Annotated in this window: 56 protein-coding genes and 3 pseudogenes; 54 read left to right on the top strand and 5 right to left on the bottom strand. The window is 40.2% G+C overall.

What is annotated here, in order from left to right:
• Nucleotides 1–197 precede the first annotated feature (197 nt).
• From H7U04_RS03360 to H7U04_RS03340, 5 genes are all read left to right on the top strand, one after another.
• The gene (locus H7U04_RS03360) at nt 198–1,613 is read left to right on the top strand and encodes a Y-family DNA polymerase (protein ID WP_110981448.1); all 1,416 of its coding nucleotides are present in this window, start codon (nt 198–200) and stop codon (nt 1,611–1,613) included.
• Nucleotides 1,610–1,987, top strand: coding sequence for a hypothetical protein (locus H7U04_RS03355; protein ID WP_110981447.1), 378 nt, complete (start codon nt 1,610–1,612; stop codon nt 1,985–1,987). Before H7U04_RS03360 ends, H7U04_RS03355 begins: the two co-directional genes overlap by 4 nt.
• Entirely contained in the window at nt 1,965–2,246 is a 282-nt protein-coding gene (locus H7U04_RS03350) for a DUF5960 family protein (protein WP_110981446.1), read from the top strand. Before H7U04_RS03355 ends, H7U04_RS03350 begins: the two co-directional genes overlap by 23 nt.
• Nucleotides 2,247–2,407: 161 nt before the next feature.
• Nucleotides 2,408–3,427, top strand: a complete 1,020-nt coding sequence (gene adhP, locus H7U04_RS03345) for an alcohol dehydrogenase AdhP (protein WP_049527880.1) — start codon at nt 2,408–2,410, stop codon at nt 3,425–3,427.
• Nucleotides 3,428–3,709: 282 nt separating this feature from the next.
• The gene (locus tag H7U04_RS03340; protein WP_073689976.1) at nt 3,710–4,294 is read left to right on the top strand and encodes a GNAT family N-acetyltransferase; all 585 of its coding nucleotides are present in this window, start codon (nt 3,710–3,712) and stop codon (nt 4,292–4,294) included.
• A 289-nt stretch (nt 4,295–4,583) separates the two neighbouring features.
• Here H7U04_RS03340 and guaA read toward each other — a convergent pair whose 3' ends face one another.
• Nucleotides 4,584–6,146, bottom strand: coding sequence for a glutamine-hydrolyzing GMP synthase (gene guaA / locus H7U04_RS03335; protein ID WP_107373127.1), 1,563 nt, complete (start codon nt 6,144–6,146; stop codon nt 4,584–4,586).
• Nucleotides 6,147–6,314: 168 nt separating this feature from the next.
• Here guaA and H7U04_RS03330 point away from each other — a divergent pair, with 168 nt between their 5' ends.
• From H7U04_RS03330 to trmFO, 15 genes are all read left to right on the top strand, one after another.
• Nucleotides 6,315–7,013: a GntR family transcriptional regulator gene (locus tag H7U04_RS03330; RefSeq protein ID WP_110981445.1), complete on the top strand. Its 699-nt coding sequence runs from the start codon at nt 6,315–6,317 to the stop codon at nt 7,011–7,013.
• Nucleotides 7,014–7,078: 65 nt separating this feature from the next.
• Nucleotides 7,079–7,411: a putative DNA-binding protein gene (locus H7U04_RS03325; protein WP_002883908.1), complete on the top strand. Its 333-nt coding sequence runs from the start codon at nt 7,079–7,081 to the stop codon at nt 7,409–7,411.
• Nucleotides 7,412–7,443: 32 nt separating this feature from the next.
• Nucleotides 7,444–9,006, top strand: coding sequence for a signal recognition particle protein (gene ffh, locus H7U04_RS03320; RefSeq protein ID WP_110981444.1), 1,563 nt, complete (start codon nt 7,444–7,446; stop codon nt 9,004–9,006).
• Nucleotides 9,007–9,117: 111 nt separating this feature from the next.
• Nucleotides 9,118–9,645 carry an ECF transporter S component gene (locus tag H7U04_RS03315; RefSeq protein WP_008534752.1) on the top strand — a complete coding sequence of 176 codons (528 nt, stop codon included), beginning with the start codon at nt 9,118–9,120 and terminating at the stop codon, nt 9,643–9,645.
• Between the two features lie 22 nt (nt 9,646–9,667).
• Entirely contained in the window at nt 9,668–10,183 is a 516-nt protein-coding gene (locus H7U04_RS03310; protein ID WP_110981443.1) for a transcription repressor NadR, read from the top strand.
• Between the two features lie 94 nt (nt 10,184–10,277).
• The gene (locus tag H7U04_RS03305) at nt 10,278–10,967 is read left to right on the top strand and encodes an XRE family transcriptional regulator (protein WP_110981442.1); all 690 of its coding nucleotides are present in this window, start codon (nt 10,278–10,280) and stop codon (nt 10,965–10,967) included.
• A 128-nt stretch (nt 10,968–11,095) separates the two neighbouring features.
• Nucleotides 11,096–11,950, top strand: a complete 855-nt coding sequence (gene ylqF, locus H7U04_RS03300) for a ribosome biogenesis GTPase YlqF (RefSeq protein WP_021144074.1) — start codon at nt 11,096–11,098, stop codon at nt 11,948–11,950.
• Complete coding sequence (locus H7U04_RS03295) at nt 11,937–12,704, top strand: ribonuclease HII (RefSeq protein ID WP_110981441.1); 768 nt, start codon at nt 11,937–11,939, stop codon at nt 12,702–12,704. Before ylqF ends, H7U04_RS03295 begins: the two co-directional genes overlap by 14 nt.
• A gap of 10 nt (nt 12,705–12,714) precedes the next feature.
• Entirely contained in the window at nt 12,715–13,635 is a 921-nt protein-coding gene (locus H7U04_RS03290; RefSeq protein ID WP_110981440.1) for an ROK family protein, read from the top strand.
• A 68-nt stretch (nt 13,636–13,703) separates the two neighbouring features.
• Nucleotides 13,704–14,543, top strand: a complete 840-nt coding sequence (gene dprA / locus H7U04_RS03285; protein ID WP_110981439.1) for a DNA-processing protein DprA — start codon at nt 13,704–13,706, stop codon at nt 14,541–14,543.
• Between the two features lie 167 nt (nt 14,544–14,710).
• Nucleotides 14,711–16,855, top strand: a complete 2,145-nt coding sequence (gene topA, locus H7U04_RS03280; RefSeq protein WP_110981438.1) for a type I DNA topoisomerase — start codon at nt 14,711–14,713, stop codon at nt 16,853–16,855.
• A gap of 114 nt (nt 16,856–16,969) precedes the next feature.
• On the top strand, nt 16,970–17,794 hold the full coding sequence (locus H7U04_RS03275) for a TraX family protein (RefSeq protein WP_110981437.1): 825 nt from the start codon (nt 16,970–16,972) through the stop codon (nt 17,792–17,794).
• Between the two features lie 35 nt (nt 17,795–17,829).
• Nucleotides 17,830–18,489 carry a response regulator transcription factor gene (locus tag H7U04_RS03270; RefSeq protein WP_110981436.1) on the top strand — a complete coding sequence of 220 codons (660 nt, stop codon included), beginning with the start codon at nt 17,830–17,832 and terminating at the stop codon, nt 18,487–18,489.
• A complete protein-coding gene (locus tag H7U04_RS03265) occupies nt 18,480–19,856 on the top strand; it encodes a sensor histidine kinase (protein WP_257056575.1) in 1,377 nt (458 codons plus the stop codon). The genes H7U04_RS03270 and H7U04_RS03265 overlap by 10 nt, the downstream gene beginning before the upstream one ends.
• A gap of 117 nt (nt 19,857–19,973) precedes the next feature.
• Complete coding sequence (gene trmFO / locus H7U04_RS03260; RefSeq protein WP_155197879.1) at nt 19,974–21,317, top strand: methylenetetrahydrofolate--tRNA-(uracil(54)-C(5))-methyltransferase (FADH(2)-oxidizing) TrmFO; 1,344 nt, start codon at nt 19,974–19,976, stop codon at nt 21,315–21,317.
• Between the two features lie 59 nt (nt 21,318–21,376).
• Here the strand turns inward: trmFO and H7U04_RS03255 are convergent, their stop codons facing one another.
• On the bottom strand, nt 21,377–22,522 hold the full coding sequence (locus tag H7U04_RS03255) for a cobalamin-independent methionine synthase II family protein (RefSeq protein ID WP_155197878.1): 1,146 nt from the start codon (nt 22,520–22,522) through the stop codon (nt 21,377–21,379).
• A gap of 166 nt (nt 22,523–22,688) precedes the next feature.
• Between H7U04_RS03255 and ndk the strand changes: the two genes are divergently transcribed.
• The 23 genes and pseudogenes from ndk to H7U04_RS03140 all read left to right on the top strand — a co-directional run bounded on the left by ndk (nt 22,689) and on the right by H7U04_RS03140 (nt 42,926).
• Entirely contained in the window at nt 22,689–23,102 is a 414-nt protein-coding gene (gene ndk, locus H7U04_RS03250; RefSeq protein WP_171963568.1) for a nucleoside-diphosphate kinase, read from the top strand.
• A gap of 1 nt (nt 23,103) precedes the next feature.
• A complete protein-coding gene (locus H7U04_RS03245) occupies nt 23,104–23,397 on the top strand; it encodes a rhodanese-like domain-containing protein (protein WP_201042883.1) in 294 nt (97 codons plus the stop codon).
• A 212-nt stretch (nt 23,398–23,609) separates the two neighbouring features.
• Nucleotides 23,610–24,374: a (S)-acetoin forming diacetyl reductase gene (locus tag H7U04_RS03240; protein ID WP_073690133.1), complete on the top strand. Its 765-nt coding sequence runs from the start codon at nt 23,610–23,612 to the stop codon at nt 24,372–24,374.
• Nucleotides 24,375–24,473: 99 nt separating this feature from the next.
• The gene (locus tag H7U04_RS03235; RefSeq protein ID WP_171963656.1) at nt 24,474–24,638 is read left to right on the top strand and encodes a hypothetical protein; all 165 of its coding nucleotides are present in this window, start codon (nt 24,474–24,476) and stop codon (nt 24,636–24,638) included.
• Between the two features lie 121 nt (nt 24,639–24,759).
• On the top strand, nt 24,760–26,592 hold the full coding sequence (lepA, locus tag H7U04_RS03230) for a translation elongation factor 4 (protein ID WP_002891049.1): 1,833 nt from the start codon (nt 24,760–24,762) through the stop codon (nt 26,590–26,592).
• 57 nt (nt 26,593–26,649) lie between these two features.
• Nucleotides 26,650–28,020, top strand: coding sequence for a hypothetical protein (locus H7U04_RS03225; RefSeq protein ID WP_257056574.1), 1,371 nt, complete (start codon nt 26,650–26,652; stop codon nt 28,018–28,020).
• A gap of 97 nt (nt 28,021–28,117) precedes the next feature.
• Nucleotides 28,118–28,459: a hypothetical protein gene (locus H7U04_RS03220; protein WP_021146812.1), complete on the top strand. Its 342-nt coding sequence runs from the start codon at nt 28,118–28,120 to the stop codon at nt 28,457–28,459.
• 211 nt (nt 28,460–28,670) lie between these two features.
• On the top strand, nt 28,671–30,347 hold the full coding sequence (gene alsS / locus H7U04_RS03215) for an acetolactate synthase AlsS (protein WP_021146813.1): 1,677 nt from the start codon (nt 28,671–28,673) through the stop codon (nt 30,345–30,347).
• Nucleotides 30,348–30,362: 15 nt separating this feature from the next.
• Entirely contained in the window at nt 30,363–31,082 is a 720-nt protein-coding gene (gene budA / locus H7U04_RS03210) for an acetolactate decarboxylase (protein WP_073689341.1), read from the top strand.
• A gap of 162 nt (nt 31,083–31,244) precedes the next feature.
• A complete protein-coding gene (locus tag H7U04_RS03205; protein ID WP_073689342.1) occupies nt 31,245–31,694 on the top strand; it encodes a MarR family winged helix-turn-helix transcriptional regulator in 450 nt (149 codons plus the stop codon).
• An 18-nt stretch (nt 31,695–31,712) separates the two neighbouring features.
• Nucleotides 31,713–32,567 carry an SDR family oxidoreductase gene (locus H7U04_RS03200; RefSeq protein ID WP_201042879.1) on the top strand — a complete coding sequence of 285 codons (855 nt, stop codon included), beginning with the start codon at nt 31,713–31,715 and terminating at the stop codon, nt 32,565–32,567.
• Nucleotides 32,560–33,288: an ABC transporter ATP-binding protein gene (locus H7U04_RS03195; protein ID WP_201042877.1), complete on the top strand. Its 729-nt coding sequence runs from the start codon at nt 32,560–32,562 to the stop codon at nt 33,286–33,288. The genes H7U04_RS03200 and H7U04_RS03195 overlap by 8 nt, the downstream gene beginning before the upstream one ends.
• Nucleotides 33,281–34,801, top strand: a complete 1,521-nt coding sequence (locus tag H7U04_RS03190; RefSeq protein WP_201059297.1) for an ABC transporter permease/substrate-binding protein — start codon at nt 33,281–33,283, stop codon at nt 34,799–34,801. The genes H7U04_RS03195 and H7U04_RS03190 overlap by 8 nt, the downstream gene beginning before the upstream one ends.
• 110 nt (nt 34,802–34,911) lie before the next feature.
• Complete coding sequence (locus tag H7U04_RS03185) at nt 34,912–35,712, top strand: PhzF family phenazine biosynthesis protein (RefSeq protein WP_201042872.1); 801 nt, start codon at nt 34,912–34,914, stop codon at nt 35,710–35,712.
• A 313-nt stretch (nt 35,713–36,025) separates the two neighbouring features.
• Complete coding sequence (locus tag H7U04_RS03180; RefSeq protein WP_002891037.1) at nt 36,026–36,628, top strand: hypothetical protein; 603 nt, start codon at nt 36,026–36,028, stop codon at nt 36,626–36,628.
• Nucleotides 36,628–37,419, top strand: coding sequence for an energy-coupling factor transporter transmembrane component T (locus H7U04_RS03175; protein ID WP_201059295.1), 792 nt, complete (start codon nt 36,628–36,630; stop codon nt 37,417–37,419). Before H7U04_RS03180 ends, H7U04_RS03175 begins: the two co-directional genes overlap by 1 nt.
• Nucleotides 37,395–38,231 carry an ABC transporter ATP-binding protein gene (locus tag H7U04_RS03170; RefSeq protein ID WP_048790488.1) on the top strand — a complete coding sequence of 279 codons (837 nt, stop codon included), beginning with the start codon at nt 37,395–37,397 and terminating at the stop codon, nt 38,229–38,231. Before H7U04_RS03175 ends, H7U04_RS03170 begins: the two co-directional genes overlap by 25 nt.
• Complete coding sequence (locus tag H7U04_RS03165) at nt 38,218–39,018, top strand: energy-coupling factor ABC transporter ATP-binding protein (RefSeq protein WP_073689366.1); 801 nt, start codon at nt 38,218–38,220, stop codon at nt 39,016–39,018. The genes H7U04_RS03170 and H7U04_RS03165 overlap by 14 nt, the downstream gene beginning before the upstream one ends.
• 167 nt (nt 39,019–39,185) lie before the next feature.
• A pseudogene (gene pnuC / locus H7U04_RS03160) lies at nt 39,186–39,548 on the top strand (nicotinamide riboside transporter PnuC); the annotation flags it as partial.
• A gap of 140 nt (nt 39,549–39,688) precedes the next feature.
• Entirely contained in the window at nt 39,689–40,120 is a 432-nt protein-coding gene (locus tag H7U04_RS03155) for an Rrf2 family transcriptional regulator (protein ID WP_073689364.1), read from the top strand.
• A 77-nt stretch (nt 40,121–40,197) separates the two neighbouring features.
• A complete protein-coding gene (locus H7U04_RS03150) occupies nt 40,198–41,202 on the top strand; it encodes an NADP-dependent oxidoreductase (RefSeq protein ID WP_073689363.1) in 1,005 nt (334 codons plus the stop codon).
• Nucleotides 41,203–41,215: 13 nt separating this feature from the next.
• Nucleotides 41,216–42,052: an alpha/beta fold hydrolase gene (locus H7U04_RS03145; RefSeq protein WP_073689362.1), complete on the top strand. Its 837-nt coding sequence runs from the start codon at nt 41,216–41,218 to the stop codon at nt 42,050–42,052.
• Between the two features lies 1 nt (nt 42,053).
• On the top strand, nt 42,054–42,926 hold the full coding sequence (locus H7U04_RS03140) for an SDR family NAD(P)-dependent oxidoreductase (RefSeq protein ID WP_073689361.1): 873 nt from the start codon (nt 42,054–42,056) through the stop codon (nt 42,924–42,926).
• A gap of 62 nt (nt 42,927–42,988) precedes the next feature.
• Here the strand turns inward: H7U04_RS03140 and H7U04_RS03135 are convergent, their stop codons facing one another.
• From H7U04_RS03135 to H7U04_RS03125, 3 genes are read right to left on the bottom strand one after another with little or no spacing between them, the layout of a single operon-like run.
• Complete coding sequence (locus H7U04_RS03135; protein ID WP_073689360.1) at nt 42,989–43,321, bottom strand: glucuronide permease; 333 nt, start codon at nt 43,319–43,321, stop codon at nt 42,989–42,991.
• Nucleotides 43,322–43,356: 35 nt separating this feature from the next.
• Nucleotides 43,357–43,827 carry an HXXEE domain-containing protein gene (locus H7U04_RS03130; RefSeq protein ID WP_073689359.1) on the bottom strand — a complete coding sequence of 157 codons (471 nt, stop codon included), beginning with the start codon at nt 43,825–43,827 and terminating at the stop codon, nt 43,357–43,359.
• A gap of 14 nt (nt 43,828–43,841) precedes the next feature.
• Complete coding sequence (locus H7U04_RS03125) at nt 43,842–44,381, bottom strand: TetR/AcrR family transcriptional regulator (RefSeq protein WP_155197869.1); 540 nt, start codon at nt 44,379–44,381, stop codon at nt 43,842–43,844.
• A 133-nt stretch (nt 44,382–44,514) separates the two neighbouring features.
• Between H7U04_RS03125 and H7U04_RS03120 the strand changes: the two genes are divergently transcribed.
• From H7U04_RS03120 to H7U04_RS11370, 11 genes and pseudogenes are all read left to right on the top strand, one after another.
• On the top strand, nt 44,515–45,411 hold the full coding sequence (locus tag H7U04_RS03120) for a cation diffusion facilitator family transporter (protein ID WP_073689357.1): 897 nt from the start codon (nt 44,515–44,517) through the stop codon (nt 45,409–45,411).
• 111 nt (nt 45,412–45,522) lie between these two features.
• On the top strand, nt 45,523–46,617 hold the full coding sequence (gene hemH, locus H7U04_RS03115; RefSeq protein ID WP_073689356.1) for a ferrochelatase: 1,095 nt from the start codon (nt 45,523–45,525) through the stop codon (nt 46,615–46,617).
• A gap of 95 nt (nt 46,618–46,712) precedes the next feature.
• Nucleotides 46,713–47,750 carry an alcohol dehydrogenase catalytic domain-containing protein gene (locus H7U04_RS03110; protein ID WP_073689355.1) on the top strand — a complete coding sequence of 346 codons (1,038 nt, stop codon included), beginning with the start codon at nt 46,713–46,715 and terminating at the stop codon, nt 47,748–47,750.
• A gap of 6 nt (nt 47,751–47,756) precedes the next feature.
• Nucleotides 47,757–48,032, top strand: a pseudogene (locus H7U04_RS03105) (IS30 family transposase); the annotation flags it as partial.
• 136 nt (nt 48,033–48,168) lie between these two features.
• The gene (locus H7U04_RS03100; protein WP_004182480.1) at nt 48,169–48,564 is read left to right on the top strand and encodes a CopY/TcrY family copper transport repressor; all 396 of its coding nucleotides are present in this window, start codon (nt 48,169–48,171) and stop codon (nt 48,562–48,564) included.
• An 18-nt stretch (nt 48,565–48,582) separates the two neighbouring features.
• Entirely contained in the window at nt 48,583–48,954 is a 372-nt protein-coding gene (locus H7U04_RS03095) for a cupredoxin domain-containing protein (protein ID WP_002901455.1), read from the top strand.
• A gap of 10 nt (nt 48,955–48,964) precedes the next feature.
• On the top strand, nt 48,965–51,187 hold the full coding sequence (locus tag H7U04_RS03090; RefSeq protein WP_260315533.1) for a heavy metal translocating P-type ATPase: 2,223 nt from the start codon (nt 48,965–48,967) through the stop codon (nt 51,185–51,187).
• A 408-nt stretch (nt 51,188–51,595) separates the two neighbouring features.
• Nucleotides 51,596–52,183: pseudogene (locus H7U04_RS03085) on the top strand (pyruvate oxidase); the annotation flags it as partial.
• A gap of 96 nt (nt 52,184–52,279) precedes the next feature.
• Nucleotides 52,280–53,140 (top strand): alpha/beta hydrolase, encoded by an 861-nt coding sequence (locus H7U04_RS03080; RefSeq protein WP_073949810.1) that lies wholly within the window; start codon nt 52,280–52,282, stop codon nt 53,138–53,140.
• Between the two features lie 255 nt (nt 53,141–53,395).
• Nucleotides 53,396–54,178: a hypothetical protein gene (locus tag H7U04_RS11375; protein ID WP_105257729.1), complete on the top strand. Its 783-nt coding sequence runs from the start codon at nt 53,396–53,398 to the stop codon at nt 54,176–54,178.
• Between the two features lie 90 nt (nt 54,179–54,268).
• On the top strand, nt 54,269–55,060 hold the full coding sequence (locus H7U04_RS11370; RefSeq protein ID WP_225791433.1) for a hypothetical protein: 792 nt from the start codon (nt 54,269–54,271) through the stop codon (nt 55,058–55,060).
• Nucleotides 55,061–55,124: the final 64 nt, after the last annotated feature.

Raw genomic sequence — 55,124 nt, 5'->3', positions numbered from 1 at the left:
TATGGGACTTTTTGTGTACACTTAAAAAGCTCTATAATCTCTACAGTGGTTTTACCCACTACAGAAATTATAGAGCCAAAATAGAAGGATAACAACATTATAGAAGGGATGTTGTTATTTTTTTATGGAAAATACTTGAAATATAAGAAGTTATAATTTATACTAGTGTTAGTTTATAAACTAACGAAAGGGCGAGCATGGGATATTTTGATTATTCAAGAGAACCGCAAAGTGACATTGCTTTTGTAGATATGAAATCTTTCTATGCAAGTGTGGAGTGTGTTGAACGTGGACTGCACCCTCTTAAGACCTCTCTATGTGTGATGAGTAGGGCTGAAAATGCGAATGGTTTGATACTAGCCTCTTCCCCTATATTTAAGCAAGTTTTTGGCAAGTCAAATGTTAGTCGTTCTTATGACTTACCTTTTGACATTCATTCTCGTAAGTTTCATTATTATAATGCCAAAAAGCAGGGACTTCCAACGGATAGAGATTTTGTAGATTACATCGAATCTTGGGCCAAGGTTACCTTTATCGTTCCTCCTAGAATGGATCTCTATATAAAAAAGAATATCCAGATTCAACACATTTTCCAGAATTATGCCAGTGTTGAAGATATTCTTCCCTATTCCATTGATGAGGGTTTCATTGATCTCACGTCGTCACTGAATTACTTTATACCCGATAGGACTGTTACTAGAAAAGATAAGTTAGATATGATTTCAGGGCGTATTCAAAGAGATATTTGGAGGGAGACAGGCATTTACTCGACAGTTGGAATGTCTAACAGCAATCCCTTATTGGCTAAGTTAGCTCTTGATAATGAGGCTAAACATACGGCTACTATGAGAGCCAACTGGTCCTATGAAGATGTCGAGACTAAGGTTTGGAATATTCCCCATATGACTGATTTCTGGGGGATTGGTAAGCGGATGGAGAAGCGGCTAAACAAGTTGGGAATTTGCTCCATTCGAGAACTTGCTAATAGCAATCCTGATATTCTTAAAAAGGAGTTAGGTATTGTAGGTTTAGACCTCTTTTTTCATGCTAACGGTATTGATGAGAGTAATGTTCATAAACCTTATAAACCAAAGTCACTTGGCTTAGGAAATTCTCAAATCTTACCACGAGACTATGAGCGTCAAGCTGATATTGAATTGATTCTAAGAGAGATGGCGGAGCAGGTAGCCATTAGGTTAAGACGAGCTCATAAGAAAGCTTGTCAAGTTTCCATTAGCATTGGATTTTCAAAGTTAGAGGGCAAGCGTTCGCTACAAGCACAGATGAAGATTGAACCTGCTAATAACACAAGGATATTAATAGGACATGTCATTGCACTCTTTAGGAAGAAATATCAAGGAGGGGCTGTTCGAAGTGTGAGTGTCTCTTATGCAAATTTTGTAGATGAAGGGTTTCAAATTCTTTCTTTATTTGATAATCCAGATGACATTGATAAAGAAGAAAGGCTTCAGTCAGCTATAGATAGTATTCGTCAGGAATTTGGCTTTACGACCATTCAAAAAGCGACTTCTTTACAGGGGGCATCTAGGAGTCTTGCTCGAAGTAAGCTTATTGGTGGACACTCGGCTGGGGGATTAGATGGCTTAAAATGATAGACCGTAGTTACCTTCCCTTTCAATCAGCTAGGGAACATAAAGATAGGGGAATGATGAAGTGGATGGGCTTTTTCTTGTCAGAACACACAAGTTCCCTACATGAAGATAAGACTAAAGAAAATCTTACGAGTCATTTGGATGATTTAGAGAAGTTTACTTTATTAAACCAGCTTTATTCAGGTCAATTATTGGGAAATTTCCAGATAAAGGATCAAGGTAGGTGCTGTAGATGTAGTGGCTATGTGGTTGACTTGAATTTTAATCAAGTTACTATAAAATCTTGCAAGCGACATAAATGTATTCTAACAAAGGATATATTAGAAATTAGTTTGGGGGTTGAAAACATAGATGAGGAAGAGAAAAATTTATGATGATAAACTTCAAATTGACTATTTTTCTGCTAGCTATTTAAAATTTGAAGAAGACTTTTATCGCTATTCTGCCATGGATATTCCCTTAACCTTTTTGACGGATGATATTATGAGGGAGATGGCCATCAGTCAAAAGAATTATTTTTTATTAAATAAAGAGAATGCCAGAGATGGACGCAATCATTATTTCCATTTTGAAGTCGGCCTACCGGATTCCAAGACACTTGTGAGACAGTATAGATATCTTGGGAATGATTGAAATATAGCTATATCAGCAGAAAAAATAGTACTTATCGAATTTGTATAGAGACTTTTCAAGAAAGTTTTCGCAAGCTAAGAAAAACTTTATGTAAGCGTTGATATTACCTCTGTAAGTGCTATAATGAAGGTGTTAAAAGTTATCATATGGAGGTAATTAAGATGAGAGCAGTTGTTGTTAATCAAGCAAGCACAGGTGTTGAAGTTGTTGAACATGAAAAACCAGCAGTAGTTGGTCATGGTCAAGCTTTGGTTAAAGTCGAATACTGTGGTGTTTGCCATACTGACCTTCACGTAGCTCATGGAGACTTTGGTCAAGTTCCAGGTCGTATCTTAGGACACGAAGGAATTGGTATTGTTGAAGAAGTTGGCGAAGGGGTTGAAACACTTAAAAAAGGTGATCGTGTATCAATCGCTTGGTTCTTCGAAGGATGTGGTCATTGTGAATATTGTACAACTGGTCGTGAAACACTCTGTCGCTCTGTAAAAAATGCTGGTTATAGTGTTGATGGTGGTATGAGTGACTATGCTTTGGTTACCGCTGACTATGCTGTGAAAGTTCCAGAAGGACTTAATCCTGCTCAAGCTTCATCTATTACCTGTGCGGGAGTTACAACATATAAAGCTATTAAAGAAGCTAAAGTTGAACCTGGTCAATGGGTAGCTATTTATGGCGCTGGAGGACTAGGTAACTTGGCTATTCAATATGCTAAGAAAGTTTTCAATGCACGAGTAGTGGCTGTTGATATCAACCAAGATAAACTTGATTTGGCTAAAGAATCTGGTGCTGATTTAGTGGTGAACGGTAAAGAAGTTGAAGATGTAGCAGGCTATATCCAAGAAAAAACTGGCGGTACACACAGTGCTGTTGTAACCGCTGTTTCCAAGGTTGCTTTCAATCAGGCTATCGATAGTGTACGTGCTGGTGGAACAGTCGTTGCGGTTGGTCTCCCATCTGAATATATGGAGCTCTCAATTGTCAAAACAGTTCTAGATGGTATCCGTGTTGTTGGATCTCTTGTAGGTACACGTAAAGACTTAGAAGAAGCCTTCGACTTTGGTGCACAAGGATTGGTAGTACCGGTTGTTGAAACTGTTCCTGTTGATACAGCGGTAGAAGTCTTTGATCAAATGGAAAAAGGTGAAATTCAAGGACGTAAAGTATTGGATTTCACTAAGTAAGCAAACATCTATCTATGCTATCCTGACTATGTGAAGAGTCGAGTGGTGTAGACTTGCACTGATACCAGAAAGTTAGACAAATAATTTAAGTGAAGGATTTAGTTCTCTACTATATAGGACTAGGTCCTTTAGTTTTACCTTAATTCGTCTGTTGTTGTAATAGGCTCTGACCTTAAAAAGATAGACAAAATTTTATTCATATGAAAAGTAGCAAAAAAGTTATATAATGATTTCGTAAATAAAGAGTTAAAGAATATTATCATTTATAACAAGGAGTATGAAATGGATTCTACCAACTTGGACTCGGAACTATTCATAGAGTTTAAATCACGTGGGAAACGATGCCAACTTTTTTATATATCGGATAGCCATAGTGAAGGGTTATATGAGACTGTTTCTACTGAACGAGAACGTCTTGCTAAGTGGCTTCCTTGGGTGGAAAATATGAAAAGTCTTGAAAATGAAAAAGCGTTTATAAAGTATGCACGTGAAAAAATGGAGCGCAATGAGTTATTTATGTTAACAATTTGCGTCAATCAGAAACCAGTAGGGATGATAGATATACATAATATTGATTTACAAAAACATCAAGCCGAAATTGGATATTGGATATCAGAAAAATATGAAAATCAAGGTTTTGTAAAACAGGGTTTAAAAAAATTAATAAAAATCATTCCATCCAAATTTAAAATTGATAAGCTTTTGATTTATATAGATGTTGATAATGTTAAAAGTAAGTTTATACCAATCAGTTTAGGTTTTAAAAAGGAAAGCGAAATCTCCCAATTCGAGTTCTATAATGGATTCTATCATGATTTTGAAATTTATGGACTAAATGTGAACGAAGGAAATATAGCAAATGATTAAAGTGAATTTTTTTACAAATAAATAATAATCAGAGAGTTTTGATTTTACCCCATTATCTAGGTATGATGTAAGAGTTAGTACTGAACAGCAGAAAAGGAAAAATTTTTCTGACCCCATATCATTGCTTATTGCTCTATTTTTGTAATTAAGATATAAAAAATCCCCACCAGAAAGAAATTCTGGTGGGAATTTTGGTGGGGAACCAAATATAAGTAATTAGATTTTAGCGTTTTAAAACAATTCAAAATGCTGTTAAATCAATCAAGTCGCTTTAAATTAGGTTTATTTTTTATTCCCACTCTACTGTTGCAGGTGGTTTACTTGTAATATCGTAGACGATACGGTTAACGTGGTCAACTTCGTTAACGATTCGAACAGAAATCTTTTGAAGAACTTCCCATGGAAGTTTCGCAAAGTCAGCTGTCATACCGTCGATTGAAGTGATAGCACGGATAGCGATAGTGTAGTCGTAAGTACGGCCATCACCCATAACACCGACAGAACGAACGCCTGTGTTAACAGTGAAGTATTGCCATACATCACGATCAAGACCAGCTTTGGCAATTTCTTCACGAAGGATAGCATCAGACTCACGAACGGTTTCAAGTTTCTCTTCAGTGATCTCACCCATAACACGGATGGCAAGTCCTGGTCCTGGGAACGGTTGACGCCAAACGACTTCATCAGGCATCCCCATTTCAGTACCAAGGGCACGAACTTCATCTTTAAAGAGGGTATTAAGTGGTTCAATCAATTCAAATTGCATGTCTTCTGGAAGACCACCAACGTTGTGGTGAGATTTGATTGTTTGAGCTGTCTCAGTACCTGATTCAATAATATCAGTGTAAAGTGTCCCTTGAGCTAGGAAGTCTACACCTTTAAGTTTGCTTGCTTCGTCATCAAAGACGTAAACAAACTCGTTACCAATAATTTTACGTTTTTTCTCAGGATCATCAACACCAGCCAAGAGGTCTAGGAAGCGTTTAGAAGCATCAACACGGATAATGTTAAGGCCAAATTTACCTCCAAGCATCTCCATAACTTGGTCACCTTCACCTTTACGGAGAAGACCGTGGTCAACGAAGATACATGTCAATTGATCACCAATAGCTTTTTGCAAAAGGACACCAACAACAGATGAGTCAACCCCACCTGAGAGTCCAAGAAGGACTTTACGGTCACCAACTGTTTCACGGATTTGTGCAATTTGCATATCTACGAAGTTAGCCATTGACCAGTCACCTTTGGCACCACAGATACCAAAAGCAAAGTTTTTCAAGATATCATTACCATATACAGAGTGACGAACTTCTGGGTGGAATTGAATACCATAGAAGTTTTTCTCAGTATTTTCCATCGCGGCGAATGGGCAATCTACTGAGTCACCAACAAGATGGAAACCTTCTGGAATTTCTGTAACTGCATCACCGTGGCTCATAAGAACAACTTGTTCTTCAGGAGTTCCTGCAAAGAGTTCTGATTGGGTACGAAGGCGAAGTGTTGATTGGCCATACTCACGGTTACCTGCTTCACCAGCAGGAACAACTTTACCACCGAGTTTGTGGGTCAAAAGTTGCATTCCGTAACAGATACCAAGAATTGGGATACCAAGCTCGAAAATCTCTTCGTCAATACCAAATGCATCTTCGGCATAAACAGAGTTAGGACCACCAGAAAGTACGATACCGATAGGATTGATGGCACGGACTTCATCAGCGGTAATTTTATGGCTCTTCAATTCAGAGAAAACACCAAATTCACGAATACGACGTGCAATCAGCTGATTGTATTGGCTACCATAGTCTAGAACAATGATTTTCTGCACATCATTCAAAGTAGAAATGTCAGTCATTATTACCCTTTCTTTTTACGTCACACATGGACTCTTTCTTATGCAATCATTGTATCACAAATTTATGGACTTAGCACCTAGATTTATAAGAGAAACTGTAAGTATCATACTCATCTTTACAATTCTGTTACTTTTTTTGTAAAATAGGGGTACAGAAGGGGGTATTAGATGTTACCAGCGTATATTCGCATACATGATAAGATTAAGGAAGATGTTGATGATGGTACTTGGAAAATCGGGCAACGTCTCCCTAGCGAGCGAGATCTTTGCGAGACTTTTGATGTGAGTCGTATGACAGTGCGTCAGGCCATAACACTTTTAGTAGATGAGGGGATTTTAGAACGCAAACCAGGCAGTGGAACCTTTGTGGCTAGCAGTCGAGTTAAGGAAAAGATGCGTGGAACCACGAGTTTCACAGAGATTGTTAAATCCCAAGGCAAGAAACCATCTAGTGAGCTCATTTCTTATAAACGTGTACATCCCAATGAATTTGAAATCAAGAATTTAGGTGTTTTACCGCAGTCCTATGTCATTCGTATGGAACGTGTTCGTTTTGCGGACGATCTTCCAGTTGCCTATGAGATTGCTAGTATCCCTGAGAAGATTATCCGAGGTTTCAAGGAATCAGAAATTACCGAACATTTCTTCAAGACATTAACTGATAATGGCTATGAAATAGGGAAAAGTCAGCAGACCATATCAGCTAGTTTGGCCAATAGTAGTCTAGCCAAGCACCTCAAGGTTATGACTGGTGACGCTCTCTTGAGTTTGACACAGATTTCCTTCCTCCAAGACGGGCAGGCTTTCGAATATGTACGAAGTTACTATGTGGGCGACCGTTTTGAATTTTATTTGGAGAATAATTAGAAGTCACTGCTTTTTTCTGCACAAGAATGGTGCTAACACTATGATTTTATGGTAAAATGGAGCTTATGGAAATTGAAAAAACCAATCGCATGAATGCCCTTTTCGAGTTCTATGCTGCACTGTTGACAGATAAGCAGATGAACTATATTGAGCTATATTATGCGGATGATTATAGTTTGGCAGAAATTGCCGAGGAATTTGGTGTGAGTCGTCAGGCCGTATATGATAACATCAAGCGTACTGAGAAGATTCTAGAAGCTTACGAGATGAAATTACATATGTATTCAGATTACATCGTCCGTAGCCAAATTTTTGATGATATTATGGAAAAATACCCAGACGATAGCTATCTTCAGGAACAAATTGCTGTGCTTAGCAGCATTGATAATAGAGATTAGATTCAAGCCGAAAGTAAGAGAGGAAATGACATATGGCTTTTGAAAGCTTAACGGAACGCTTGCAAGGCGTTTTCAAAAATTTAAGACGTAAAGGAAAACTTTCAGAGAAAGAAGTTCAAGAAGTTACTAAAGAGATTCGTTTGGCACTCCTTGAAGCAGATGTAGCCCTACCAGTTGTTAAGACATTCATTAAACGTGTTCGTGAACGTGCTGTAGGTCACGAAATCATTGATACTCTTGATGCTTCGCAACAAATCATCAAGATCGTTAATGAAGAATTGACAGATATTCTTGGGTCTGAAACATCTGAAATTGAGAAATCTCCAAAGATTCCAACAATCATTATGATGGTTGGTCTTCAAGGGGCTGGTAAAACAACCTTTGCTGGTAAATTGGCTAATAAGCTGATTAAAGAACAAGAAGCCCGTCCGATGATGATTGCTGCGGATATCTATCGTCCAGCAGCCATTGACCAGTTGAAGACTTTGGGACAACAAATCAATGTTCCTGTTTTTGATATGGGTACAGAGACACCGGCGGTTGAGATTGTCAGAAATGGTTTGGAACAAGCGCGTGCCAATAAGAATGACTATGTCTTGATTGATACGGCTGGTCGTTTGCAGATTGACGAGACTCTCATGCAAGAGTTGCATGATATTAAGGATTTTGTTCATCCAAACGAAATTCTCTTGGTTGTAGATAGCATGATTGGTCAGGAAGCTGCTAACGTTGCCAAGGAGTTCAATGAACAACTAGATATCACAGGTGTCGTTCTTACTAAAATTGACGGTGACACACGTGGTGGTGCGGCTCTTTCTATTCGTGAGATTACTGGTAAGCCAATTAAATTCACAGGTACTGGTGAGAAAATCACAGATATTGAGACTTTCCACCCAGACCGTATGTCAAGCCGTATCTTAGGTATGGGTGACCTTCTTACCCTTATTGAAAAAGCTTCTCAAGAGTACGACGAGAAAAAATCTCTTGAGTTGGCTGAAAAGATGCGTGAAAATACCTTTGACTTCAATGACTTCATCGACCAATTAGACCAAGTACAAAATATGGGTCCTATGGAGGATTTGCTTAAGATGTTGCCAGGTATGGCTAACAATCCAGCCTTGGCTAATGTTAAAGTAGACGAGAAACAGATTGCACGCAAGCGTGCCATTGTATCATCAATGACACCAGAAGAGCGTGAAAATCCAGATCTTTTGACACCAAGTCGTCGTCGCCGTATTGCAAATGGTTCAGGGAATACCTTTATTGAAGTAAACAAGTTTATTAAAGACTTCAACCAAGCCAAACAAATGATGCAAGGTGTTATGTCTGGTGATATGGAGCAAATGATGCGTCAAATGGGTCTTAACCCAAATAATCTGCCAAAAAACATGCCAAATATGCCTGATATGGGTAATATGGACATGTCTGCTCTTGAAGGCATGATGGGTGGCGCAGGTATGCCAGATCTTGGTAATATGGATCTAAGCCAAATGCTTGGTGGTGGTCTTAAAGGTAAGGTTGGTTCATTTGCCATGAAACATGCGATGAAGCGTCAAGCTAACAAGATGAAAAAAGCTAAGAAAAAACGTAAATAAGAAACTTAGAACGCTAGGGCACTTTGCTCTAGTGTTTTTTTCTGAAAATTATTGACTTATATAACTATACACTGTAATATACTAATGTATATACAGTAAAAGGAGTAAATAATGAAACCTAAAAAGAGAATTCAAGAAATGACCTTTGCAGCTTTATTAACTGCAATTGCTATCCTTATCCCAAGTATTATGCCAATTAAACTAATCATCCCACCGGCTTCGTATACTTTGGGGAGTCATGTTCCAATATTTCTAGCTATGTTTATATCGCCCTGGGTAGCAGCTTTTGTTATCTTAGCTTCTAGTTTGGGATACTTTATGGCGGGCTATCCGATTGTGGTTGTTTTTAGAGCATTTTCTCATATTATATTTGGTTTTTTAGGCGCACTCTATTTGAAAAAATTTCCACAAACGATAGAAAACCATAAATCATCATTACTTTTCAACTTTGTTTTAGGACTTATCCATGCCTTAGGTGAAGTTCTTGCTTGCGTGATTTTTTATTCTGTAACTGGTGAGGATTTCCAAAAACTGTTCTATGTTCTTTTTGTTTTAGTTGGTTTTGGCACTATTATCCATAGTATGATAGATTATGTAATAGCATTAACGATTTTCAAAAGTATCCGAAAAATACGCTAGTTGAAAGAGGGAGGGTTTGTCTATGGCTTCAAATCGAAAAGAAGAATTATTGGCACTCTTAAAGGGAGCTAAAGAAGCAATGAATGGACAAAGTTTGGCGGAGCATTTTGGTGTGACACGTCAAATCATTGTTCAAGATATTGCCCTCTTACGTGCAGATGGTGCCCAGATTATTTCAACTAATAGGGGCTATATCTATAAAAGTAGCGATGACAATTGTTATATACGTAGACTGTTTAAGGTGAATCATACTGTGTCAGATATGGAAGATGAGCTTTTGGCTATTGTTGATAATGGAGGACGTATTCAAAATATCATGATAGATCATCCAGTTTACGGAGAAATTCAGACTTTGTTGAAATTGACTTGTCGTCGAGATGTTATTCATTTTTTAGATCAATCATCGTCAAATGACTTTCGCCCCTTATCTGATTTAACAAATGGCGTTCATTACCATCTTGTCGAAGCAGATAGTGAACAGGATATGGCTTATATAGAAGAGGCACTAAACCATCTAGAATTTTTAGTTAAAGAATAATACAAAAGAGAATTGTAAAAGTAGTTAGTTTCACTTGAAGTTAACTGCTTTTTTTGATAAACTTATGTTAGTTTATTAACTTACGGAGGTAGCTATGTTTTCAGGACAACGACTTAAGGAAATTCGAGAAGCACAAGGAATGAGTCAGGCCGCAGTGGCTAAGCATCTAGGAATTTCTCGCTCCTCTTATTTTAACTGGGAAAATGGTAAGACGAAACCAAATCAAAAGAATCTATCGGTATTGGCTGAACTTTTTGGTGTAGCTGAGACATATTTTCTATCTGAACATGAGATTGTAGAAGTCTACTTGGAATTAAATGAGGAAAATCGTCAGGAAGCTTTGCGACTCACTAATGCTCTCTTGGAGGAGCAAGAAGCAGAAAAGCAGAAGGCACCTGTTATTCCGTTATATTCTTACAAAGTTTTCGAGCGTTTGTCAGCCGGAACAGGTTATACTTACTTTGGTGATGGCAATTACGATGAAGTTTTCTATGATGAAGAATTAGATCATGATTTTGCGTCATGGGTTTTTGGAGACTCTATGGAACCTACCTACCTAAATGGAGAAGTAGTGCTAATCAAACAAACGGGCTTTGATTATGATGGAGCTGTTTATGCTGTAGACTGGGATGGTCAAACCTATATCAAAAAGGTCTATCGTGAGGAAGAGGGTCTTCGTTTAGTTTCTCTCAATAAACGTTATGGTGATAAGTTTGCACCCTATGACGAAGATCCTCGAATCATTGGTAAGATTGTTGGTAACTTTATGCCTGTTGAGGGGTAGGTAACCTTTATCAATTGGGCATCTCAAATTAAATCTGTTATAATAATAAGTAAAGCAAAGCCAATGATTTGGCTTTTTTTAAAGATTTTAAATGATATTTTGCTAAGAATACAAAAGGAGAAACATATATGGCTACTATTCAATGGTTTCCAGGCCACATGTCTAAGGCCCGTCGACAGGTTCAGGAGAACCTTAAACATGTTGATTTTGTTACAATTTTAGTGGATGCACGTTTGCCACTTTCGAGTCAGAACCCTATGCTGACCAAAATTGTTGGCGATAAACCAAAGCTTCTAATTCTCAATAAGGCTGACCTCGCTGACAGTAATCGTACGAAAGAATGGCGTACCTATTTTAAGAGTCAAGGGATTAAAACCTTGGCCATCAATTCCAAGGAACAATCTACAGTTAAATTGGTAACAGACGCTGCTAAGAGTCTTATGGCTGACAAGATTCAACGGCTACGTGAACGCGGTATTCAGAAAGAGACCTTACGAACCATGATTATTGGGATTCCAAATGCAGGGAAATCTACCTTGATGAACCGCTTAGCTGGTAAAAAGATTGCTGTTGTAGGAAATAAACCCGGCGTTACAAAAGGTCAACAGTGGTTGAAGTCTAATAAAGACTTGGAAATTCTTGATACTCCAGGTATTTTGTGGCCTAAGTTTGAAGATGAATTGGTTGGATTGAAACTCGCTTTGACTGGTGCCATCAAGGACCAGCTATTGCCAATGGATGAAGTGACGATATTTGGACTCAACTATTTTAAAACTTACTATCCTGAACGTTTAGAGGAACGCTTCAAAGGGATTGACCTTGAAGAAGAGGCACCAGAAATCATTATGGAAATGACTCGAAAACTTGGCTTCCGTGAAGATTATGACCGTTTCTATAATCTATTTGTCAAAGAAGTTCGTGATGGAAAACTAGGTCGTTACACACTTGATATTGTTGGGGTCGATACTGATGGCGACAATTAAAGAAGTCAAGGAGCAATTGGCAGCATTGACAGATCTTGATGACTACCGATGGGCAAGTTTTGAGGAAGATAGTCGATCTGGTGTACAGACTGCCATAAAGCAACGTCGCAAAGCTATCCTAGCTGAGATTGCTGAGGAAGAACGCTTAGAAATGATGCTCAGTTACGAAAAATCGCTTTATGCTCAGGGAATTGAACTTATCGCAGGTGTTGATGAAGTTGGACGTGGTCCTTTAGCTGGCCCAGTTGTAGCTGCAGCGGTTATCTTACCAAAGCTTTGCAAAATAAAAGGTCTCAATGACAGTAAAAAGATTCCAAAATCTAAACATGAAGCCATTTATAAGCAGGTGATGAAGGAAGCAGTAGCTGTCGGTATTGGTATTAAGGATAATCATGTGATTGATGACGTCAATATTTATGAAGCAACCAAGCTTGCTATGGCTGAAGCTATTGAAAAACTGAGTCCCAAACCAGAACATTTGTTAATTGATGCCATGAGCTTGGATCTACCAATAGGACAAACATCAATCATAAAAGGGGATGCTAATTCTTTATCTATCGCAGCAGCTTCGATCGTAGCAAAGGTAACCCGTGATAAGATGATGGCTGACTATGATCAGGAGTTTCCTGGATATGCATTTGCCAAAAATGCAGGCTATGGTACCAAGGATCATCTGTCTGGCCTAGATAACTTTGGTGTTACTCCAATTCATAGAAGAAGTTTCGAACCAATAAAGTCAATCATTAAAAAGTAGGTGAAGTGGCGTGATTTTAGCTATTGATATTGGAGGGACCTTTATCAAGTTTGGGTTAGTTGATAATGATTTTAGAATTAGCAACCAATCTAAAGTGCCGACACCATCGTCCCTAGATAATTTCTGGATAACTTTAGAGAGTATTATTTCATCATTTAAGAATGGTATTTCTGGTATTGCCATTGCATGCCCGGGCGAAATTAATAGTAAACGAGGTTTTGTTTTCAAGGGTGGTCTTATTCCTTATTTGACAGCCATTCCTCTTGGGACACGCTTGTCCAAAACATTTCAACTGCCTGTAAAGGTTATCAATGATGCTGATGCGGCAGCTTTGGCTGAAGCAAGATATGGTAGCTTACAGGATTTGGATTGTAGTGCTGCCTTGGTTTTAGGTACCGGTGTTGGCTTAGGCATTGTCTCACAGGGGGACTTGTTAACTCCTCTGTCGGTTACCCGATATTTGCGTTCTCCAAGTCCTCAAAGCAAGAGTCAAACGGCTCTCCCTTTCCAGTGGACCTTATTTAAGCAAGCACTGATTAGCCTTGTCGATAATAAAGGTTCTGCGGTAGGTTTCGTTCATGAAGCTAGTCAAATACTTGGTTTAGAACAGGATGATAGTTTAGTAGTTTTCTCGGCTTTAGATGAAAATCACTCTGAACAACTAAAACGTCTATTTAAGGACTATTGTCATGAAATTGCTGTTCTGATTCTTAATTTGCAGAGTTTATTCAAGTTGGACAGAGTTGTTATCGGCGGTGGTATCAGTAGGCAAGGTACTTTAATTGAAGGAATATGCGATGCCTATGAGGAGTTATTTAACGAAAAGCCAGAATTAGGTTTTGAGCCGATAACAATTCAAGCTTGTCATTTCCATAACGACAGTAACCTCTTAGGAGCGGCATCATATTTTACTTCTGAAAATGCCTTATAATTAACAAAAGTTCCATGAAGGGGCTTTTTTTCTATTTCTCTTGCGAATAATGAAATGGAGGTAGTTACATGAATAACTTTGAACTTTTTAAACTAAAAGCAGCTGGATTGACAAATTTAAATATTCTTAATATTTTAGACTATCAAAAAAATCAAGATAAAAAACTGAGCTTACGTGATATGGCAGTGGTATCTAAGTCTAAAAATGCAGTTCTCTTTATGGAAGAATACAAGAATTTAGATATTAAGCAGCTTAAGGAAAATTTTCAACGTTTTCCGACCTTATCAATTTTTGATAAGGAGTATCCCATTGAGCTGAAGCATAGCTATAATCCACCTGTCCTCCTCTTTTATCAAGGGAATATTGATTTGCTAAGTAAACCAAAGCTAGCTGTTGTTGGGGCAAGAAAGTGCTCCGAAATAGGCAAACAGTCTGTTCGAAAAATTGTTAGTGAACTTGGGAATCACTTTACTATTGTGAGTGGTTTGGCGCGTGGGATTGATACTTGTGCACATATGGAGGCCTTGAAAAATAAAGGAAAGACCATTGCAGTTATCGGGACAGGACTTGATGTTTATTATCCAAAAGAAAATAAAGCTTTGCAGGACTATATGGCCAAAAATCATTTAGTTCTTTCAGAATATGGACCGGGTGAACAGCCACTTAAATACCATTTCCCTGAACGAAATCGGATAATTTCTGGATTGTGTCAAGGGGTTATGGTGGTTGAAGCTAAGCTTCGCTCGGGAAGTCTGATTACTTGTGAGCGTGCCATGGAAGAAGGTAGAGATGTTTTTGCTATTCCAGGAAATATTTTAGATGGAAAGTCAGAAGGATGTCATCACTTGATTCAAGAGGGTGCAAAGTGCATTACGACAGGGTTTGACATCCTTTCAGAGTTTTCTTGAAAATCAAACTTCTCCTATAGGGAAAAAGTTTTTTATTGACAGTTAAAGAAAAGGACGGTATCATGTTAGTTGCTCGGTCCAAGATGTTACATTTTTTAATGTCTTGTGACTAGATTTTAGACAGATTAGTGGCGCAGCCAGTTTATAACATTATAAGGAAATAGTCTATGGCGACAGCAACGACAACAAAAACAAAAACTAAAGCAACAAAGAAAACAACGGCTAAAAAGACGACTAAAAAGAGGGCGACACCAAAGAAAAATTTGGTTATCGTGGAGTCTCCTGCCAAAGCAAAAACCATTGAAAAGTATCTTGGGCGCAATTATAAAGTTGTAGCCTCTGTTGGGCATATCCGTGATTTGAAAAAATCAAGTATGTCTATTGATTTTGAAAACAACTATGAACCTCAGTACATTAATATTCGTGGTAAAGGACCTCTTATCAATGAATTGAAGAAAGAGGCTAAAAAAGCCAAGCAAGTCTTTCTCGCAAGTGACCCGGACCGTGAAGGGGAAGCCATTTCATGGCATTTGTCACATATTCTTGGATTAGAGCCAGAGGAAAAAAATCGTGTCGTCTTTAACGAAATTACTAAAGATGCAGTGAAAAATGCCTTTGTGGAGCCACGCGCCATTAACATGGACTTGGTAGATGCGCAGCAAGCTCGTCGTGTCTTGGATCGTATTGTGGGTTACTCTATTTCACCTCTTCTTTGGAAGAAGGTTAAGAAAGGTCTTTCTGCAGGTCGGGTGCAATCGGTAGCTCTTAAGCTTATTATTGACCGTGAGAATGAAATCAAGGCCTTTAAACCAGAAGAATACTGGACTATTGATGGTGCCTTTAAGAAGGGGGCTAAGAAGTTTCAGGCTAGCTTCTATGGCTTGGATGGTAAAAAGCTTAAGCTCAACAATAATGACGATGTTCGAGCTGTTCTTTCTCGTATCACGAGTGATGACTTTAATGTTGATAAGGTAGAGAAAAAAGAACGCCGTCGTAATGCACCATTGCCATATACTACCTCCTCTCTCCAACAGGATGCTGCCAATAAGATTAACTTCCGTACACGTAAGACCATGATGGTTGCCCAACAGTTGTACGAAGGGATTAATCTGGGGTCAGGAGCTCAAGGTTTGATTACCTATATGCGTACGGACTCTACACGTATCAGTCCGGTGGCACAAAACCAGGCTGCTGAGTTTATTACAGAACGCTTTGGTTCTAAGTATTCTAAGCATGGTAGTAAGGTGAAAAATAGCTCAGCGGCGCAAGATGCCCACGAGGCTATTCGTCCTTCAAATGTTTTCCAAACACCAGAAAGCATTGCCAAGTATTTGGATAAGGATCAGCTCAAGCTCTATACCCTTATTTGGAATCGTTTTGTGGCCAGTCAAATGACAGCTGCTGTATTTGATACGATGAAGGTGACCTTGTCTCAAAACGGAGTCATTTTCACAGCAAATGGTAGCCAAATCAAGTTTGACGGTTATATGGCCGTTTACAACGACTCTGATAAAAACAAAATGCTTCCTGATATGGCTGAAGGTGATACGGTTAAAAAGGTTGTGACAACGCCTGAACAACACTTCACGCAACCTCCTGCACGCTATTCTGAAGCGACACTGATTAAGACACTGGAAGAAAATGGTGTCGGTCGTCCGTCAACTTATGCGCCAACGCTTGATGTTATCCAACGTCGCTACTATGTCAAATTGGTGGCTAAACGTTTTGAACCAACAGAACTTGGTGAAATCGTTAATAGCTTAATCGTCGAATTTTTCCCTGACATCGTGGATGTTAAATTCACCGCTGAAATGGAGGGTAAACTTGATAAGGTTGAAATTGGTAAGGAACAATGGCAGAAGGTAATTGATGAATTCTTCAAACCTTTCCAAAAAGAATTGGAAAAAGCTGAAGAAGGTATTGAAAAAATCCAAATTAAGGATGAGCCTGCTGGTTTTGATTGTGACCTCTGTGGTCACCCAATGGTCATCAAACTTGGTCGCTACGGTAAGTTCTACGCATGTAGTAATTTCCCAGACTGTCATAACACCAAGGCCATTACAAAAGAAATTGGCGTTACTTGTCCAACCTGTGGTCAAGGTCAGGTCATCGAACGTAAGACAAAACGTAATCGTGTCTTTTATGGTTGTGATCGCTATCCTGACTGTGAATTTACGTCGTGGGATATTCCTGTTGGACGTAACTGTCCTAAATCAGGCGATTACCTCGTCGAGAAGAAAGTACGTGGTGGTGGCAAACAAGTCATCTGTAGTAACGAAGAGTGTGACTACAAAGAATCTATTGTTAAATAAAGACATAGCTATCTCAAGTTAAGACTTGGGATAGTTTTTTGTATTTTATCCAAAAAACTGATACTTTCCTTAAATTTGTTTTTTATACTGAGAATGAAAGAAAGGAGAGTTATTATGAAACGTTTAAGTCTATCAGGTTTCCAACTCAAATATATAGCTCTAATTACTATGGTATTCGACCATATTCAATATTTTTTTGAATATACAGGAAAAATACCCATTTGGTTTACTATGATTGGGAGATTAGCGGCCCCCATATTTCTATTTGCTGTGATTGAAGGTTTCGTCCATACACACAATCGAAAAAAATACTTCCTAAGGATTTATGCTTTAGCTATTTTAATGGGATTGATTCAGTTTGGATTTTATAATTTTTTACATCCTCTTGTAAGGCCAGATGGTTTCTTTCCACAAAATATGATGTTGTCATCATTCGTTATCTTGCTCGTAGCTCTTCAAGGTATCGCTTGGATTCAAGAAAAGAAATACCTTAAAGGGATACTAACTTTACTTTTTCCAATATTACTCCCATTGCTAATGGTGCCTTTTTATCTGCTAAGTGTGAACAAACCTATGTTAGGTTTTCTACTAAATTTACTCAATTTCACAGTGTTGCCAGTTCATACATTTATCAGCGATGGAGGAACGTGGTTACTTTTGACTGGTATCGCTATGTATCTTTGTCACAAGAATCTTAAGAAAGAAGTACTTGCTTTTGTGACTGTTAGTCTTGTTTGGGTACTAATTACGATTGTTTTAAGTAAGCTATCTATTCATGATCTAATGTTTAAATACATTGAATGGATGGAAATATTTGCAGCTCCTTTAATGCTTTGTTATAACGGTCAAAGAGGTAAAGGGTCAAAATATTTGTTCTATGTCTTTTACCCAACACATATTTATCTACTCTACGCCTTGTCAGTTCTCTTCTATAGATGATATGATAAGGGTAACTTTGTACGAAAGGAAAGGTTATGGCTCAGATACTTGTTGTTGATGATCAGGAAGATATTGTTCAATTGGTTGTTAAGGCTTTAGAGCTCCAAAATCATAAGGTGACGGGCCTTACAAGTGTTTTGGATTTAGATAAGAACTCGTTGCCACGGTTTGACTTGATTTTACTGGATATCATGATGCCTGATGTTGATGGTCTCCAGTTTTGTCCTGAGATTCGTGATCAGGTGGATTGTCCTATACTCTTTATTACAGCCAAAACGCAAGAGGCTGATATTGTTCAAGGCTTGACTTATGGTGCTGATGATTATATTTGCAAGCCATTTGGGGTTAAAGAACTTCAAGCGCGTGTGGCTGCACACTTGAGACGTGAACATCGTGAGCGCCACCATAAGCTATTAATTGGAAATATTCAGTTTGATTTGTCTGCTCAGGAGCTTTATGTTGAGAATCAGTTGTTAGATTTGACTAAGTCAGAATATGGTATTTGTCAGTTTCTGGCTGAAAATAAGGGCCAAGTCTTTTCCAAAGAACAAATCTACACGCATTTGTACGGCTATGAGGATAAAGGGAGTCCGACAGCAGTGGCTGAACATATTAAAAATATCCGTGCAAAGCTCAAAGATTTTGGGCAAAATCCTATTGAAACAGTCTGGGGGATTGGTTACAAGTGGCACTAATTAAAAAACGAGAGCACTCTCTAAGAACAATCTTGTTATCTTATGTCGTCAGCCTGACGGTCCTCTCGGCAATCAGTAGCCTACTTATTTTGTCTTTGTTCAGCTTGTCTTATCGTTTTGGCGTTGTGATTCCAGCAAATCAGGTAGAAAGTGATTTGTCTGCTGTCAGGAATGATATTGAAACTTCTAAGGTCTTTAATCCAGATGTCTTGCCCGATGGTACTCGCTATGTCTTTTTGACTAGAGATTTTAAGCTTAAGAAGTCTAACATGCCAGTTAACTTGCAAGAAGAATCCTTACTAAATTACCAATTCAAGAATGCTCACGGTGGGATATACGGCTATTTTCAGTCTTTTGAACGGTCAGATGGTATAGTCATTGTCAACTATCAATTATCACCTAGGTATCATAATGCGTGGATGAATCAGCATTTTCCCAATGCTGATCTATTGATGATTGGCTCAATGTTTGCATTCATTCTCCTAATATTTATTATTTTAACTTTTTACTATGCAAATAAATTAAGTCAGCAGCTTAAACCTATATTAAAAGTTACTGAAAAAATTTCCCAACAAGACTTGGATTTTCAAACCTACCAGTCTACAATTAAGGAATTCAATCAGGTTTTAAGTGGCTTGGATCACATGAGGGTTGCGCTTCGTGAATCTTTGATGGAAAATTGGAAGGCAGAGCAAGATAAGCAAAATCAGATTTCAGCCTTGACACATGATTTAAAGACACCACTGACAGTTGCTCGTGGAAATGCAGACCTCTTAGCCATGACTCCCTTGGATGCGGAACAGATGGACTTATTAGAACATTTTCAAAAGGGGATTACACAGGTTGATGCTTATGTTAAAGAGTTGTCTGAACTCAACAAAACGAGTTTGACGAAAACCTTGACGCTTGAAGACATTTCGGTTAGGGAATTTATTGAAGACATTTACGATCAAACCTTGTCACTAGCTCAAACCAAACAAATCAATGTAGTATTTGACAAGAAGGAGATTAAGAAAGCAATCATAGGCCATTGGGACAGGTCCTTGGTAAATCGAGCTTTTATGAATATTGTTTCAAATGCCGTAGAGCATACACCCAGTGGCAGTCAGTTGCTCCTGACCGCTAGGGTAGAAGAAGATGAATTCAAGTTTATCTGCCTTGATTCTGGTCCTGGATTTTCCCTTGAATCTCTTGAAAAGGCTACTCAGCTCTTTTATCAAGAGGATAAAAGTAGACAGAGCCGCAATCATAGTGGCCTTGGTCTGACTATTGCCAATGATATTATTCGCTTACACCATGGTAGTCTTGCTCTTTCGAATGACGATAGCACGGGTGGTGCTAAAGTGACTATCATTTTACCCCTTTAAATACAGATTACTCCTAGTCGCCAGATGAGGAGTTTTTTGCTATACTACTAAGAGTAAAAATGAAGAAAGATTTGTGGGGGCAGGATTTCATCTTGTTCTCGAAGAGGTATTAGTGTTATGTCTCAATCAAAAGCAGATTATATTAACGTGATTGGAGCTGGTTTGGCCGGCTCTGAAGCAGCTTATCAGATTGCTAAACGTGGTATTCCGGTAAAACTATATGAAATGCGTGGGGTCAAAGCAACACCTCAGCATAAGACAACAAACTTTGCAGAATTGGTTTGCTCTAACTCTTTCCGTGGCGATAGCTTGACAAATGCTGTAGGGCTTCTTAAAGAAGAAATGCGCCGCTTGGACTCTATCATTATGCGTAATGGAGAAGCTCACCGTGTGCCAGCTGGTGGTGCCATGGCTGTTGACCGTGAAGGTTATGCAGAAGCAGTGACAGCTGAAATTGAGAACAATCCATTAATTGAAGTTATCCGTGAAGAAATCACAGAAATTCCTGATGATGCCATTACAGTTATTGCTTCAGGTCCTTTGACTTCTGATGCTTTAGCTGAAAAAATTCACAAGCTTAACGGTGGAGATGGGTTCTATTTCTATGATGCCGCTGCACCGATTGTTGATAAAGCGACTATCGACATGAACAAAGTCTACCTTAAGTCACGCTATGACAAGGGTGAAGCAGCTTATCTAAACTGTCCAATGACAAAGGAGGAGTTCATGGCCTTCCACGAGGCCTTGACAACAGCTGAAGAAGCTCCTTTGAATTCTTTTGAAAAAGAAAAGTATTTCGAGGGCTGTATGCCTATCGAGGTTATGGCTAAACGTGGTATCAAGACAATGCTCTATGGTCCTATGAAACCAGTTGGTTTGGAGTATCCTGAAGATTACAAAGGGCCACGTGACGGCGACTTTAAGACCCCTTATGCGGTTGTTCAGCTTCGTCAGGACAATGCGGCTGGTAGCCTCTACAATATCGTTGGTTTCCAAACCCACCTCAAATGGGGAGAGCAAAAGCGTGTCTTCCAAATGATTCCAGGTCTTGAAAACGCTGAATTTGTGCGTTATGGGGTTATGCACCGCAACTCTTACATGGATTCGCCAAACTTGCTCAAACAGACATTCCAGTCAAAATCAAACCCTAATTTGTTCTTTGCAGGACAAATGACTGGTGTAGAAGGTTATGTTGAATCAGCTGCCTCAGGTTTGGTTGCCGGCATCAATGCTGCCCGTCTTTTTAAAGGTGAAGATGAGGTTATCTTCCCTCATACAACAGCTATCGGGAGTCTCCCATATTATGTGACACATGCTGAAAGTAGACATTTCCAACCAATGAATGTTAACTTTGGTATTATCAAAGAGTTGGAAGGGCCACGTATTCGTGACAAGAAAGAGCGCTATGAAAAAATTGCTGAGCGAGCTCTTAAAGATTTACAACCTTTTATTCAAGCTTAGACAACATTAAAATCCCTTACCGAATACGGCAAGGGATTTTAAGATTTAAAAGTATTCAATTAACCAAAGAATTTCTTAGCGATTTCTTGACCTTGTTTGATTTTAGTCCATTGTTGTGGTGTTGCCAACTCATTACCTGAGTCACATGAGGCGAAACCACATTGGTGAGAGAGGAAGAGACGTTCTTTTGGAAGGATTTGACTCGCTTTTTCAAGCAAATCGAGGACACGTTCTTCATCATCAAGGTCAGTAGTTTTAGAAGACAAAAGTCCTAGTACAACTTCAGCTTTGCTGTCTTTGAGGGCTTCGAGAGCTTTGATATCACCAGCGGTGTCGCTATCCCACTCAAGGAAGAAACGGTCATAGTGTTGCTCTGCCAAGAACTTCTTAGCGATGGCTTCGTAAGTTCCTTCGGCAGCAGAACGGCTTTCATAGTTACCACGACAGTTGTGCGTCCAAACCGTTAAACCAAGTTCGTGAGCATAGTCTACAACCTCGTTATTGATAGCTACAAACTCATCAGCCAATTCTGCTAAATCAGAATTACCTTCCGCAAAGAAACTTGCAGGGTTTGATGGGTCAAAAAGTTCCCAGAGACAGTCATCAAATTGAACAATTTTTCCACCGACAGCCTTGTATTCTTCCAAGAATTCTTTATAGGCATTAATGATACCTTTTTTGAGGTCTTCATTTGTTTCGTAGACTTGTCCAGGACCAGCCAAACGGTCAAAGATAGCAAGTTCAGTGTAGGCATGAGCAGGTCCCCAGATAGTTTGTTTGGTATCTTCATCACCTGCTTCAGCTTTAACCAATTTGTAAATATCTAGGTAATGGTGGTTCTTACCTGAGAGTGGTTCAGTAATACGAATACCGATATCTTTACGTGTTTCATATTGACCACCATCATGGTCTTTAAAAGTGTAGCCATGCTCAGCAATGTAGCGTTCAATTCCTTTAAATCCCCAGACAAAGTCTAAATGCCACATAGAACGTCCAAACTCGCCATCAGTAAGGATGTCAATACCGTTAGCTTTTTGGTCAGCCACAATTTGCTTAATATCTGCAGTTTCAGTTTCTTGATAACCAGGAAGGGCATCATAGAAAGGATACTGGATGTCGTCACGATGCTCGATTTCATCCTTATATTTACGGAGATCCGCAGGACGAAGAAGAGAACCGACTAATTGGAATTTAGATTTTGGCATAAAAATAACCTCAAAATATCATTTTATTTCTATGATACTTTTTATTTGCATTAATGAAAAATAGTTAATTTCTTTCTGAGGGCATAGTTTAAGACTATATAAGGTTTTACCCTGCAAAATGATACTTCCTATGGTAAAATGGAAAAAAACGATGAAGGTTGGGAACATGCAAAAAACATTCTTTATTATTAAACCAGATGCTGTTAAACGCCATTTAATTGGTCAAGTGCTTGATCGAATTGAGCGACGTGGCTTCGTTATTGAGCGTATGGAGATGCTGATGCTTGACGAAGAACGTCTTAAAGAACATTATGCCCAATTGGTTGATAAACCATTTTTCCCTAGTATTTCTGAATTCATGATGAGTGGCCCAGCAGTTATTGGTATTATGTCTGGCCCAGGTGTTATCAAGTCATGGCGTGATATGATGGGAGCAACCAATCCTGGGGATGCTACTCCAGGAACGATTCGTGGAGACTTTGCAACTGCACCAGATGGGGACATGATTCCAAATATTGTTCATGGTTCTGATTCAGAAGAATCTGCGGCTCGAGAAATTCAGATTTGGTTTGGTGAGTAAGATGGATTTAGTAAAGATTCAATCTGATTTAGCTAAGGGTGGACTGTTAATTGATGTCAGAAGTCCAGAAGAGTATGCAGAAGGTCATGTTAAGGATACCTTATTAATACCTCACACGCAGATTTTCACAGCTGACATTCCAGCTGAAAAAGACGCTTCAATTTACCTCTATTGTAAAATGGGGCCTCGTGCAGAATTTGCTGCATCAGTTCTTAAAGAGCGAGGCTATACTAAGGTGACTAACTTGGGTGGCTTGGACGATATGGAAGCACTAGGTTTTGAATTTGAAGAATAATAGGAATAAGGTCACCCAAGGGTGGTCTTATTTGTTTTCAGAAAAGTTTGATAATTACTTGACTACGTTTTCATAAAGGAGTAGAATTTTAATTGAGTTAAGACAAAGCCTATGAAAATGACTTTGCCAGAACTTGACTAACTTAGCGTATTCCAATTGAGATAAGGCTCGGTATTAAGCCAGTGACTCTAATTGGTAGAGGAGGATTTCGTATGTCAAAAGTTGCTATTGTTACAGGTGCAGGTCAAGGTATTGGTTTTGCGATTGCAAAACGTTTGGTTGAAGATGGTTTTAAAGTCGGAGTATTGGACTACAACGCTGAAACTGCAGAAAAAGCGGTTGCTGAATTGTCAGCAGACAGAGCATTTGCGGTTGTAGCTGATGTATCTAAACAAGCTGAAGTAGCAGCTGCTTTCCAAAAAGTTGTTGATCACTTTGGTGACTTGAATGTTGTTGTTAATAATGCCGGTGTGGCACCAACAACACCACTTGATACTATTACTGAAGAACAGTTCCAACGTACATTTAACATCAATGTCGGTGGCGTTATCTGGGGTGCTCAAGCTGCACAAGCACAATTCAAAGCACTTGGTCATGGTGGTAAAATCATCAATGCAACATCTCAAGCTGGTGTCGTTGGTAACCCTAACTTGACTGTCTATGGTGGTACTAAATTTGCAGTTCGTGGTATCACTCAAACTTTGGCGCGTGACTTGGCTGAATCAGGCATCACTGTCAATGCTTATGCACCAGGTATCGTTAAGACTCCAATGATGTTTGACATTGCTCATGAAGTTGGTAAGAACGCTGGTAAAGATGATGAATGGGGTATGCAAACTTTTGCTAAAGATATTACTCTCAAACGTTTGTCAGAACCTGAAGATGTGGCAGCAGCAGTTAGCTTCTTGGCTGGACCTGACTCAAACTACATCACAGGTCAAACCATCATCGTGGATGGTGGAATGCAATTCCATTAAAATAAAAGGAGAGCGGAAGGCTCTCTTTTTTTGCTTGATAAAACATAATATTTCTGATAATATAATCGTAATTAATTATGCTTTAAAAGGAGCCTTTCTATGTCAGATATTTTACACTATATTATAGAGCACCCATTTTTTAGTCTCATTCTATTGGGAATTGTTGTACTAGCCTTCGGTTTAGCTCCATTTTCAAGTAGTTCTACAGAAAACAAGCGCTCGGCAATTATTAATAAGCACTACAACGATAATTTTAAGAAGTAAGAAGGACTAAATACGGTCAGAAAGCAGATATTAGAGATAGGCAAAAGCCTGTCTTTTTTGTATAATAGAAGGTAACGATTAGTTTTTTTATAATCACAAGTAAGAACTAGGAAAGATAAAAATGCCAAATATTGAAGAATTAAAACAACGACAGGAGAAGATTCGTAACTTCTCTATTATTGCCCATATTGACCACGGTAAATCAACCCTTGCTGACCGTATTTTGGAAAAGACTGAGACAGTATCAAGTCGTGAGATGCAGGCGCAACTCCTTGATAGTATGGACCTCGAGCGTGAACGTGGTATCACTATCAAACTAAATGCCATTGAGCTTAACTATACAGCTAAAGATGGCGAAACATATATTTTCCACCTTATCGACACACCAGGACACGTGGACTTTACTTATGAAGTGTCACGTTCTCTTGCTGCCTGTGAGGGTGCAATCTTGGTGGTGGATGCAGCTCAAGGAATTGAAGCGCAAACACTTGCCAATGTTTACTTGGCCCTAGATAATGACTTGGAAATCTTACCAGTTATCAATAAAATCGACCTTCCAGCTGCAGATCCTGAACGTGTGCGTACAGAGGTTGAAGATGTTATCGGACTAGATGCTTCTGAAGCCGTGCTTGCATCAGCTAAAGCTGGTATCGGTATCGAGGAGATTCTCGAACAAATCGTTGAGAAAGTTCCTGCACCTCAAGGTGAAGTCGAAGCGCCTCTCCAAGCCCTTATCTTTGACTCTGTTTATGATGCCTACCGTGGGGTTATCCTCCAAGTGCGTGTGGTTAACGGAATGGTTAAACCAGGAGATAAGATTCAAATGATGTCTAATGGCAAGACCTTTGATGTTACTGAAGTTGGTATCTTCACGCCTAAAGCTGTTGGCCGTGACTACCTTGCGACAGGTGATGTTGGTTATATCGCGGCCTCAATCAAGACTGTTGCGGATACCCGTGTCGGTGATACAGTAACACTTGCGGATAATCCAGCAGCAGAGCCACTCCATGGCTATAAGCAAATGAATCCAATGGTCTTCGCCGGTCTTTATCCAATTGAGTCTAATAAATACAATGACTTGCGTGAAGCTCTTGAAAAGCTCCAGTTGAACGATGCTAGTCTTCAGTTTGAGCCTGAAACGTCTCAAGCCCTTGGTTTTGGTTTCCGTTGTGGTTTCTTGGGTCTTCTTCACATGGATGTTATCCAAGAGCGTTTGGAACGTGAGTTTAACATTGATCTCATCATGACAGCACCATCGGTAGTTTACCATGTTAACACTACTGACGGTGAGATGCTTGAAGTGTCTAACCCATCTGAATTCCCAGATCCTACACGTATTGATGCTATTGAAGAGCCTTATGTTAAAGCTCAAATCATGGTTCCTCAAGAGTATGTTGGTGCGGTTATGGAGTTAGCACAACGTAAACGTGGTGATTTTGAAACCATGGAATATATCGATGATAATCGTGTGAACGTTATCTATCAGATTCCACTTGCTGAAATCGTCTTTGATTTCTTTGATAAATTGAAATCATCTACACGTGGTTATGCAAGCTTTGACTATGAATTGTCAGAATACCGTCGCTCACAATTGGTGAAAATGGATATTCTCCTTAATGGTGACAAGGTCGATGCCCTTAGCTTCATCGTTCACAAGGAATTTGCTTACGAGCGTGGAAAACTTATCGTTGATAAACTTAAGAAAATCATTCCACGTCAACAATTCGAAGTGCCTATCCAAGCGGCCATCGGTCAAAAAATCGTTGCCCGTACAGACATCAAAGCCCTTCGTAAAAACGTCTTGGCTAAGTGTTACGGTGGTGACGTTTCACGTAAACGTAAACTCCTCGAAAAACAAAAAGCCGGTAAAAAACGTATGAAAGCCATCGGTTCGGTTGAAGTACCACAAGAAGCCTTCTTATCAGTACTTTCAATGGACGAAGATGAGAAATAAGAGTAATAGTCAGAATGTGATGTTCTGGCTATTTTTGTAATAAAAGTTTTGATAAAGATGATTTTAAAATTCCCCTTCTCAAAGCGTGGAAGGATTTATACTGCGACTATACTAATGCTTTTCTTTTTAGGGAATATATATACAAAGCACAAATTTCATGAAAAAGCTGTAGAAGAGTTACAGATGGCTCTAAAAGCTGATAAAGTAACTTCCAATGATATTTTTGGTAATCGTCATCAATATGTTGCAATTAGTCATGAAGAACCCACTTACTATAATTCTGAAGATAATGTAGCTACTGAGATGATTGGTAGAAATCATTTTGTTCGCTATTACGACACCATGAGTAGTCTCCATCAAGCTCATTTGGTAGTTTATGATATCAACAAAAATTTTGAAAAGAAAACTATTAATTTGACCCCATATTTGAAGAAAATAAAAGATTTTAAAGATATTAAGGAGTTGGCTGTGTCTTTAAGATCGATTGATGGTTATGATTATGTTTTCTTGGAGAATTCTCAAAACGATAAGCAATTTGCTTACAATTTAGATACGAATCAATTTTTAACTAGAGACCTACCAGATTATTCTTACAGTAAGGATGAAATGCTTTATTTTGGTGATAAGACTTCTGCTCGTAATCAGGTGAATGATAGCAACATGTGGGGATATTTAAAGAGAGAAGGAAACTTGGATGAGCTTTTAAGAATGTCTCCAGCTCAAACAAACAACCATTTATCAGCTCATCTAAATGTGATCCTAGTGATTGATAATGTAGATACTTCAAAACAAGAGAATCAAATTAATCTATTTAATGAAAATTCTGAAGTTAAGCCTATTTACGAAGAGGCTGTTAATCAGACAACAACAAACAGCAATACCTTAAAGAAATTTAAAGTATTGACCCGTCAAGGTAAGGAGGGAGATTTTCCGGTCGCTCCCACTGAGCCAGTGAAAAGCAGCCTACCTAATAAACCAAGCGAGCCAAAGAAAGTTCCAGAATTTAATGTTTTTCCTGATTCTATTTTTCCTATTAAACCTTTAAGTTTTAGTGAGATTCTTAACCAAAAGGCAGAACAAGACTATCAGAAAGACTATCGAGCTTACGAAAAAGCACGTCAAAAAGCCCAAAAAGATTATGATAGGAAATATGATGCCTATAAAAAGAAATTGGCTCAATATGAGTCCTATAGAGATAGAGAGTACGACAAACAATCACAAATCTATTTTTCTCCTGAAGAGCAGACCAATGATATTTTACATTGGTTGGGAACAAATGGAGAGCAAGCAATTGTAATTTCTGTAGAGGACGGTGCTGGTATTAGGAAGGAAATTCATTCGTTTGCTGATATTAAGGAGTGGGTAGATAAACATGATTACGATAACACTATAAAATCGGACTTTAGAGATTATAAAGAAGCTAAATAAGGATTCATGGGCTTTTAGTCTTATCAAGAAACCCATCACAAGCATTTTTCTCAGCTTTAGGCTATAATAGACAAAAAGGAATCTTGGGAGGGCCACTATGGATATCATGAGTTTTATCCCCAGTCAGCGCCAGGCTATTCTGGAGCGTTTTCAGCAAGTGGAGGCCTTGGGATTAGGCGCAGTTCGTATTGAATTGAAGGTTGCTAATCCTGTTGGCATCATCTATGAGTGCTTTATTTTAGCAGGGGAGAATTATTTTTCTAATCAAGCAGTGGTATCCTTCCGCATTCTCTATGAAAAAGACCTGGAACGCATTTCTTTGGATGTGGTAGATATCCCTGGTCGCTCAAGCTTGTCTAATTATCTCCAGTTAATAGAGATTTTTGAAGGCTTGCAAAATTATCTTAATCGAGAGTTTGCTAAGGTAAAAAATACATGAACATCTGATGGTTATCAGGTGTTTTTTTGTGATAGAAGTTCAAAAATTCACAATCTTTTTTTCACAAGATTGTCTGAAAACTGTGCTATAATGATAATAGAATTGTGAAGTGATAAAAGTTTGTGAAAAAACGAGCAGACTTTGACACTTTGTGACTTATACTTGAAAGGAAAATTGGCTCTATCATTTTAGGGCCAGAAGGACTGTGTTCATGTCAGAAGAAAAGCAATTGTATGGTGCGGATTTAGTGGTTGATAGTTTGATCAACCATGATGTTGATTATGTCTTTGGGATTCCAGGTGCAAAAATCGATAGGGTTTTTGATACTTTGGAAGATAAGGGACCTGAATTGATTGTTGCCCGTCATGAGCAAAATGCTGCTTTTATGGCTCAAGGTGTTGGACGTATCACAGGGAAACCCGGTGTAGTATTGGTAACATCTGGTCCAGGTGTCTCAAATTTGGCTACTGGATTGGTAACAGCGACAGATGAAGGAGATCCTGTCCTTGCTATTGGTGGTCAGGTTAAGCGTGCAGATCTTTTGAAACGTGCCCATCAATCAATGAATAACGTTGCTATGCTTGAACCGATTACCAAGTATGCTGCTGAAGTACATGATGCTAATACCCTTTCTGAAACGGTTGCTAATGCCTATCGCCATGCTAAGTCAGGGAAACCGGGTGCAAGCTTTATTTCAATTCCTCAAGACGTGACTGATGCTCCGGTCAGTGTTAAGGCTATCAAGCCTATGACGGATCCAAAACTTGGTTCAGCATCTGTTTCTGATATTAACTATCTCGCACAGGCGATAAAAAATGCCGTATTGCCAGTCTTACTTTTAGGGAACGGTGCTTCATCAGAAGCTGTAACTTACTCTATTCGCCAGATTTTGAAACATGTTAAATTACCAGTTGTTGAAACTTTCCAAGGTGCTGGTATCGTGTCACGTGACCTTGAAGAGGATACTTTCTTTGGTCGTGTAGGTCTTTTCCGTAACCAACCGGGGGACATGTTGCTTAAGAAGTCGGACTTGATTATTGCCATTGGTTATGACCCAATTGAGTATGAAGCACGTAACTGGAATGCTGAAATTTCAGCACGTATTATCGTAATTGATGTTGAACCTGCTGAGGTGGATACTTACTTCCAGCCAGAACGTGAATTGATTGGCAATGTAGAAGCAACTTTAGACTTGCTCTTGCCAGCTATTCAAGGCTACAAATTACCTGAAGGATCAGTTGAATATCTAAAAGGGTTAAAAAATACAGTCGTCGAAGATGTTAAATTTGACCGTCAGCCTGAAGAAGGTACCGTACATCCACTCGATTTAATTGAAGTTTTACAAGAACAAACGGATGATGATATGACAGTTACCGTTGACGTTGGTAGTCACTATATCTGGATGGCTCGTTATTTCAAATCTTATGAACCACGTCATTTGCTTTTCTCAAATGGGATGCAAACTTTGGGGGTTGCTCTTCCGTGGGCCATCTCTGCAGCTTTGGTTCGTCCTAAGACAAAAGTCATTTCTGTTTCTGGTGACGGTGGTTTCCTCTTCTCAGCACAAGAATTGGAGACAGCAGTTCGATTGAAATTGCCAATTGTTCATATTATCTGGAACGATGGCCATTACAATATGGTGGAATTCCAGGAAGAAATGAAGTACGGTCGTTCATCAGGGGTTGACTTTGGTCCAGTTGATTTTGTAAAATATGCTGAGAGCTTTGGAGCGAAAGGTTATCGTGCAACAAGTAAAGAGGAGTTTTCTAGCTTGCTCCAAGAAGCCTTGGCTCAAGCTGTAGATGGACCAGTCCTTATTGATGTTCCAATCGACTATAAAGATAATATTAAACTCGGCGAAACTATTTTGCCAGATGAATTTTACTAAAAAGAGGGTGTAGACATGTCTGAAGCCATAAAATTATTTCAATATAATACTTTGGGAGCCTTGATGGCTGGGCTTTATGGAGGTACTTTAACAGTTGGTGAATTGTTGGAGCATGGAGACTTGGGTCTTGGAACATTAGATTCTATTGATGGGGAGTTGATTGTTCTTGATGGTAAAGCCTATCAAGCTAAAGGCTCTGAAGGTAAAGTCGAAGTGGTAGAAGTTTCTCCAGATGAAAAAGTTCCCTATGCAGCAGTCGTACCTCACCAAGCTGAAGTTATCTTCCGTCAACGTTTTGAAATGACTGATAAAGAACTTGAGGATCGTATTGAATCTTACTATGATGGGGTTAATCTCTTCCGTTCCATCAAGATTAAAGGGCATTTTAAACACATGCATGTCCGCATGATACCTAAGTCTACTCCTGATACGAAATTTGCTGAAGTTGCGACTCATCAACCAGAGTATGAATCTGATAATATTTCAGGTACCATCGTTGGGATTTGGACACCAGAAATGTTCCACGGTGTGAGCGTGGCTGGCTATCATTTACATTTTATATCAGATGATTTATCATTTGGTGGGCATGTCATGGACTTTATTATTGACAATGGTATAGTTGAAGTCGGTCCAGTTGACCAACTCGATCAACGTTTCCCAGTTCAAGACCGTCAGTATCTCTTTGCTAAATTCAATGTCGATGAGATGCGTGAAGATATTACCAAGGCTGAATAAAATATTTTAAAGATATCAATCGATTATAGTTAGAACTTTCCTAGATGATTAGGAAAGTTTTTTTGTTTTTATAATTATTTCGATATCGAATTAGTTGACAGATGTAACGAACAGTGATACAATGACTGTGATATTTCGATATAGAAATAAAAAGGAGACAAAATGGACAAGATGCAAGGGGGCTACCAAGCTTTACAGATACGTTTGTTGAACGGGCGTATCTTTCAAAAACTCTTGAGCAAGGAACCAGATGCTCAATACAGAAGTGAACAAGGGAAAATTTTAACAGTCTTATGGCAAAAAGAGCAAGGCAGGGCAACTGCAACTGATATTGCTCTAGCGACGGGACTAGCTAATAACACATTGACTAGCATGATAAAGAAGTTGGTCGAGCAAGGCTTGGTTAAGATTGAACAGAGTGACCAGGACAAGCGCAAGAAGTTTGTAGTCTTGACGGAATTAGGTTGGGCGCAAAAAGAAATTGGAGATCGCGTCAGTCAGGAACTGGGAGAGATATTCTACCAAGGCTTTTCGGATAACGAAATCCAAGAATTTGAGGCCTATCAAGAGCGTATAATCTCAAATCTAAAAGCTAAAGAGAATGACATCTAGGGAAAGGAAGCAACAGTTATGATTGGAATTACAGGTGTAACAGGGAAATTAGGTTCCTATGTGGCTGATCTTGTCGATAAAAAAGGAATCGCTTCAGTCCATCTAGCAAGAAGCCCAGAGCGTGCAAAAGTTTACGCGTCTGCGGAAATCCGTAGAATGTCGTATACAAATACTCCAAAAGTGGTTGAGGCCTTGGAGGAGATTGATATCTTGTTGATGGTCTCTGCTCGGGAAAATCGAGATCGTGTCAAGGAGCACAAGGACTTTTTAGATGCTGCAAAACTAGCAGGGGTGCAACATATCGTTTATACTTCTTTTTATGGGGCAGATGAGAAGGCAACTTTCACTTTGTCTCGAGATCATGCCCAGACGGAAGCCTATATCAAGGATTTAGGGTTCACCTATACTTTTTTGAGAGATAATTTTTACTTGGATTTCTTGATTGATCTTTCACTTGAAAATGGAGAAATTCGTGGTCCGGCCGGCAGTGGCCTTGTGTCAGCTGTTGCCCGTAAGGACACATCTAGGGTTGCAGCAGAGATTCTTTTAAATCCTAAGGAGTGGGAAAATCAAACCTTGAATCTGACAGGGCCAGAGGATCTTTCCATGGAAGAAATCGTAGCGCTTCTCTCAAAAGAGACCGGTGAAGCCATCGCGTATGTGGATGAAACAGTAGAAGAAGCATATGAGTCACGGAAAAAATGGCCAGCACAAACTTGGGAGTACGATGCCTGGGTCAGCACCTATACAGCGATTAAAGTTGGGGAAAAAGCTGGGGTTTCAACAGATATCGAAAAAGTTCTAGGACATCCGGCAAGTAGCCTATTGGATACTCTTAGAGACAGAAAACTTATTGAGGAAGAATATGATTGAATATAAAAATGTAGTCCTGCGCTACACGGATACAGACATTTTAAAAGATGTCAATCTCCATATTGAAGACGGAGAATTCATGGTGCTAGTGGGTCCTTCAGGATCTGGAAAAACCACCATGATCAAGATGATCAATCGTCTTTTGGAGCCGACAGATGGCAATATTTATATGGACGGAAAACGCATCAAGGACTATGATGAACGAGAGTTACGTCTTTCTACTGGTTATGTTTTGCAGGCCATTGCTCTCTTTCCAAATCTAACTGTCGCTGAGAATATTGCTTTAATTCCAGAGATGAAAGGGTGGACTAAAAGCCAAATAGCCTCTAAAACAGAAGAACTCTTGGACAAGGTAGGTCTGCCTGCTGCAGAGTATGCAAATCGCAAGCCAAGTGAGTTATCTGGTGGGGAGCAACAACGGATTGGAATTGTGCGGGCCATCATTGGAGAACCAAAGATTCTATTGATGGACGAGCCCTTTTCAGCCTTGGATGCCATTTCTCGCAAACAGCTACAGGCTCTTACCAAAGACTTGCACAAGGAGTTCGGCATGACCACTATCTTTGTTACACACGATACCGATGAAGCCTTGAAATTAGGCGATCGGATTGCGGTGCTACAAGAAGGAGAGATTGTGCAGGTGGCGGATTCTGAGACCATTCTAGCCCAACCTGCCAACGACTTTGTGGCAGATTTGTTTGGAGGTGCTCACCATGTCTAAACTACTTACAACCTTTCAAGAACGCTTTGGGGACTGGCTCACTGCACTGGCGCAACATTTGCAACTGTCATTACTGACCCTTCTCCTTGCGATTTTTCTGGCGGTCCCTCTGGCTATTTATTTAAGTACACGCAAGAGAGCCAGCAACTGGGTTTTACAGGTGGCTGGGATCTTCCAGACTATTCCTTCCATGGCCCTTTTGGGCCTCTTCATTCCCATCATGGGAATTGGAACACTTCCGGCCTTGACAGCTCTCGTCATCTATGCCATTTTCCCCATCCTTCAAAATACCATCACCGGTTTACAGGGAATTGATCCAAGCCTTGAAGAAGCGGGGGTTGCCTTTGGGATGACCAAGTGGGAGCGTTTGAAGAAATTTGAGATTCCCTTGGCCATGCCCGTCATCATGTCTGGGATTCGAACAGCAGCTGTGATGATTATCGGGACGGCTACTCTAGCCGCCTTGATTGGAGCAGGAGGACTCGGTTCCTTTATCCTTCTAGGGATTGACCGCAATAATGCCAGTCTGATTTTGATCGGTGCCCTGTCTTCAGCCTTCTTGGCCATCGCCTTTAACCTTCTTCTCAAATGGATGGAAAAGACTAAATTGCGGACCATCTTTGTGGCTTTTGCGGTAATGGTTATCGGATTGGGAGTATCTTATACACCAAGTTTTCTTCCCAAACCTGAAAAAGAAAATCTGGTCATCGCTGGGAAGTTAGGTCCTGAACCGGAAATTCTAGCCAATATGTACAAGATTTTGATCGAAGAAAACACGGACATGACAGTGACTGTTAAACCAAATTTTGGCAAGACCACCTTCCTCTATGAAGCTCTGAAAAAAGGGGATATTGATATCTATCCAGAGTTTACAGGAACCGTGACCGAAAGTCTTCTCAAGCCGGCGCCGCAAGTCGACCATGATCCAGAAGCAGTCTATCAAGCGGCTCGAGATGGGATCAAGCGACAAGACAACCTGGCCTTGCTCAAACCCATGGCTTATCAGAATACCTATGCTGTCGCGGTGCCTAAGAATATTGCCCAAGAGTATGGCCTCAAGACAATTTCAGATTTGAAAAAGGTGGAAGGACAACTCAAGGCAGGATTTACGCTAGAGTTTAATGATCGAGAGGATGGGAACAAGGGCTTGCAGAAAATCTATGGTCTTAATCTACAAGTCTCCACCATGGAGCCAGCCCTTCGCTACCAGGCGATCCAGTCTGGTGAAATCCAGATAACAGATGCCTACTCAACGGATGCTGAGCTTGCTCGCTATGACCTTGTGGCCCTAGAGGATGACAAACAACTCTTCCCGCCATATCAAGGGGCTCCCCTCATGAAAGAAGCTCTTCTTAAGAAACATCCAGAATTGGAAGGCATTCTAAACAAGTTAGCTGGTAAAATCACAGCAGAGCAAATGAGCCAGATGAACTACCAAGTGGGAGTAGAAGGTAAACCGGCTGCCCAAGTCGCACATGATTTCTTAGTAAAAGAAGGTGTTATTAAGAAATAATGGAAAATTTGCACAAAAAGTAACTTTTTAAATAACTTTTTTAGTTACTATTTGTCTGTTTTCTATCCTATTTTCAGATATAATAAAGATAACAAATTAAGGAGCCCTTCATGCCAATTAGTCAATTTACGATTTCACAATTTATCGTTGATGCTTTTACAGATACTGTTTTTAAAGGAAACCCGGCTGCTGTTTGTCTTCTGGACGAATGGTTGTCGGATAATACCTTACAGAATATTGCCAAAGAAAACAATCTCTCTGAGACAGCTTTTACGGTTAAAAGGAACGGCTATTACGATTTACGTTGGTTTACTCCCGGTGGAGAAATCGATTTGTGTGGTCATGCTACTTTAGCAACTGCTTTTGTTCTCTTTCAATTTATAGAAGTGGATGTTGATAGTCTAACCTTTACAACTCAGAGTGGGGAGCTTTTGGTAACCAAAAGAGGAGAGCTATATGAGCTGAATTTCCCAGTTTACTCGATGCACCAAGTTCCAGTAACAAGTGAGATGGAAGAAGCAATCGGTATTCGTCCGCTTGAAGCGTGGCTGGGAAGAGACCTAGTGTGTATCCTCCCTCATGAAAATGATGTCATTGCTGCGACTCCAGATTTTGATAAAGTTAAAGCATTAGATGGCTTACTCCTAAATATCACAGCTAAAGGTAAAAACTATGATACTGTTACACGTAGTTTTGCACCAAAATTAACAGTCATGGAGGATCCAGTTTGTGGTTCTGGTCATTGTCATGTCATTCCCTTATGGGCTAATAAGTTAGGACAAGAAGAATTTAGAGCTTATCAAGCCTCTAAGAGAAGTGGTCATCTTATTTGTCGTCTTGAAGGAGACAGGATTTACCTTGCAGGAAAAGCCGCCCTCTATAGCCGTGGCGAGATTTATGTGACAGACTAGATGCTGTCTTGTTAAAAAAGGAAGTATAAGCAATAACGATTAAAGTCATTATAGAAACAAAAGATGTCTAGCTGAGCTAGGCATTTTAAATTATTTCATATTTCTTGAAGAATTTTCAGAAAAGACTTGACAATTTTGAAAATAAGCGTATGATATAGAGTATGAACTTAGAAATAGTAATTTTACTATATTAATCTATGTCGACTACGGTTGGTATTGTGAAAAGACTAAATAGTTCTATTAACTATTCTATAGAGCGTTGCGTCCGAAAGTCATTCCTGACACGGCTCTTTAAAAACAAAAGGAGAAGATTATGAAAACAGAACCGATTCGTCGTACCAGTATGTGGAAATTTAAGTTAAGTGCTTCCACCATGACTTTGATTCCCGCTGCCGTGGGGATTAACTATGTTGCCAAAGCCTTGGCGGAGGGGTTAAAGTTGCCCGTTTGGCTGGGGTCTTTGGGAACCTTTCTTGCCAGCATGTTGGCTGGGCCGGTTGCCGGTGCCATCAGTGGTTTCATCAACAACGTGATCTATGGGCTGACCTTATCGCCAATTTCAACCGTGTATGCGATTACCAGCATCGGAATTGGGATTGCTGTCGGAGTTTTGCACGCCAATGGGTGGTTCTCGTCAGCGCGACGAGTATTTGTTTCTGCTATTATTATTGCCATCGTTTCAGCTGTCATTTCAACGCCACTCAACGTCATCTTTTGGGGTGGTCAGACCGGTATCGCTTGGGGTGACTCATTGTTTGCGGTAATGGTCGCCAATCATGCACCAGTGTGGCTGGCCTCATTTACCGATGAGTTTGTCTTGGATATTTTGGATAAAGTCTGCGTGGCCTACCTGGCATTTTTCATCTATCGTCAGCTGCCGAAGCGGATGGTGCACTTCTTTAGCGGTGATAAATGATGACTGATCAAACATTGATTTCTGGAGCGCCACGGGTCAAGCTCAAGTGGTACCAGGTGATCGATCCGATTACTAAGCTCTTGTTCATCTTGGACATGACGTTGTTGAGCTTTGCCAGTATGAATTTATTGCTTCAGGCCGGATTAATTCTTGGCGCAACATTGCTATTGTTATTTTCCAAATTGAGTTCTACCATCTTTAAGGCGCTGGGATTCAGCCTGTTTCTGATTTGCACCATGCTGATCATCCAAGGGTTATTTTACAGTCGGAATCAAACTGTGCTGTTTTCTGTGCTTGGGGTGTCGTTCTACAAAGAAGGCCTGATTTACGCCACCACTCTGGGTTGTCGAGTATTGGTGATTATTTTGACCAGTGGCTTTTTTATGGTGACCACGAGTATTTCAGAAAACGCGGCCTATTTGGAACTGTCCGGATTGTCTTATAAAACCGTCTACGTTCTGATGTCGGTGTGTTATATTTTGCCGGAAATGATGCGCAATATGCGGAAAATCCAGCAGGCACAAAAAGTTCGCGGAACCAATCCGCAAAAAACGTTGATTCAGAAATTAAAGTCAGTCCTGCCGGTTCTAATTCCATTGGTGATTAAGACCTTGGATCAATCGATGGCGCGGTCGATTTCGCTCCAACTGAGAGGTTTTGATAATCCCAACCGGACTGTCAGAACCTCCCAGCGCGTGTATCGCCTGTCGCGGACGCTGCACATTGGTCTGACTGGATTGGCAATTTTATTGATTGGGTGGAAGATATGGACGAAGATAAACGGATTGTAATTGAAAATTTGACTACCCGTTATCCGGGTACTGAGCAACCACAACTGCGTAAGATTAACGCGGAGGTTCATACCGGCCAGGTGGTTGGGATTATCGGGAATAGCCACTCCGGCAAATCGACTTTGTGCCATGTGCTAGCAGGGGTCATTCCCAAAATTGTGTCTGCTGAGATTGAGGGCGACTGGCACATGTTTGGCCAGCGAGTGTCCGACAATTGGCCAGTTTATAATGCCATGAATGGAGTTGTACTGCAAAATCCAGCTGGCCAACTAAGCGGGTTGGCAGACACGGTTGCCGATGAAATCGCCTTTGACTTGATTAATCAGGGAATGGCTGAAGGACTGATTCAAAAACGGGTTGAAGAAGTTGCCACGCAAATGGGGCTGATTGAACAGTTGAATTTGCGTCCCGAGAGCCTTTCCGGTGGTCAGAGCCAGCGGTTGGCAATTGCCACGGCGATTGCGGCTAACCCGGCTGTTTTGATTATGGATGATCCGACCAGTCAGATGGATCCCCTTGGCCGCCGACAATTTTTCCAATGGCTGGCCCAAGTCAAAGAGACGACTGTCTTCATTGTCACCAGTGAAATTGACGATTTGTGCGAAGTCGCCGACGTTGTGTGGGTGCTGCACGAGGGTCAAATGGTAGCCCAGGGTAGGCCGGGTGAGGTGTTTAATCATTTGGCAGCTGACTGGCAGATTCAAGCCCCGACAATCCAGCAACTTGCTCAAAAAATGGATTGGCACTTGGCTGATGGCCGGTATCCGGTGAATGACGCTGATCTGAAGGAGGTTCGTTATGCCCACAATTGAACTGAACCACTTGACGTTCACTTATCCGGAACGGTCCTTTAGCTTGGATGTTGAAGACAAACACTTCGCCGATCCGATGGTGGCGATTGTCGGCCAAAATGGTGCCGGCAAATCAACGCTCTTCAAATTGTTGACGGGCTTGCTGACACCACAAACCGGTGTGATTAAGATCGATGGAGAAAATTTTAATGATCTTAAACCAGTCGAAAAGTTACTGAAGGTTGGGATTACTTTTCAGAATCCTGACGATCAGCTTTTCAACCCGACCGTTCAACGAGAGGTGGAGTGGAGTGTCGCGCAGGTCATGGATGACCACGACACGATTACGAGGCGGGCTTTAGCGGCTCTAAAAAGAGTTGGCTTGGATGATAAAGCAGCTGAAAGTCCATATGACCTGTCATTGTCGGAACGCAAGCTGTTGAGCGTTGCCACAGTTTTGGCAGTGGATCCGGCGATTTATTTATTTGATGAGCCGATGATGTCGCTTGATTGGGAAAGCCGGCGCAAGTTGACCGCAATTTTCCATCAGTTGGCTGATTCGGGCCACCAAGTTGTGACCATCACCCATGACATGGATTGGGTCGCCGCCGAGTTTGAGTCGGTGTATGTTATGGAACACGGGAAGTTTGGCTTCGCCGGCAGTCCACGGGAATTGTTCAGCGATCACGAACTTGTCCAGCGAGTGGGATTACTACCACCGCGGATTATGGACATAGCGGAGTCGCTGGGTGATTCACAGACATATTTATCGGTTAATGATTATTGCCAGAAAAATCGAGATGTATAGAAAAAGTCACCTCTGCGGGTTTTCCAGGTTGAAGGATTAACTTCAGCTTCTGGCAAGAACTCACGGTTCTTTTCTACCATTTGTCAAGTCTATCAAGGCTTTAAGTAAAAAAAAGAGATAAGACAGTATCTATTCTGAGGTTACTGTCTTAATTTTAACACTTTTTGATCTATCAAGCCCAGTTCAAAAAAGAACAGCAGGAATTTGTTGCCCGTAAGTTGGATACCGTGGGATGGACCAAGTACCTCTCAATTAGTGTATTTTGGTGGCTAGCTTTTGGTCTTATTTACCAGTCAATTGGAGCTAATCGTCCTTATCGTGATTCTATTACTGATGCGACAAACGGTGTTGATCAGCTCTTGATGACAGCTGTTTACCGTGAACAATGGATTTTTTGGGCTGCTACTAATGTTTTCTCTATCTACCTCTGGTGGGGAGAAAGCCTTCAAATTCAAGGGAAATACTTCATTTATCTTATCAACAGTCTAGTTGGTTGGTACCAATGGAGCAAGGCGGCAAAGAAAGCTTAATACTTATGTTTATCAATTAATAAGAGGATTCCATAGGGTCCTCTTTTTGTTTTTTAACAGTGAAGCACAAGTCTTGCTTTTCTTTTTATTTATGGTATACTTGTTCTTGCACCAGATACAAGTTATCTAAAGGAGTTTATATGGATACAAAATTTTCAGTAGCCTTACATATCCTAACCATGATTAGTGAAAGCAAGGAAACCCTAAGCTCTCAAGCATTAGCTATTAGTGTTGGGACTAACGCGAGTTACATTCGAAAGGTAATCGCCTTATTGAAAAATGCTGGACTAATCCAGTCTCAGCAAGGAAAAACAGGCTATCAACTCAGTAAGTCCCCAAAGGAAGTGACCTTACTTGAAATTTATTTTGCAACACAAGAAGTCAGCCACATCAGCCTATTTCCTGTTCATCAAAATAGCAATCCGGATTGCCCAGTAGGGAAACATATTCAAGCTGCCGTTTCACCACTATTTGCTAGTGCTGAAGCTCAACTTGAGAAGGAACTAGCTCACCAAACCTTAGAAGATGTCATTAATAATCTTTATAAAGAGGCCAAACAAAAACGAAACTGATTTGCATGCAGATCAGTTTTAAAAAGACTAGACTTGTATCTCAATCGGATACAACAGAAATTAGAAAAGAGAAGACAATGAAAGCCGCACAACATACATCATACAACAAAAAGAATATCACACTGAACATCACAGAAGTCGCTACACCAAGTATCACAGACAAAGAAGTTTTGGTCAAAGTCACCGTTGCTGGTGTTAATCCTCTGGATAATATGATTTCCAGAGGAGAAGTCAAGATGATCGTCCCTTACAAACTCCCACAAACTGCGGGAAATGAAGTGGTCGGTATCATTGAAGAGACCGGTAAACAAGTCAAAAATCTCAAAGTCGGAGACCGAGTTTTTGGACGTCTCCCACTCGACCACATCGGTGCCTTTGCAGAATACGTAGCTGTCGATAGTCAGGCTCTAGCCAAGGTTCCAGACTATCTGTCAGACGAGGAAGCCGCTGCTGTGCCTTTGACTGCCTTAACCATTATGCAAGCCCTAGAACTCATGGGCGCTCAATCTAGCAAAACCATCTTTATCTCTGGTGGTACAGGCGGTGTCGGTGGCATGGCCATTCCGATTGCTAAGGGTAAAGGTTTGAAGGTCATTACCAATGGGGCTGGAGATAGCGCTGAGCGTGTATTGAAGCTAGGAGCAGATCGTTTTATCGATTACAAAACAGAGGATTATACAAAAACTGTTAGCCAGGTTGATTATGTCCTCGATACCCTTGGTGGCGCTAAGACTGAAAAACAAATGTCTATCATGAAAAAAGGTGGTCAGCTTGTGTCCCTCCGTGCGATGCCAAATGGTGACTTTGCCAAACGCATGAACCTGCCAAAATGGAAACAGATCCTACTTGGACTAGCCGGTCGCAAATTTGATAAGATGGCGGACAAATACGGCGTTCACTACCATTTTATCTTTGTAGAAAGCAATGGCGCTCAATTACAAGAGGTAGCTGACCTCTTTAGCAGATTGGAAATCAAGCCATCTATCGATACAGTCTATCCATTTGAAGAAGTGAATAGCGCCTTAGACAAGGTCGCTAATGGTCGCTCACGTGGAAAAACAGTCCTCAGCTTTAAGAAATAAAAAGGAAAAGACAATGTCATATCTTACAACTAAAACTCAATACATCACTGTCCAAGGAAACAAAATTGCCTATCGCGAACTCAGTAAAGGCAAATCAAAACTGCCTCTTCTGATGCTGGTCCATCTGGCAGCAACCCTCGACAACTGGGATCCAAAACTCTTGGACTTGATTGCTGAAAAACACCATGTGATTGTGGTCGACCTACCTGGTGTCGGAGCCAGTCAAGGTAAAGTGGCGCCAACCATTCCTGGAATGGCTGAGCAGACAATTGCCGTTATAGAAGCCCTTGGTTACGATAAGATTAATCTTCTTGGCCTTTCTATGGGGGGTATGATTGCCCAAGAAATCATCCGAAACAAGCCTGATTTGGTCAACCGTCTCATTTTAGCAGGAACAGGACCTCGAGGAGGAAAAGAGGTCGATAAGGTCACAGGGAAAACCTTTAACTATATGTTTAAAGCTGGACTCGAGCGCATCGATCCTAAACGCTATATCTTCTATAACCATGATGAACAAGGAAAAATCGAAGCCTTGAAAGTTCTCGGACGAATGGGAATGCGAACCAAAGAATTTGCGGACAAAGACATGAGTGTGCCTGGTTTCTTGACTCAACTCAAAGCTATTAAACGTTGGGGGAAAGATTCTCAAGACGACCTAACATTTATCACCCAACCAACCTTAATCGTCAACGGCGACCAGGATATGCAGGTTCCAACGGAAAATTCTTATGATATGCATGAGAAAATAAAAGATAGTAAGCTCATCATCTATCCAAATGCTGGTCACGGTTCGATCTTCCAATATGCAGAAGAGTTTTCGAAAGAACTCATTGCTTTCTTGGAGGACTAATATGGTCAAAACCATTCTAATAACAGGTGCTACGGATGGTATTGGTAAACATTTGGCAAAGAAACTGACTAGTGAAGGCCATCATGTCATCCTTCATGGTCGCAATCCTCAAAAACTTGAGTTGGCGCTTCGAGAGGTTCGGGCCGTTTCCCTGAGAGGAAGAGTTTCAAGCTACTTGGCAGATTTTTCAAAATTAGATGAGGTTTATCGATTTGCGGAGGAAATCAAGCGTGACTTTCAAAGGATCGGTGTCTTGTTTAACAATGCAGGACTGTATGCAGGAAAAGAACGAAAAGTGAGTGCTGAAAATGTCGAATTGACTTTTATGTTATCCGTTCTGGTTCCTTATATTTTAACAACTGAGCTAAGCCCCTTGTTAGAAAAATCGGCTGACGGCCGTGTCATTAATACCTCTTCCTATATGCATCATTTTGCCAAGGTCAAGGATTTGGACTTTGGTTTTGAGAAAGAATACAATCCAGGATTAGCTTATAATAATTCCAAGCTCTATACCATCTGGATGACACGTTATTTGGCAAGAGATTTATTTTTAAAAGGTTCAAATATCACTATTAATGCCTACCATCCCGGCTTGATTTCAACCAACTTAGGGAATAATTCTAGTGATGAAAAGACGAAAAAGTCTCTCTTTGGACGCCTGATGAAATCTCTCTCAAAAGATCTAGATCAGGGAATCGAAACAGGTTATTATCTCACCTTATCAGAAGAAGTCAGGGGCTTGACTGGCTACTACTTTGATGAAAAGAAAGTCAAGTCTGTATCTGAAAAAGGCTACACAATTGAAAAAGCACGGAAATTAATGGATTACTGCCAAGAAAAGGTCAAAATGTTTAAAGAAAAGCAGGATTTTTAATTCCTTATTGATTTCGTAAATACAAAAAACTCAAGTTTTATCAATGAAAACTTGAGTTTTTCTTATATGAGGGCTAACAAAATGGTAAGAATCAGGGCGATGCCAATCCGAATGACATGGTGGGCTGGATTGAAGTTTTCTTTGTGCTTGCCATTCCAATAGGCTCCGTAGCAAATCAACCCACAACCAATCAGCCAAATGAATAAAGCAACAATCGGCAAAAGGAAGTAGAGGATGAGAGAGAAGGTCGCAAGGACACTTCCGATGAGGAGAAATGTATTTCCTAGAGTGTGATTCCCTTTTTTAACTTCAGTAAGAGAAGCCAATAAGTGAAGAAGAGCAAAAGCAAGGGATAAGAAGACTGTGATGATGCTAAAGATTAGATAAAGTGACATAGATGTTTCCTTTCTAAGATATGATTGTCTGAGTGCTATTTTTTATGACTGATTTTATTAAGAATCATAAATGATACTAGAAGATTTAAAACGATAACCAGTAAAGTCAAAAAAGAGTAACCATAGAGTTTGACTGAAATTTCAATTTTTAGAAATGCGATGGAGAACAAGCTCGTAAAAATGCCCGTTAACAAGCCAGGAACATATTTTCGAAGGACAATTGTCTGAATCAGATGTCCGAAAATATGGTAGATATAAGCAATTACAATGGTTGCGTAAATAGTATAGTTGCTAAACTGGTAGCTAAGAAAAAGTGATAGAAGCAGGATCAGAAACTGCTCCAAGACAATGGCATTGAAAGTAAAAGGAGTGTAATAAGAAAGGAATCGAATATCTGGAAACTGTGCTGATAGTTTTTTGACAAAGGAGGGCATCCATATGATTTCCTCAAGTTCGTGAAGCATGAATAAGGCTGGAAAGAGAAAATAAAATTGAGTGAGGGTCATAAAAAAACTTCTTTCTAGTTTGAACCAACTTTCAGTATCTCCAAATAAAACTGGACAACTTCCTGCTCGCTATAGGACTTGCCTTTTTTCAACCACCAGCTGAGGGTTTCAATGAAATGGCTGACGACCAGATGCTTGAGATAGGAGTGAGGAATGTTGGGGTGTGATTGAATCAGTTCGTCGGCTACCATTGGATAGACGTCATGTTCCAGTTCTTTTCGCAGCTGCCGGATAAAATAATCGTTTTTTGAAAGCAAGAGACTGGTTACATGGTCTTGATTTTTCTTGAAATGCTGAAATATATGGGCCAAGTAGTCTTGTGGAGAGAGGTATTGAGCGCGCTCAAACAAATGGTGAAAGAGCTTTTGGCAGAGCTCATCCAGTAGTAACTCTTTGCTCTCATAATGGCTGTAAAAGGTCGAACGCCCTACATCAGCCAGGTCAATAATCTCCTGAACGGTGATGGCCTCATAATCGTTTTGGTTAAGTAAGTGCAAGAAAGCTTGATAGATAGCTTTTCTAGTCTTGGTAATGCGACGATCTTGTGCAGTCATATGGACACTATGAACAAACTGTTCAGTAACGTACACAGCGAACGGTTTGCCCCTATCCTTTCTGTTGATAGTATTGGATAATAGATAATGAACATGATGTTCATGAATCTATTATAACAAAGGAAGTAATATAATGAAGACAAAATATGCGGTTTGGTTGGCTTTTTTATTAAATCTAAGCTTTGCCATTGTTGAATTTATTGCGGGTGGAATTTTTGGTTCTAGTGCAGTTCTCGCTGATTCGGTCCATGACTTTGGAGATGCAATCGCCATTGGCATCTCAGCTTTTCTAGAGAGCATTTCCAATCGGAAAGAAGACAGCCATTACACCTTGGGCTACAAGCGTTTTAGCCTTTTAGGTGCCATGGTGACCGCTGTGATTCTGATGACAGGGTCTGGCATGGTGATTTTAGAAAATGTAAGCAAGCTTTTCCACCCACAACCCGTCAATGAAGAAGGTCTTCTCTGGCTTGGAATCATTGCCATCAGTGTCAATGTGCTGGCGAGTCTGGTCATTCGCAAGGGGCAAACCAAGAATGAATCCATTCTCAGCCTGCACTTTTTGGAAGACACCTTGGGTTGGTTGGCCGTCATCTTGATGGCCATTGTTCTCCGATTTACTGACTGGTATATCCTGGATCCGCTCCTGTCCCTTGCCATTTCCTTCTTTATTCTATCAAAAGCCATTCCACGTTTTTGGAGCACGCTCAAGATTTTCCTGGATGCTGTACCAGAAGGGGTGAACATCCAGAAGATAAAGACGGATTTGGCTGAATTGGACAATGTCGCTAGTATCAATCAGCTCAATCTCTGGACCATGGACGGCTTAGAGAAGAATGCTATTGTCCATGTTTGTCTGGAGCATGTCAAGCATATGGAGGTCTGTAAAGAGTCTATCCGCACCTTGCTTAAAGACTGTGGCTTTCAAAATGTCACCATCGAAGTGGATGAAGACCTAGCAACTCACCGCGCCCACAAGCGAAATATCGAAGAGCTGGAAGCAGAAAGTGAGCAGCAAAACCATCATTAAGGTTTGTTTTTAAACTCTTAAAGTCTACCTTTAAGAGTTATTTTGATACTAAGTTCCCTAAAGTAAGCCTTTTCATGCTAAAATAGAATAAACGTGAAACAAGGAGTATTTATGAGTAAGAGAGCTGTGTTGATGATGACCTTTGGGTCACCAGAAGAGATTACCTATGAAGGAGTAGCGGAATTTTTCACGAATATCCGACGTGGTGTTCGTCCTGAACCACATGAAATTCAGACTTTATATGACAATTACGTACGAATTGGCGGAACTCCACTTCAAAGGATAACTAGAGAAGAAGTGGATCTGGTTGCTTCTGCTCTTGGAGAACACGCATCAGTATACTTTGCTAATAAATTTTCCCGCCCTTTTATCACTGATGTAATCAAAGAGATGGAGAATGACGGAATTGAAGAATGTTTGTGCTTGATTTTAGAGCCTCATTATTCTTACTATTCTGTCATGGGATATGAGAAATTTTTAGAAAGTGAGCAGATTAGGTTTCAAATTATCAAGGACTGGTACCGTGAACACGACCTACTCTACTATTGGGCTGATGAGATTCGAAATATTTTAGATCAAATTAGAGATGACAGCTATAAGGTGATTTTTTCAGCTCATAGTGTCCCAGTTTTGGCCCTTGATTTTGGTGATCCTTATATAGATCAGATTTATGACAATACTCGCTTGATTGTGGAAATTTTAGGCCTTGAAGAAGACCAGTATAACAATACATGGCAGAGTGAAAGTGATATTGGTATCCCTTGGATTAAACCTGATGTCTTAGAATACCTTCATGATGAGAAGGAGCACCCTGACCACTATATTTTTGTCCCGATAGCTTTTATTAGTGAGCATATTGAGGTTCTTTTTGATAATGATGTGGAGTGTAAGGAGCTTTGTCATGAGCTTGGTGTGACCTATCACCGTCCTCCTATGCCAAATAGCGATACTCGTTTGATTAAAGCCCTTCTTTCAACCATTCAGTCTCATATAGACGGTGACTATCGTTACTATCATCCTCAACTAGAGACTTTTGATGAGTTGGAAGCTCCTTCAAACATAGGACAGATTTTAGAAGAGGAAGAAGATATTCAGATGCCTGATTTCGTCAAAAAATTGATTGCTAAAAAAGGTCGAGAGAATGTCAAGATGCCATATCTAGTTAAGAAAATGCTTGAAAAGAAGTATGGGAAAAAATATGATTAAGTAACTAAATATGACCGTAATAGGGAGTGTTTGATGTGAGCGATTTCTTGTTAAAAAGTATATACTATCAGTAGCGAAAGAATAGAGGTTATTAAATGAGATCAGCAGTTTATACCAAAGCTGGGCAGGTTGGTCTAGCAGAAATTAATCGCCCGCAAATCGTGGCAGCAGATGATGCCATTATCAAGATAGTACGTACTTGCGTTTGTGGATCGGACCTTTGGAGTTACCGTAATCCGGAAATGGAAGAAGGACATAGAAATAGCGGTCATGAGGCTATCGGAATTGTCGAAGAAGTTGGTGAGGAAGTTACTACAGTAAAACCAGGTGACTTTGTCATTGCCCCTTTCACACATGGTTGTGGACAGTGTGATGCCTGTCGTTCTGGTTTTGACGGCTCTTGTGACAACCACCCAGGTAATAACTGGTCTGGGGGCGTGCAGGCTGAGTATATCCGTTTCCACTTTGCCAACTGGGCCCTAGTCAAAATTCCTGGGCAACCTTCAGATTATAGTGAAGGCATGCTCAAGTCCCTTTTGACACTGGCTGATGTCATGCCGACGGGTTACCATGCGGCGCGTGTGGCTAATGTGCAAAAAGGTGACAAGGTGGTCGTTATCGGAGATGGGGCTGTTGGTCAATGTGCTGTCATCGCGGCTAAGATGCGTGGTGCTTCACAAATTGTCCTTATGAGTCGTCACGAAGATCGTCAAAAAATGGCTTTGGAGTCAGGAGCGACAGCAGTTGTTGCTGAACGTGGCGAAAAAGGTATTGCCAAAGTCCGTGAAATCCTCGGGGGAGGAGCAGATGCAGCTCTCGAATGTGTCGGTACAGAAGCGGCAGTAGATCAAGCTCTTGGAGTCCTTCATAATGGTGGCCGTATGGGATTTGTTGGTGTTCCACACTATGAAAATCGTGCCATTGGATCAACCTTTGGACAAAATACAATGATTGGTGGCGGACCAGCCTCTGTCACAACCTATGATAAACAAGTTTTGTTAAAAGCTGTTCTTGATGGTGACATCAATCCAGGCCGAGTCTTTACGACAAGTTATAAATTGGAAGATATTAATCAAGCCTATAAAGATATGGATGAACGCAAGTCTATTAAATCTATGATTGTGATAGAGTAACGAATTAAGTCGATCACTTTTGATTGCGGAAAAGAATTTTCTAATTGGAAATCTATTTCGAATGCACATGACATTGATATTTTCTTTGCGGATCCAGGATGTCCTGGGCGACGAGGTCTCAATGAACATTCTAATGGCTTATTAAGACGAAATAGACTACCTAAACAAATGGATTTTACGAATATTTCTCAAAATTATTTATCAGCTACAGCTGATAAAAGAAATAGAATTCCTAGGAAGTCTTTGAATTATCAAACACCATACCAAGTTTTTCTGAGTTAAAGGAGTGAAAAAGCCCAATCAGACAAATCTTCAAAGGAAGATTTGTTTTTTTTAAAACTTTTGGTTGACAAATGTAAATCTTAGGAGTAGAATAACATCGTAAGGTTTACAAATGTAGATTTAGAAAGGAGAGGTCATGCAAATTTCCAATGCGGAATGGCGCATCATGAAGATTATCTGGATGGAAGGCAAGCAGACCAGCACGGATTTGATCGCCGTCTTGTCCGAGCGTTTTGACTGGTCGAAGTCAACCATCAAGACTCTCTTGACCCGCTTGGTGGAAAAGGGGTGCTTGACTAGAGAAAAATCAGGCAAAGCCTTTGTTTACTCCGCTCTGTTGACGCAGGATCAGAGTTTAGACTTGGTGGTTGAGGAGGTGAAAGACAAGGTTTGCTCCAAAAGGATTGTCCAGGTGCTTGAAAACTTGATTCAGGCGAGTGACTTTACGCTTGCAGATCTTAATCAGCTGCAGCAGGTACTGGAAGAAAAGAAAGCAGAGGCTGTCGAAACAGTCCCTTGCAATTGTATGTAATAGAAAGAAGGAAATTCCATGTTTGGATTGTTAATTAGTATTGTTTGTTTACTTGTGGTTGCTTTTATTGCTTGGTGGTTCTTTGCAGAGCATGAAAAGGTAAGCGGCCATGCTCGTCAGAAATCAGGTTATCAAGAAATTGAAGTCGAAGTTATGGGGGGCTATTCGCCTGAAACCATTGTCCTGAAAAAGAATGTTCCAGCCCGGATCATCTTTAATCGCAAGGATCCATCTTCATGTCTGGCTCAAGTGATCTTTCCAGATTTTGGCGTTCATGAAGATTTGCCTTTAGGTGAAAAACATGTCATTGAAATTACGCCAGAAAAAGCGGGCGAATATGGGTATTCATGTGGAATGAACATGATGCATGGTCACATGATTGTGGAATAAAGGAGTAGGTATGGTAGAAAAACAAAAAGCAGTTGTGGAAAACGGAGTGCAAAAGATCCGTATTACAGCAGAAAAAGGCTATAGTCCAAAGGAATTTCAACTTCAAAAAGGGATCCCTGCTGAAATCACCTTCCATCGGGTCAATCCTTCTGGCTGTTACAAGGAAATTTTGTTTGAAGATCAGGGGATTTTAGAGCCTTTGGAAGTCGGTGTGGATAAGGTGATATCCTTTACCCCGACAGAAACAGGGGACTTTGAGTTTTCATGTGGAATGAAGATGCAAAAGGGTTCCTACACGGTTGTGGAAAAACGCCGTCGTGTCTTAAGTTTACTGGGTCGCTTTTGGATTACTAGTATCTTTACCCTTCCTTTATTGATCTTGATGATTGGGATGTGGGCAGGATTTGTCTCCCATCCAGTCAGTCGCTGGGGGACTTTTCTAGCGACAACGCCGATCATGTTGGTAGCAGGAGTACCTTTTATCAAGAGTGCCTGGGCCTCATTTAAGAAGCACCATTCCAATATGGATACCTTGGTAGCTCTTGGAACCCTGGTAGCCTATGTCTATAGTGTATTTGCACTTTTTACTAATCAGCCAGTATACTTTGAGGCTGCGGGTTTTATCATCTTCTTTATCCTCTTAGGGCAAATCTTTGAAGAACGGATGCGTAACAATGCCTCCGAGGCTGTGGAAAAGTTGTTGGATTTGCAGGCAAAAACGGCTCAAGTTCTCCGTGATGGGAACTATGTCGAGGTGGCGGCAGAAGATATCCAAATTAATGACTTGATTCGGGTCCGTCCTGGGGAAAAGATTGCGGTTGATGGGACGATTGTAGAAGGGAGTACGACCATTGATGAGTCGATGGTGACAGGTGAAAGCTTGCCTGTAGAAAAATCAGTTGGTGATGCAGTTATCGGCTCCACTATCAACAGCAATGGGACCATTCTCTTTAAGGCTGAAAAAGTCGGTAGTGAGACCCTCTTATCTCAAATTGTGGACTTTGTCAAAATGGCCCAATCCAGTCGTGCTCCCATTCAAGATTTGACGGATAAGATTTCAGGTATCTTTGTTCCAGTGGTGACGATTTTGGCCATTGCGACTTTCTGGGTTTGGTCCGTGCTTCTGGGCGCGTCGCTTCAAGAGGCCATGCTCTATGCAGTCTCTGTCCTCATTATTGCCTGTCCTTGTGCCCTTGGTTTAGCAACCCCAACAGCCCTGATGGTCGGAACCGGCCGTAGTGCCAAGATGGGGGTTCTGATTAAAAATGGAACAGTTCTTCAAGAAGTGCAAAAGATTCAAACCGTTGTGTTTGATAAGACAGGGACTATTACTATTGGTCAACCACTTGTAACCGATGTTGTAGGAGATGAAGCGCGTGTCTTGACACTGGCTGCTAGTCTTGAAACTTTTTCAGAACATCCACTAGCCCAAGCGGTGTTATCCCAAGCAGAAGAAAAAGGTTTGGTGTTATCCCCTGTGGAAAACTTCCAAGCGATTGAAGGAAAAGGGGTCCAAGGTCAGATCGACCAGCAGTTGGTGACCTTGGGAAATGGTAAACTTCATGACGGGACAGCGATGGATCCGGAGCTTGAAAAACGGATGGTAGAGTTGCAAGAGCAGGCCAAAACAGTGATCAGTTTGTCTGTGGATGGGCAAGTGATTGGCTTGATTGCCATTCAAGATGCTCCGAAGGCCAGCTCAAAAGAAGCGATCAAAAAGCTCAAAGAACGGGGCTTGAAAACGGTCATGTTAACGGGGGATAATGAACGGGTGGCCCAAGCTATTGCTAAGCAAGTGGGAATTGACACCGTCATTGCTGATGTCCTTCCTCAAGAAAAAGCTAACGCCATTCAAAAACTGCAAGAAGCTAGCAAGGTCGCGTTTGTTGGAGATGGGATCAATGATGCTCCAGCTCTCTCGATCGCGGATGTGGGGATCGCTATGGGATCTGGAACGGATATTGCGATCGAGTCCGGTGGCATCGTGCTCACGCAAAATGATTTGCTTGGCGTTGTGCGCGCCTTTGACATGAGTCAAAAGACCTTCCGCAGGATCTTACTCAATCTCTTCTGGGCCTCTATCTACAATATCCTTGGGCTTCCAATTGCTGCTGGAGTCTTTGTAGGACTGGGATTGACCCTCAATCCAGAACTAGCAGGTCTTGCCATGGCCCTTAGTTCTTTGTCTGTTTTGACTAGCTCTCTGCTTCTCAATGTTGCGAAAATTGATTAAATGAAATAAAAAGAAAGTGAGACAGAAATCGGTAATTCGTTAGAATTCGATTTCGTCGTCTCACCTCCGAACAGTTGAGTAGGGCTGTAAAAGCTAATGAAATTAGCGTAGTAGAGCCTACTCAACCACTGCGTCTTGCTCAACAATCCAAAAACAATTAAGAGGCTAGGACTTTTGTCCCAGCCTCTTTTTGTTCGATTTCCTACAGCTACAAGTCTTAGAGGTGCATGTAAATTATAACAAAATATCCTATTCTACTATAGTTTGTGAAAATTTCTCAAATTCAGCATCTGTTATGTAATAGGAATTGAGCATCTCTGAGCAGATTCTTATACATGTGACTCTCTTTGTGATAAATTAGTACTTTAATCGTTTTCATGAGAATAGTCAGAATAAATTTATTTTCAAGACGAGCTTAACATTGATGATTTCCAAGAGCTCAACCAAAACCCAATGTACAACGGTATCGCTGTTTACAACAAACGTGTCGATTACACAGAACAATTGCCAAAAGTGATTAACGAAGCTTGCCGTGCTGCTGTTTCTAAAAAAGATCCAGCTGTCGTTGAAATTCCAGTAATTTTCGGTTTCCAAGAAATCGACGAAAACTCATACTACGGATCAGGTTCTTACGAACGTCGCTTCGTCGCTCCTGCTTTGAACAAAGTGGAAATCAACAAAGCTGTTGAAATCTTGAACAATGCGGAACGCCCAGTGATCTATGCTGGTTTCGGTGGAGTTGGTGCTGGTGATATCATCACTGAATTGTCACGCATGATTAAAGCGCCAATCATCACAACTGGTAAAAACTTTGAAGTTTTCGAATGGAACTACGAAGGGTTGACAGGTTCTGCATACCGTGTTGGTTGGAAACCAGCCAACGAAGTGGTCTTTGAAGCAGACACAGTTCTCTTCCTTGGTTCAAACTTCCCATTTGCAGAACTTTACGATAAGTTGGATGTGATTCCATTTAAAGAGATGAATCGTTTCATCAAAGAAAATATGTAAGATGAACTAGCTCAAAATTAGTATTGCTAGTAAAAGAGTTTAGGAACATCTTGCTCTTTTATAAAGCAAATCGGAAAGGTAATTATGAAGAAAAAAACTCTTATTTTCAGTCTTTTAGCAACGCTTGGTCTTGTTTGTGTAGGTGGTTGGTATTTTATTTCCCAAAACCAAACGCAGGCCGTAAAAGCAGAAGCAAGAAAAACATTTATTCAATCAAGTCGTCCGACCATTTTTTTCCATGGTTGGGGCTCAAGCAGTCGTGCGGAAAGACATATGGCCAATGCAGCAAAAGACGCTGGTGTGACTAAAACTATCATTGATGCCAAGGTGGATAAGGATGGGCAAGTTACTCTGGACGGCTCTATTCCCAAAGGTGCCATCAATCCTATTGTCCTAGTCAATTTTGACAATAATCGAGGTGCTAGCACTCAGGACCAGGGCGACTATGCCTACGCTGTCGTCAAAGCTCTCCAAGATAACTACGGAATTACTGAGATGAATATGGTTGGTCACTCATACGGCAATATGGCCATCGTCTACTATATGCTCCAACACGGCAGTGATACCAGTCTGCCTAAACTAGTCAAGCAGGTGGATATCGCCGGACACTTTAACGGGATCATCGGCATGAATGAACCGGAAAATAACTCTCTAGATGGCGAAGGAAAGCCAACTAGCATGACCGAGTCATATGAAGAGCTCTTGTCTCTTGGAGACAACTATCCTCAAGGACAAGTTGAAGTCCTCAACATCTATGGCAATACAGGTAAAGAGAGTGATGAGCGCGTGACCAATCTATCCAGTCAATCCCTAGCCTATCTGCTTAAAGGTCATGTCAAATCCTACCAAGAAAAGGAAATCACAGGTCCTAACGGCCAACACAGTAAACTCCATGAAACAGCTTTGGTTGATAAGCCTTTGATTGCTTTCTTGTGGGGGAAATGAGTTGATAAGAATACAAAAGATTCTAGTAGAAGCTGTCTACTAGATTTTTTTAATACAATGATTGGGTTGGCAAAGAAGAGAAGTAAAAGAACGAATCCAATTTTATCTGACATTTCATGTAAAGAATGTTAAAATAAAGATAAGATAATGTAATCGTTTACATTAATTGAGTAATGTTATACATATATTCAGAAAATGGATTTTAACAGTCGCTTGTTTTTCTTTTGTTTACTCTAGTTTATAGGGGGTAGTGCTATGAAAAAGAAAATCAATCATTGTTTACTTTTGTTTCTCATAATATTTACAGCCTTGTTTTTGATGGGGTTCAGAAAGATGAAGTCTAGTGATTATAACAAGGTCAGAGGGGTTATTGTCGAGAACTGTAATAAAGTAGGTCTGCATGGTAAGGTTACTATTACTAAATTGTATTGGACAGCCTTAGAAATACCAACTTACCACGTGACTTATACCTATTCTGAGAAAACTTACGATGACCAGAAAGTAGTTTTAGAGCAGAATACGGCTATTTATGAAGACAGGTCAAGTGACTCTTATGGCAATGTTCCAGAATATAAGGAATCGTTTTTGAAGCAGAAATCTGTCCAAAAGGTTGAAAAGAAAATTGAAAAACAATTGAAGAAACAAAAACTCGGTCTTCCTATTAGTTCATTTAGTTTTCTATCTAACTTCAGTCATGATGAAAAGGAGAAAAATCTGGATACCTTAGCCTCAGACAATCTCAAAGAAGGTAAGAAGGACTTTGCAGGTTACTATCAAATTCCATACCAAACCTTGATTGATAAAGAGTTGATTGAGATGGTCATTTATATCGATGAAAAGACAACAGTCAAATCACAAGATATGAAAGAAGCTGCTAAAAAGTTGGATGCCAGGGACCTTCCAAATGGTGAATATAGTTTTTATCAATCTAATTTTGAAGATGGACCAAATAATTCAGTCGATTACAATTTTAAAGTTAAAGACGGGAAAGTCGTTTTTTATGAAGACGAGAATCTAGTATTAGAAGATGATGATTAAAGATGGAAGGTCGAAAAAATAACTAGGTTGAGGAATGATAAGTCTTAATTATATTTCTATCCCTAGTTATACACTATTGGAGGTAGTGCTATGAAAAAGAAAATCTATCGCATTCTATTCTTGATTCCCTTGCTGCTATCAGTTTTGGTTTTGAGCGGTTGCAAGGTGATGATGCCTAGTGATTACATAAAAATTAAGCGAATCATCATCGAAGATTGTAACAAAGTGGGTCTTCATGGCAAAGTTAACATCACTGATTTACATTGGACTCCACTAGAAAGTCCAACTTACTACGTATCTTATACCTATTCTGAGAACACCTACGATGGGCAAACAATTAAATTGGAAGAGAATAATAGGGCTATTCCTGAAAATAGGTCATCTGATTCTTATGACAGTATTCAATTTTTACACTATAAGGAATCGTTTTTGAAGCAGAAATCTGTCCAAAAAGTTGAGAAGAAAATTGAAAAACAATTGAAGAAACAAAAACTCGGTCTTCCTATTAGGTTTTTTAGTTTTCTATCTTATTCCAGTCATGATGAAAAGGGAAAAATATTGGATACTATTGCCTCCGAAAATCTTAAGGAAGGTAAGAAGGACTTTGCAGGCTACTATCAAATTCCATACCAAACCTTGATTGATCAAGAGTTGGTTTATATGACTATTTTTATTGATGATAATGCATCAGTCAAAGAACAAGATATGAAAGATGCGGCTAAAAAGTTAGATGCTAGTGATCTTCCGAATGGTAAATATAATTTCTTTTATTCCAATACCAAGGATGAAAATCAAGATTCAATCAGTTATTCTTTTAAAGTAAAAGATGGGAAAGTCGTTTTTTATGGGGATGAGAATCTAGTACTAGAAGATGATGATTAAAGGTGAGGAGATGAAGAAAAGTTATAAATTCTATTTATTTGTGATTATCAAGAATCTTCCTTCT

Source organism: Streptococcus sp. 22.1 (assembly GCF_016648645.1).
Taxonomy (GTDB): Bacteria; Bacillota; Bacilli; order Lactobacillales; family Streptococcaceae; genus Streptococcus.
The sequence above is the reverse complement of the archived record's forward strand: the minus strand, read 5'-3'. Positions and strand labels throughout refer to the sequence as shown.

What these genes read in the sequence shown, in the direction of transcription:
- H7U04_RS03360 (WP_110981448.1), top strand. Translation starts at nt 198, where the DNA reads ATGGGATATTTTGATTATTCAAGAGAACCGCAAAGTGACATTGCTTTT.
- H7U04_RS03355 (WP_110981447.1), top strand. Translation starts at nt 1,610, where the DNA reads ATGATAGACCGTAGTTACCTTCCCTTTCAATCAGCTAGGGAACATAAA.
- H7U04_RS03350 (WP_110981446.1), top strand. Translation starts at nt 1,965, where the DNA reads ATGAGGAAGAGAAAAATTTATGATGATAAACTTCAAATTGACTATTTT.
- adhP (WP_049527880.1), top strand. Translation starts at nt 2,408, where the DNA reads ATGAGAGCAGTTGTTGTTAATCAAGCAAGCACAGGTGTTGAAGTTGTT.
- H7U04_RS03340 (WP_073689976.1), top strand. Translation starts at nt 3,710, where the DNA reads ATGGATTCTACCAACTTGGACTCGGAACTATTCATAGAGTTTAAATCA.
- guaA (WP_107373127.1), bottom strand. Translation starts at nt 6,146, where the DNA reads ATGACTGACATTTCTACTTTGAATGATGTGCAGAAAATCATTGTTCTA.
- H7U04_RS03330 (WP_110981445.1), top strand. Translation starts at nt 6,315, where the DNA reads ATGTTACCAGCGTATATTCGCATACATGATAAGATTAAGGAAGATGTT.
- H7U04_RS03325 (WP_002883908.1), top strand. Translation starts at nt 7,079, where the DNA reads ATGGAAATTGAAAAAACCAATCGCATGAATGCCCTTTTCGAGTTCTAT.
- ffh (WP_110981444.1), top strand. Translation starts at nt 7,444, where the DNA reads ATGGCTTTTGAAAGCTTAACGGAACGCTTGCAAGGCGTTTTCAAAAAT.
- H7U04_RS03315 (WP_008534752.1), top strand. Translation starts at nt 9,118, where the DNA reads ATGAAACCTAAAAAGAGAATTCAAGAAATGACCTTTGCAGCTTTATTA.
- H7U04_RS03310 (WP_110981443.1), top strand. Translation starts at nt 9,668, where the DNA reads ATGGCTTCAAATCGAAAAGAAGAATTATTGGCACTCTTAAAGGGAGCT.
- H7U04_RS03305 (WP_110981442.1), top strand. Translation starts at nt 10,278, where the DNA reads ATGTTTTCAGGACAACGACTTAAGGAAATTCGAGAAGCACAAGGAATG.
- ylqF (WP_021144074.1), top strand. Translation starts at nt 11,096, where the DNA reads ATGGCTACTATTCAATGGTTTCCAGGCCACATGTCTAAGGCCCGTCGA.
- H7U04_RS03295 (WP_110981441.1), top strand. Translation starts at nt 11,937, where the DNA reads ATGGCGACAATTAAAGAAGTCAAGGAGCAATTGGCAGCATTGACAGAT.
- dprA (WP_110981439.1), top strand. Translation starts at nt 13,704, where the DNA reads ATGAATAACTTTGAACTTTTTAAACTAAAAGCAGCTGGATTGACAAAT.
- topA (WP_110981438.1), top strand. Translation starts at nt 14,711, where the DNA reads ATGGCGACAGCAACGACAACAAAAACAAAAACTAAAGCAACAAAGAAA.
- H7U04_RS03275 (WP_110981437.1), top strand. Translation starts at nt 16,970, where the DNA reads ATGAAACGTTTAAGTCTATCAGGTTTCCAACTCAAATATATAGCTCTA.
- H7U04_RS03270 (WP_110981436.1), top strand. Translation starts at nt 17,830, where the DNA reads ATGGCTCAGATACTTGTTGTTGATGATCAGGAAGATATTGTTCAATTG.
- trmFO (WP_155197879.1), top strand. Translation starts at nt 19,974, where the DNA reads ATGTCTCAATCAAAAGCAGATTATATTAACGTGATTGGAGCTGGTTTG.
- H7U04_RS03255 (WP_155197878.1), bottom strand. Translation starts at nt 22,522, where the DNA reads ATGCCAAAATCTAAATTCCAATTAGTCGGTTCTCTTCTTCGTCCTGCG.
- ndk (WP_171963568.1), top strand. Translation starts at nt 22,689, where the DNA reads ATGCAAAAAACATTCTTTATTATTAAACCAGATGCTGTTAAACGCCAT.
- H7U04_RS03245 (WP_201042883.1), top strand. Translation starts at nt 23,104, where the DNA reads ATGGATTTAGTAAAGATTCAATCTGATTTAGCTAAGGGTGGACTGTTA.
- H7U04_RS03240 (WP_073690133.1), top strand. Translation starts at nt 23,610, where the DNA reads ATGTCAAAAGTTGCTATTGTTACAGGTGCAGGTCAAGGTATTGGTTTT.
- H7U04_RS03235 (WP_171963656.1), top strand. Translation starts at nt 24,474, where the DNA reads ATGTCAGATATTTTACACTATATTATAGAGCACCCATTTTTTAGTCTC.
- lepA (WP_002891049.1), top strand. Translation starts at nt 24,760, where the DNA reads ATGCCAAATATTGAAGAATTAAAACAACGACAGGAGAAGATTCGTAAC.
- H7U04_RS03225 (WP_257056574.1), top strand. Translation starts at nt 26,650, where the DNA reads ATGATTTTAAAATTCCCCTTCTCAAAGCGTGGAAGGATTTATACTGCG.
- H7U04_RS03220 (WP_021146812.1), top strand. Translation starts at nt 28,118, where the DNA reads ATGGATATCATGAGTTTTATCCCCAGTCAGCGCCAGGCTATTCTGGAG.
- alsS (WP_021146813.1), top strand. Translation starts at nt 28,671, where the DNA reads ATGTCAGAAGAAAAGCAATTGTATGGTGCGGATTTAGTGGTTGATAGT.
- budA (WP_073689341.1), top strand. Translation starts at nt 30,363, where the DNA reads ATGTCTGAAGCCATAAAATTATTTCAATATAATACTTTGGGAGCCTTG.
- H7U04_RS03205 (WP_073689342.1), top strand. Translation starts at nt 31,245, where the DNA reads ATGGACAAGATGCAAGGGGGCTACCAAGCTTTACAGATACGTTTGTTG.
- H7U04_RS03200 (WP_201042879.1), top strand. Translation starts at nt 31,713, where the DNA reads ATGATTGGAATTACAGGTGTAACAGGGAAATTAGGTTCCTATGTGGCT.
- H7U04_RS03195 (WP_201042877.1), top strand. Translation starts at nt 32,560, where the DNA reads ATGATTGAATATAAAAATGTAGTCCTGCGCTACACGGATACAGACATT.
- H7U04_RS03190 (WP_201059297.1), top strand. Translation starts at nt 33,281, where the DNA reads ATGTCTAAACTACTTACAACCTTTCAAGAACGCTTTGGGGACTGGCTC.
- H7U04_RS03185 (WP_201042872.1), top strand. Translation starts at nt 34,912, where the DNA reads ATGCCAATTAGTCAATTTACGATTTCACAATTTATCGTTGATGCTTTT.
- H7U04_RS03180 (WP_002891037.1), top strand. Translation starts at nt 36,026, where the DNA reads ATGAAAACAGAACCGATTCGTCGTACCAGTATGTGGAAATTTAAGTTA.
- H7U04_RS03175 (WP_201059295.1), top strand. Translation starts at nt 36,628, where the DNA reads ATGACTGATCAAACATTGATTTCTGGAGCGCCACGGGTCAAGCTCAAG.
- H7U04_RS03170 (WP_048790488.1), top strand. Translation starts at nt 37,395, where the DNA reads ATGGACGAAGATAAACGGATTGTAATTGAAAATTTGACTACCCGTTAT.
- H7U04_RS03165 (WP_073689366.1), top strand. Translation starts at nt 38,218, where the DNA reads ATGCCCACAATTGAACTGAACCACTTGACGTTCACTTATCCGGAACGG.
- H7U04_RS03155 (WP_073689364.1), top strand. Translation starts at nt 39,689, where the DNA reads ATGGATACAAAATTTTCAGTAGCCTTACATATCCTAACCATGATTAGT.
- H7U04_RS03150 (WP_073689363.1), top strand. Translation starts at nt 40,198, where the DNA reads ATGAAAGCCGCACAACATACATCATACAACAAAAAGAATATCACACTG.
- H7U04_RS03145 (WP_073689362.1), top strand. Translation starts at nt 41,216, where the DNA reads ATGTCATATCTTACAACTAAAACTCAATACATCACTGTCCAAGGAAAC.
- H7U04_RS03140 (WP_073689361.1), top strand. Translation starts at nt 42,054, where the DNA reads ATGGTCAAAACCATTCTAATAACAGGTGCTACGGATGGTATTGGTAAA.
- H7U04_RS03135 (WP_073689360.1), bottom strand. Translation starts at nt 43,321, where the DNA reads ATGTCACTTTATCTAATCTTTAGCATCATCACAGTCTTCTTATCCCTT.
- H7U04_RS03130 (WP_073689359.1), bottom strand. Translation starts at nt 43,827, where the DNA reads ATGACCCTCACTCAATTTTATTTTCTCTTTCCAGCCTTATTCATGCTT.
- H7U04_RS03125 (WP_155197869.1), bottom strand. Translation starts at nt 44,381, where the DNA reads ATGACTGCACAAGATCGTCGCATTACCAAGACTAGAAAAGCTATCTAT.
- H7U04_RS03120 (WP_073689357.1), top strand. Translation starts at nt 44,515, where the DNA reads ATGAAGACAAAATATGCGGTTTGGTTGGCTTTTTTATTAAATCTAAGC.
- hemH (WP_073689356.1), top strand. Translation starts at nt 45,523, where the DNA reads ATGAGTAAGAGAGCTGTGTTGATGATGACCTTTGGGTCACCAGAAGAG.
- H7U04_RS03110 (WP_073689355.1), top strand. Translation starts at nt 46,713, where the DNA reads ATGAGATCAGCAGTTTATACCAAAGCTGGGCAGGTTGGTCTAGCAGAA.
- H7U04_RS03100 (WP_004182480.1), top strand. Translation starts at nt 48,169, where the DNA reads ATGCAAATTTCCAATGCGGAATGGCGCATCATGAAGATTATCTGGATG.
- H7U04_RS03095 (WP_002901455.1), top strand. Translation starts at nt 48,583, where the DNA reads ATGTTTGGATTGTTAATTAGTATTGTTTGTTTACTTGTGGTTGCTTTT.
- H7U04_RS03090 (WP_260315533.1), top strand. Translation starts at nt 48,965, where the DNA reads ATGGTAGAAAAACAAAAAGCAGTTGTGGAAAACGGAGTGCAAAAGATC.
- H7U04_RS03080 (WP_073949810.1), top strand. Translation starts at nt 52,280, where the DNA reads ATGAAGAAAAAAACTCTTATTTTCAGTCTTTTAGCAACGCTTGGTCTT.
- H7U04_RS11375 (WP_105257729.1), top strand. Translation starts at nt 53,396, where the DNA reads ATGAAAAAGAAAATCAATCATTGTTTACTTTTGTTTCTCATAATATTT.
- H7U04_RS11370 (WP_225791433.1), top strand. Translation starts at nt 54,269, where the DNA reads ATGAAAAAGAAAATCTATCGCATTCTATTCTTGATTCCCTTGCTGCTA.